General features: G+C 58.9%; 50 protein-coding genes (2 of these 50 only partly in view). 23 read left to right on the forward strand and 27 right to left on the reverse strand.

The window, feature by feature from the left end; genetic code table 11:
• The 4 genes from QRN38_RS10105 to QRN38_RS10120 form a co-directional block, all read right to left on the reverse strand.
• Positions 1-898: the 5' portion of an MFS transporter gene (locus QRN38_RS10105; RefSeq protein ID WP_057418527.1), read on the reverse strand. 290 nt of this gene lie to the left of the window's left edge; the window shows 898 of its 1,188 coding nt (coding positions 1-898); the start codon lies at positions 896-898; the stop codon falls past the left edge of the window.
• Between the two features lie 197 nt (positions 899-1,095).
• On the reverse strand, positions 1,096-1,815 hold the full coding sequence (locus QRN38_RS10110) for a carbonic anhydrase (protein WP_010204183.1): 720 nt from the start codon (positions 1,813-1,815) through the stop codon (positions 1,096-1,098).
• Positions 1,816-2,130: 315 nt separating this feature from the next.
• Positions 2,131-3,099: a DUF6508 domain-containing protein gene (locus tag QRN38_RS10115; RefSeq protein ID WP_057418528.1), complete on the reverse strand. Its 969-nt coding sequence runs from the start codon at positions 3,097-3,099 to the stop codon at positions 2,131-2,133.
• A gap of 67 nt (positions 3,100-3,166) precedes the next feature.
• Positions 3,167-4,147, reverse strand: coding sequence for a YiiG family protein (locus QRN38_RS10120; RefSeq protein WP_054090492.1), 981 nt, complete (start codon positions 4,145-4,147; stop codon positions 3,167-3,169).
• Positions 4,148-4,452: 305 nt separating this feature from the next.
• Between QRN38_RS10120 and QRN38_RS10125 the strand changes: the two genes are divergently transcribed.
• From QRN38_RS10125 to QRN38_RS10135, 3 genes are all read left to right on the forward strand, one after another.
• Positions 4,453-6,192: a dipeptidase gene (locus QRN38_RS10125; RefSeq protein WP_054090493.1), complete on the forward strand. Its 1,740-nt coding sequence runs from the start codon at positions 4,453-4,455 to the stop codon at positions 6,190-6,192.
• Positions 6,193-6,297: 105 nt separating this feature from the next.
• Complete coding sequence (locus tag QRN38_RS10130) at positions 6,298-6,870, forward strand: cupin domain-containing protein (protein ID WP_057418529.1); 573 nt, start codon at positions 6,298-6,300, stop codon at positions 6,868-6,870.
• 56 nt (positions 6,871-6,926) lie between these two features.
• Positions 6,927-7,904, forward strand: coding sequence for an SMP-30/gluconolactonase/LRE family protein (locus QRN38_RS10135; RefSeq protein WP_010204185.1), 978 nt, complete (start codon positions 6,927-6,929; stop codon positions 7,902-7,904).
• 21 nt (positions 7,905-7,925) lie between these two features.
• Here QRN38_RS10135 and QRN38_RS10140 read toward each other — a convergent pair whose 3' ends face one another.
• Positions 7,926-9,203 carry a sensor domain-containing diguanylate cyclase gene (locus QRN38_RS10140; RefSeq protein ID WP_057418530.1) on the reverse strand — a complete coding sequence of 426 codons (1,278 nt, stop codon included), beginning with the start codon at positions 9,201-9,203 and terminating at the stop codon, positions 7,926-7,928.
• 362 nt (positions 9,204-9,565) lie between these two features.
• Here QRN38_RS10140 and QRN38_RS10145 point away from each other — a divergent pair, with 362 nt between their 5' ends.
• Positions 9,566-10,936: a GntT/GntP/DsdX family permease gene (locus QRN38_RS10145; RefSeq protein ID WP_057418531.1), complete on the forward strand. Its 1,371-nt coding sequence runs from the start codon at positions 9,566-9,568 to the stop codon at positions 10,934-10,936.
• Between the two features lie 27 nt (positions 10,937-10,963).
• Here QRN38_RS10145 and QRN38_RS10150 read toward each other — a convergent pair whose 3' ends face one another.
• From QRN38_RS10150 to QRN38_RS10225, 16 genes are all read right to left on the reverse strand, one after another.
• Positions 10,964-13,156, reverse strand: a complete 2,193-nt coding sequence (locus QRN38_RS10150; protein ID WP_057415380.1) for a putative bifunctional diguanylate cyclase/phosphodiesterase — start codon at positions 13,154-13,156, stop codon at positions 10,964-10,966.
• A 369-nt stretch (positions 13,157-13,525) separates the two neighbouring features.
• The gene (locus tag QRN38_RS10155; protein WP_057418532.1) at positions 13,526-18,934 is read right to left on the reverse strand and encodes an AAA domain-containing protein; all 5,409 of its coding nucleotides are present in this window, start codon (positions 18,932-18,934) and stop codon (positions 13,526-13,528) included.
• Complete coding sequence (locus QRN38_RS10160; protein ID WP_005763971.1) at positions 18,931-20,133, reverse strand: M48 family metalloprotease; 1,203 nt, start codon at positions 20,131-20,133, stop codon at positions 18,931-18,933. The genes QRN38_RS10155 and QRN38_RS10160 overlap by 4 nt, the downstream gene beginning before the upstream one ends.
• Positions 20,134-20,158: 25 nt before the next feature.
• Positions 20,159-20,455 (reverse strand): hypothetical protein, encoded by a 297-nt coding sequence (locus QRN38_RS10165; RefSeq protein WP_057418533.1) that lies wholly within the window; start codon positions 20,453-20,455, stop codon positions 20,159-20,161.
• Positions 20,456-20,716: 261 nt separating this feature from the next.
• Positions 20,717-21,403, reverse strand: coding sequence for a GntR family transcriptional regulator (locus tag QRN38_RS10170; protein ID WP_005763967.1), 687 nt, complete (start codon positions 21,401-21,403; stop codon positions 20,717-20,719).
• On the reverse strand, positions 21,400-21,795 hold the full coding sequence (gene hpxZ, locus QRN38_RS10175) for an oxalurate catabolism protein HpxZ (protein ID WP_005615642.1): 396 nt from the start codon (positions 21,793-21,795) through the stop codon (positions 21,400-21,402). The genes QRN38_RS10170 and hpxZ overlap by 4 nt, the downstream gene beginning before the upstream one ends.
• Complete coding sequence (locus QRN38_RS10180; protein ID WP_057418534.1) at positions 21,795-22,472, reverse strand: cysteine hydrolase family protein; 678 nt, start codon at positions 22,470-22,472, stop codon at positions 21,795-21,797. Before QRN38_RS10180 ends, hpxZ begins: the two co-directional genes overlap by 1 nt.
• Positions 22,469-24,004, reverse strand: coding sequence for an ABC transporter ATP-binding protein (locus QRN38_RS10185; protein WP_057418535.1), 1,536 nt, complete (start codon positions 24,002-24,004; stop codon positions 22,469-22,471). Before QRN38_RS10185 ends, QRN38_RS10180 begins: the two co-directional genes overlap by 4 nt.
• Before the next feature lie 2 nt (positions 24,005-24,006).
• Entirely contained in the window at positions 24,007-24,693 is a 687-nt protein-coding gene (biuH, locus tag QRN38_RS10190; protein ID WP_007244852.1) for a biuret amidohydrolase, read from the reverse strand.
• A 5-nt stretch (positions 24,694-24,698) separates the two neighbouring features.
• Positions 24,699-25,715, reverse strand: a complete 1,017-nt coding sequence (locus tag QRN38_RS10195) for a formamidase (RefSeq protein WP_044391038.1) — start codon at positions 25,713-25,715, stop codon at positions 24,699-24,701.
• 24 nt (positions 25,716-25,739) lie between these two features.
• Positions 25,740-26,660: an ABC transporter permease gene (locus tag QRN38_RS10200; protein ID WP_024667704.1), complete on the reverse strand. Its 921-nt coding sequence runs from the start codon at positions 26,658-26,660 to the stop codon at positions 25,740-25,742.
• Positions 26,653-27,765, reverse strand: coding sequence for an ABC transporter permease (locus QRN38_RS10205; RefSeq protein ID WP_005763950.1), 1,113 nt, complete (start codon positions 27,763-27,765; stop codon positions 26,653-26,655). The genes QRN38_RS10200 and QRN38_RS10205 overlap by 8 nt, the downstream gene beginning before the upstream one ends.
• 9 nt (positions 27,766-27,774) lie before the next feature.
• Positions 27,775-28,884 (reverse strand): BMP family ABC transporter substrate-binding protein, encoded by a 1,110-nt coding sequence (locus QRN38_RS10210; RefSeq protein ID WP_005763948.1) that lies wholly within the window; start codon positions 28,882-28,884, stop codon positions 27,775-27,777.
• Positions 28,885-28,898: 14 nt separating this feature from the next.
• Complete coding sequence (gene atzF / locus QRN38_RS10215) at positions 28,899-30,704, reverse strand: allophanate hydrolase (RefSeq protein ID WP_054090499.1); 1,806 nt, start codon at positions 30,702-30,704, stop codon at positions 28,899-28,901.
• Between the two features lie 224 nt (positions 30,705-30,928).
• Complete coding sequence (locus QRN38_RS10220) at positions 30,929-31,324, reverse strand: glyoxalase superfamily protein (protein WP_007244848.1); 396 nt, start codon at positions 31,322-31,324, stop codon at positions 30,929-30,931.
• A gap of 41 nt (positions 31,325-31,365) precedes the next feature.
• On the reverse strand, positions 31,366-32,787 hold the full coding sequence (locus QRN38_RS10225; RefSeq protein ID WP_007244847.1) for a sugar porter family MFS transporter: 1,422 nt from the start codon (positions 32,785-32,787) through the stop codon (positions 31,366-31,368).
• 161 nt (positions 32,788-32,948) lie between these two features.
• Between QRN38_RS10225 and QRN38_RS10230 the strand changes: the two genes are divergently transcribed.
• Together QRN38_RS10230 and QRN38_RS10235 are read left to right on the forward strand one after the other, a co-directional pair.
• The gene (locus QRN38_RS10230; RefSeq protein ID WP_057415388.1) at positions 32,949-33,365 is read left to right on the forward strand and encodes an ester cyclase; all 417 of its coding nucleotides are present in this window, start codon (positions 32,949-32,951) and stop codon (positions 33,363-33,365) included.
• A 90-nt stretch (positions 33,366-33,455) separates the two neighbouring features.
• Positions 33,456-34,082, forward strand: coding sequence for a glutathione S-transferase family protein (locus QRN38_RS10235; protein WP_057418536.1), 627 nt, complete (start codon positions 33,456-33,458; stop codon positions 34,080-34,082).
• Between the two features lie 83 nt (positions 34,083-34,165).
• Here QRN38_RS10235 and QRN38_RS10240 read toward each other — a convergent pair whose 3' ends face one another.
• Positions 34,166-34,486: a DUF2986 domain-containing protein gene (locus QRN38_RS10240; RefSeq protein ID WP_057418537.1), complete on the reverse strand. Its 321-nt coding sequence runs from the start codon at positions 34,484-34,486 to the stop codon at positions 34,166-34,168.
• 3 nt (positions 34,487-34,489) lie between these two features.
• On the opposite strand from QRN38_RS10240, the gene QRN38_RS10245 reads away from it, so the two are divergent.
• Entirely contained in the window at positions 34,490-34,936 is a 447-nt protein-coding gene (locus tag QRN38_RS10245; protein ID WP_057418538.1) for a GNAT family N-acetyltransferase, read from the forward strand.
• A gap of 63 nt (positions 34,937-34,999) precedes the next feature.
• Here QRN38_RS10245 and QRN38_RS10250 read toward each other — a convergent pair whose 3' ends face one another.
• The 3 genes from QRN38_RS10250 to QRN38_RS10260 form a co-directional block, all read right to left on the reverse strand.
• Positions 35,000-35,287, reverse strand: a complete 288-nt coding sequence (locus tag QRN38_RS10250) for a YceK/YidQ family lipoprotein (protein ID WP_054090501.1) — start codon at positions 35,285-35,287, stop codon at positions 35,000-35,002.
• Between the two features lie 99 nt (positions 35,288-35,386).
• Positions 35,387-36,331 carry a bestrophin family protein gene (locus QRN38_RS10255; RefSeq protein ID WP_024677154.1) on the reverse strand — a complete coding sequence of 315 codons (945 nt, stop codon included), beginning with the start codon at positions 36,329-36,331 and terminating at the stop codon, positions 35,387-35,389.
• A 66-nt stretch (positions 36,332-36,397) separates the two neighbouring features.
• Complete coding sequence (locus tag QRN38_RS10260) at positions 36,398-36,628, reverse strand: hypothetical protein (RefSeq protein ID WP_233594472.1); 231 nt, start codon at positions 36,626-36,628, stop codon at positions 36,398-36,400.
• A gap of 164 nt (positions 36,629-36,792) precedes the next feature.
• Here QRN38_RS10260 and QRN38_RS10265 point away from each other — a divergent pair, with 164 nt between their 5' ends.
• Entirely contained in the window at positions 36,793-38,163 is a 1,371-nt protein-coding gene (locus QRN38_RS10265) for a hypothetical protein (protein ID WP_010204874.1), read from the forward strand.
• Positions 38,164-38,246: 83 nt separating this feature from the next.
• Here QRN38_RS10265 and QRN38_RS10270 read toward each other — a convergent pair whose 3' ends face one another.
• A complete protein-coding gene (locus QRN38_RS10270) occupies positions 38,247-39,524 on the reverse strand; it encodes a pectate lyase (protein WP_007244839.1) in 1,278 nt (425 codons plus the stop codon).
• 305 nt (positions 39,525-39,829) lie between these two features.
• Here QRN38_RS10270 and QRN38_RS10275 point away from each other — a divergent pair, with 305 nt between their 5' ends.
• From QRN38_RS10275 to QRN38_RS10285, 3 genes are all read left to right on the forward strand, one after another.
• Positions 39,830-40,324 carry a CesT family type III secretion system chaperone gene (locus QRN38_RS10275; RefSeq protein WP_007244838.1) on the forward strand — a complete coding sequence of 165 codons (495 nt, stop codon included), beginning with the start codon at positions 39,830-39,832 and terminating at the stop codon, positions 40,322-40,324.
• The gene (hopM1, locus tag QRN38_RS10280; RefSeq protein ID WP_057418539.1) at positions 40,321-42,459 is read left to right on the forward strand and encodes a type III secretion system effector HopM1; all 2,139 of its coding nucleotides are present in this window, start codon (positions 40,321-40,323) and stop codon (positions 42,457-42,459) included. Before QRN38_RS10275 ends, hopM1 begins: the two co-directional genes overlap by 4 nt.
• Positions 42,460-42,536: 77 nt before the next feature.
• Positions 42,537-42,926, forward strand: a complete 390-nt coding sequence (locus tag QRN38_RS10285) for a type III secretion system chaperone (protein ID WP_057418540.1) — start codon at positions 42,537-42,539, stop codon at positions 42,924-42,926.
• Positions 42,927-42,974: 48 nt separating this feature from the next.
• On the opposite strand, the gene avrE1 is transcribed toward QRN38_RS10285, so the two are convergent.
• Positions 42,975-48,278 (reverse strand): type III secretion system effector AvrE1, encoded by a 5,304-nt coding sequence (gene avrE1 / locus QRN38_RS10290; RefSeq protein ID WP_057418541.1) that lies wholly within the window; start codon positions 48,276-48,278, stop codon positions 42,975-42,977.
• A gap of 220 nt (positions 48,279-48,498) precedes the next feature.
• On the opposite strand from avrE1, the gene QRN38_RS10295 reads away from it, so the two are divergent.
• The 12 genes from QRN38_RS10295 to sctC all read left to right on the forward strand — a co-directional run.
• Positions 48,499-49,986 carry a lytic transglycosylase domain-containing protein gene (locus tag QRN38_RS10295; RefSeq protein ID WP_057418542.1) on the forward strand — a complete coding sequence of 496 codons (1,488 nt, stop codon included), beginning with the start codon at positions 48,499-48,501 and terminating at the stop codon, positions 49,984-49,986.
• 1,077 nt (positions 49,987-51,063) lie between these two features.
• Entirely contained in the window at positions 51,064-52,008 is a 945-nt protein-coding gene (gene hrpR, locus QRN38_RS10300; protein ID WP_007244834.1) for a transcriptional regulator HrpR, read from the forward strand.
• A gap of 45 nt (positions 52,009-52,053) precedes the next feature.
• A complete protein-coding gene (gene hrpS, locus QRN38_RS10305) occupies positions 52,054-52,962 on the forward strand; it encodes a transcriptional regulator HrpS (protein WP_007244833.1) in 909 nt (302 codons plus the stop codon).
• A 93-nt stretch (positions 52,963-53,055) separates the two neighbouring features.
• Positions 53,056-53,397 (forward strand): Hrp pili protein HrpA, encoded by a 342-nt coding sequence (hrpA, locus tag QRN38_RS10310; protein WP_007244832.1) that lies wholly within the window; start codon positions 53,056-53,058, stop codon positions 53,395-53,397.
• 55 nt (positions 53,398-53,452) lie between these two features.
• The gene (gene hrpZ, locus QRN38_RS10315) at positions 53,453-54,565 is read left to right on the forward strand and encodes a type III secretion system effector HrpZ (protein WP_122223222.1); all 1,113 of its coding nucleotides are present in this window, start codon (positions 53,453-53,455) and stop codon (positions 54,563-54,565) included.
• Between the two features lie 27 nt (positions 54,566-54,592).
• On the forward strand, positions 54,593-54,967 hold the full coding sequence (gene sctI / locus QRN38_RS10320; protein ID WP_005763898.1) for a type III secretion system inner rod subunit SctI: 375 nt from the start codon (positions 54,593-54,595) through the stop codon (positions 54,965-54,967).
• A gap of 8 nt (positions 54,968-54,975) precedes the next feature.
• The gene (sctJ, locus tag QRN38_RS10325; RefSeq protein ID WP_005763897.1) at positions 54,976-55,782 is read left to right on the forward strand and encodes a type III secretion system inner membrane ring lipoprotein SctJ; all 807 of its coding nucleotides are present in this window, start codon (positions 54,976-54,978) and stop codon (positions 55,780-55,782) included.
• Positions 55,782-56,309: a hypothetical protein gene (locus QRN38_RS10330; protein ID WP_010206126.1), complete on the forward strand. Its 528-nt coding sequence runs from the start codon at positions 55,782-55,784 to the stop codon at positions 56,307-56,309. The genes sctJ and QRN38_RS10330 overlap by 1 nt, the downstream gene beginning before the upstream one ends.
• Positions 56,310-56,344: 35 nt before the next feature.
• On the forward strand, positions 56,345-56,926 hold the full coding sequence (gene sctL / locus QRN38_RS10335; protein WP_007244829.1) for a type III secretion system stator protein SctL: 582 nt from the start codon (positions 56,345-56,347) through the stop codon (positions 56,924-56,926).
• A 94-nt stretch (positions 56,927-57,020) separates the two neighbouring features.
• Positions 57,021-57,245, forward strand: coding sequence for a type III secretion protein HrpF (locus QRN38_RS10340; RefSeq protein ID WP_003375722.1), 225 nt, complete (start codon positions 57,021-57,023; stop codon positions 57,243-57,245).
• Positions 57,232-57,663, forward strand: a complete 432-nt coding sequence (locus QRN38_RS10345) for a type III secretion protein (RefSeq protein WP_007244828.1) — start codon at positions 57,232-57,234, stop codon at positions 57,661-57,663. Before QRN38_RS10340 ends, QRN38_RS10345 begins: the two co-directional genes overlap by 14 nt.
• Before the next feature lies 1 nt (position 57,664).
• On the forward strand, positions 57,665-57,671 hold the start of the coding sequence (gene sctC / locus QRN38_RS10350) for a type III secretion system outer membrane ring subunit SctC (protein WP_057418545.1). 2,093 nt of this gene lie beyond the right edge of the window; only the first 7 of its 2,100 coding nucleotides appear in the window; its start codon is at positions 57,665-57,667; the stop codon falls past the right edge of the window.

Here is a 57,671-nt window from a genome sequence, read left to right on the forward strand (position 1 = left end):
CGGGGCTCAACGCGCTGACAAGTGCACCCGTTGCGATCATCACGTACGAAACACTGCCAAGCACCCGCATCGGCACGACCACACGGGCGAGAAACAGCAGAATCACGATGGTCGTCAACGCACCGGCCATCTGCAGGCTGGCGTAGTTGCCATTGCCCGCAGCATGCTCGCCAATAACCATCGCCGCCGACGTGGCCAGCGTCACGCCAACGATGAGGTTGACCCCGACTGCCAGGGTGATGACTTTTTTCAGCTCGGTTAACCGGACGATATGCCCCAGTGCAATTTTCAGCGGCTGCCACCCGATGCCTACTGACTGGTCACAGGCATCAAGCGTGACAGCGCTGCTGCGTTGCCATACCAGCATGGCCAGATCGGCCAGTAGAAACAGCCCGGCACTGCACAGCACAACCCACGGCCAGGTCCAGATATCCAGTAACAGCACTGCGGCGAGCGGTCCTAGAACCAGACCTGTCTGATCGGCAATCTGCGAGTAGGCAAGGGTCTTTGTATAGCTGTAGCGCTGAAAAATGTGCGGCATCAGCACTTCGCGGGCCATGATCCCCTGGGTGGTCAGGACACCGCACGCAGCCGAGAGCACCACCAGCCAGAAAATCCTGCCGAACGCCCCGTACAACAGCACCGCCACTACGCAGATCAGCGCTCGATAGACCTGGCTGATGTGCAGCATTCTGACGGGAGAAAACCTGTCGCACAGTGCTCCACATACAGGAAATGCCAGGTAGCGCGGCAGCGACTCGACGAAAAACGCCAGCCCCGCCCAGGACGCGCTGTTGGTGGCTTTAAAAACGACCAGTGGCACGATGAACAGCAGAACCTGATCGGCCAATCGTGACAGGAACAATGATGTGAAGAACGCCAGATAATCCTTTTTCACGCGTTTCCTTCATTCGACGTGTGGCGATGCCAAGTGCCGACTGCATCCTGAGTCGTATTGATCAGATGACCTTTGACAGGCGTTCAGGAAACTTTTACAGCATGGCGGGGAGGGCGGCAACGAGGCGGGAAACAGCGTTCATGGAAAGAATCAGCGCAGTCCGTGCGCTGGCTTTCATGCATCAAGACTTCAATACATCAGACGTCGAAGAAATCGACTTTGCCATTTTCGAGGCTGTAATAGGCACCAACAACCTTGACCTGACCGGTTTTGATCGGGTTCATCAGGGCAGGCTCCGAAGCCGTGCGCAAACGGGCTACGGTACGCTGAATGTTCGCCTTGACCGAGTCCTCGAGCAGGTTGCCACCTTTTTTTGATTTGGCGTTCAACACCGCCGGCAGGATAGGTTCGATCATCTGGCCAATGGCACCTGGATAAACCGTGTTGTCTTCCACCACCGACACTGCTGCAGCTACGGCACCGCATTTCTCATGGCCCATCACCACCACCAGTGGCACGCCCAGTTGGCTGACACCGTATTCGATCGAGCCCAGCGCTGCCGTGTCCACAGTGTTGCCTGCGTTACGCACGATGAACAGTTCACCCAGACCACGACCGAAGAGCAGCTCTGGCGGTACGCGCGAGTCGGAGCAGGAGATCAGAATGCAGAACGGGGTCTGGCCTTTGGCGATTTCCAGGCGGCGATCACGGTTACGCTCGACGTTGATGGTCTTGTCGGTCATGAATGCGTCGTTGCCGTCGCGCAGTGCTTTGAGTGCCTGATCAGCAGTCATTGTGGTCCGGGGAGAGGTCGGCGTCGCAGCATTGGCAATCGAGGGTAATTCCATCAGCGCTGCGGCAACGGGAAGGCAGCAGGCACCTTGAAGGATCTTGCGGCGGGACAGGGACGAATTCATAAAAAGCCTCAGGCTTGTTAACTGTCGAAGTGTGGTTTGGATCCCGCTCCCAGCCACGCTGGGCGAAGGATCTGTTCACTTAATACAGCCAGTGGAATTTCATTTCCAATTGTATTTATTTCGACACGTTTCCCTGACACTGCTTTTGCTGGCCGATTGATGTAGGCGGCATGGCAGATCAAGCGTGCCTGAGCGCCCCCTCGTGATGCATCGCCGAGTGTCCAGGACTGGGTGCCGACGTTGAGCGTTGCACGGTAGTTGAAATTATCGTTCCGCACGCTCCAGCGTTGGAATGCGTTGCGTGACGCTCCTGCGTCACAAATCTGCGCCGCTTAGCACGTTCAGCCTGCGCAGGATCTTCAGCATGTAGCCTTTCTCGATCATCCAGCCATTATGCCCGTCGCAAAAGCGTTCGCCCCTGTTGCAATAGGTGAGCATGGTTTGTATGTCTGCAAGGTTTGCCTGCGCGATGTAGGCATCGTTTTCGAGCATGTCCCCTGCGCCATGATTTATGTAATCAAAGTCAGTCCAGCAACCCTTGCCCGAGGCGCGATAGAAATCGTTCACGACCTGGAAGTATTCCGGCCAGTAGGTGTTCTCTTTGACGACGTACGTTTTGATAGCCACACCGTCCGGGTACAACCGTGGCAGGTATGACAGCAGCTCGTCGATATCCTCAGGCGTGGGTGAAGGTTCGCTGGGTGACCGTGTTTCGCTCGACGGGTGTGGCAGAAATGCCCTGACCGGCTTTGGCGTATGCCACTCCACGTAGATATCAAACGCCGACACCTGTCCCGCGGTCCGCCGCCCCTTTCGGTAGTGCTGCAGATGTTCTCTGTGACGCTCAAAGGCTTCCGATTGCACCCCATCGGCAAACATTGACGCAATGGCTGCGGATTGTATCAGCCAGTACATATCGGGCGAGCTATCGGCTTTCAGGCTGGCCATGGTGATTGCCGTGTCGAGCAATTCTTGAGCCAGCTGCCGCCCGGTTTGACAGCATGCCTCGTCCAGCGTGGATCGGTCAGCCTGTTCTACCTGCGCGATGTAAGCCCGGTAGCGGATAAGCAGTGATTCGTTTTCCCTGCCCAGGGGCGGGCAGGTGGGGGGCGGTGAATTCAGCGGTTCAGGTTCTTGATACACCGGCAGCCAGGCCAGGTTCTGCTGCACGCGAGACACGAGTTCACCTTCACTGGCCGGCTCGGCAATCGGGGCGCTGGCGGGCGGCGGCGCAGTGCGCTTCTGGCCGAAGCGGGCTTTTAGATGGCGTAGCAGCTTGATCATTTGCGCACCCTTATAAGATGTCTCGCGGGATGCGCTTCAAGCATCCTGCAAGTGGCGAAGATCATCGTCAGATGCATTCGTCCCGGTTCATGCTGTTGATCAAGCTGCCGAAAGCGCGCTGTACATCTTTAGCGCCTTTTTCGACAGGGTTGAATGATCGCCATCCCAGTTCGCTATTATTTTCACGTTTGTACTGGCCGCTTCGTGCATCGCTGATCGCCTGGCGTCCTTTGCCTACGAAACCGTTCAGGTCGCTCAGTACCACGGTGCAGCCCGGCGAGCGCGTTTGTTCGCGGGTTTTTTTGTCCCAGCCTTCGATCATCTGTGCCGTTTTGCTCAGACTGGCTTCGAACGGCTTGGCAGTTTCTTCGCTTCCGGCGTTCTGAAAGAACTCGCTGGCCAACCGCGCGGACTCTTTCGCGTACACGACAATGCCTGCTCGATAATAAGCTTGTGAGTCTTTTTCTGCGCTTTCAAACGCGTTTTTGGTGTTGATGTCGTCACGCTTGTTGATCCCGTCAAAAAACGCCGCTTGGTATATGGCGACGTCTTTCATCGCTGCTTGCAGAGCAGGCTCCGTTTCCCGGGCCTCCTTTCCATCATCGGCGAGGAAGCCTTTGGACTGTGCGTAGTTTTCAAGTTCGGCCTGGACAGGAGCCAGCTTGGCGAGGGTTTCAAGCATGCCTTTTGCCGGCTCATCCAGTTCGGGCATTGGAGACTCGATGGCCAGTGCCTCCTTCAGGTTCTTTTGCCATGTGCTGATGTCGTAGGTACTGAAAATGTAGTAATCCGTCAGCTTTTTACCCGCTGCGAGCTTCTTGGGATATTCATTCAGACGCTTCTCCAGCAACTCGCCAAAGTCAGCGCCGTAATTGGCCGCTTTTACATAGACATTGTACTTTTCGACCTCGGCCTGCTCGGCACTCATCTTTTGTTGCGGCGGGCTGCCAGGTTGCGTAACGCTTTGCGGCGCGTCGCTCTTGTCACATCCACCGATAAGCAGGCTTATCGAAATCAGTAGGGCTGCCAGCGTACTTCTTGAGTGCACTTTATTTTCCTTCCATGAGTGAGGGCAATGTCGTTCCGTGGTCTGCGCAGGTCCACAGGTCCACAGGTAGACAGGGATCATGTCACATTAACGAGCGCCTGCTGAACCACAAAAAAGCCCAAGGGCGTTTACGCGTGAGGGCGGATATCGATGTTCGCCATCGGGATAGTTTGCTGCACCACGCTCGCGACGGTTTTCAAAGCAGGGATTCCCGCCGTCTTGTCTCGTGGTGTAAGTTGGAAGGCTTACTGATCAAACGATCAGGTTTTTTTCAAACCCCTGCCTGCCAAGGAATGCCTTCAAAAATGAATTTCGCACTCAAAAAACTCGCCGCAGCCACGCTGCTACTGACCAGCCTTTCAGCCGTGACTACGTCTGCCTATGCCAACCTTGATGCGCAACAGAGCGCCGTCATCGTCAAGACGTTCAGCGGTACATCGTTAACAGACTTCAGGCAGTTTCTGGCGAGCGTGAACAATAACGATATCGCCAGGAGCGCAAATATCGGCCCTGCGATCGCGGCCTTTCTCGACAATAAAAAGCTTTCAGAAGCGCAGCAAAACGAAATTCATCGCCTGCTCGGCCTATACGCGCGGATCAAGTACGGCAGCGCGGCCACCGAGACGCTGCGTGAGCTGGTCGCCATTCCAACGGTGCGTGTGGACGGCGTTGCCCAGCATGAGAACCCTGAGTTCATCAAGATCGCCGAGAAGATCAAAAGCCTTGCCGAACGCTTCGACCTTAAGTTTCGCAACATCGATAACCGCGTCTATGAAGTCTCGCTCGACGGCAGCGGCGATGAAGTCGTAGGTATTCATGTGCATGCCGACGTTGTCCCCGTGACCCCAGAGAATTGGGTATTACCTGACGGCACTCGGCTGGACCCGTTCAAAGTCACTTTGATCGGTGACCGCATGTATGGCCGTGGCACCGAAGACGACAAGAACGGCATCGTGGTGTCGCTGTATGCCATGAAAGTCATCAAGGAAGAAAAGCTGCCGCTGGCGAGAAACTTCAAGCTGCTGATAGACACCACTGAAGAGACTGCCGGCGATGCCATTCCCTATTACTTCGAGCGCAATCCGACACCCAATTACAACCTGGCGCTGGATGGCGGGTATCCGGTTGTAATTGCGGAGAAAGGCTACGGCACCGTCATGGCCAGTTTTGCCAAGCGCGCTGCGCAGGGTGAGGGCGCCGAGATCGTTTCGATGACGGGTGGCATGGCCACCAATCAGATTCCGTCGAAATCAGTCGTTACGCTGGTGACCGACAAGCCTGCGCAACTGGCAGCCAGCCTGCAACAGGCCGGTGCAGATTATGTGAAACGCAATGGCGGCAACTTCGAGATTGCCGCCAACGTGGAAGGCAAGGACGTCAAGTTGACAGTGACCGGTGTTTCCGCGCACTCATCTGCGCCCGAGTCCGGCGTCAACCCGGTAGCGAGGATGCTGGATTTCATCAACAGCCTCGACGGCAACGTTGCGCTCAAGCACAACCACATCACGGATGCCGCTCGCTATGCGGCCGACAACTGGGGCCTGGACTATCTGGGCGGCAAGTTGGGTGTTGGCTTCTCCGATGAGTTCATGGGGCCGCTGACGACTTCCCTGACTTACGTTGCGCTGGATGACAAGGCGTTCCAACTGGCGGTCAATTTGCGCGTGCCGAAGGGCAAGTCTCCAGAACTGCTCAAATCTGAAGTCGCCGAAAAACTCACGGCATGGAGCACGAAGACCGCTATCAACCCGGTATTCGACTATTCCATTGCCGAGCCGATGTATCGCAACCCGGAAGGCGAGTGGGTCAAGGCATTGCTCGCTGTGGCCACTGAAAACCTCGACATGAAACACGCGTTCGGCACTTCGGCGGGCGCTACATCGGTTCATGAGTTGCCCAACGGCGTGCAGTTCGGTCTGGCAAGACCTGAAGTCAAATACACCGGCCACACTGATAACGAGTTCAAGACCACCGAGCAGTTTCTGCTCGACCTGCAGATCGTGACCGAGATGATGGGCCGTATCGGGCAGCTGCCGAAACTCTGATACAGCGCTCGGGCCTGCTGTCATGGCAGGTCCGTTTTATCCGGATGCGAAAAAGCCGGGTCACGCGGTTTTTTCCCCGCCATCATTGTGAATAAGGATGTACTCATGAAAACCCGCTTGGCACTCGCACTTGCCTGCGCCGCTGTATGGGCGACTGGCAGTAACGCGTTCGCTGCCGTTTTGTCCGTTCCCGGCAACTCTTCAGAAAGCACCACCAGTAACGGCAAGCTTCAACCCCCGGTCAACTATGCAACGGTCTGGGCCGATGAGCAGGGCGCCACTCATGTGGACCACTGTCGCATTGAGGGACTGGAGTTTAAAAGTTACGCACCACCCGCCGAGCCTCAGTGGATCGGTGTGTCGCCCGATGAAATCGAAAGTATCGCCTATGCGGTGTTGCCGCCGGGTTACGTCGGCAGTTGGCATCACGCCCCCGGCCCTCAGTGGGTCATCACGCTTCAGGGGCAATGGTCGGTGGAAACAACCGATGGCACGGTGCTTGTTCAAGGCCCCGGAGAGATGCAGTTCAATGCCGATGCCAGCGCCAAGGGACGGCCCGACGATAAGCGCATAGGGCATTTGAGCCGTACCGTGGGTGATCAGCCCAACGTTCAGCTGATTGTGAAACTCAAGCCTCAAGCGGCTGCCAAACGTACCTCTGGCCCTTGCGCCTATTGATCGACAGGACGAAGCGTATGAATCGGGTTTTACGTCATCCGGGCAGGAACATATCAATGCTTTTATTAGGCAGTGCGCTTCTTGCCAGCGGTGCAGTCATGGCTTCGGACACGGCATCGCCTGTAAAGGTAGTTGCCAACAACCCCCACTTCACCACACTGGTTCAGCCCGATGCGCAGGCACAGGTTGTCACTGCCGATGCGAAGTGGGCAGAAGGGCCGTTATGTCTGCCCGAGGGTGGTTTGATCTGGAGTGATGTAAAGGCCAATAAGGTCATGCGCTGGAAAGAGGGCGAAGGCGTCAGTACCTGGCTGGACCCTGCCCATTATCAAAACGGGCACGCTCGGGATGCCAAGGGGCGTGTGATTGCCGCTTCCCATGGCGAGCGCGCCATTGTGCGTCAAGAGCCGGACGGTCAATGGCGCACAGTGGTCGACAAGTACCAGGGTAAACGCTTGAACAGCCCGAACGACGTTACAGTCGATGATCAAGGGGGCATCTGGTTCAGTGATCCGACCTTTGGCGTGCTGAACAAGGCAGAGAGTTATGGCGGCAAGCCGGAGCAGGGCGGCGAGTACGTGTACCGCTATGATCCAGAGCACGATCAACTGGTGAGACAGAATACCCCGGGACTGCACTCGCCCAACGGCCTGGCGTTTTCCGCGGATCAACGTTTGTTGTACGTCGCAGATTCGCAACAGGCGCATGACTTCAAGAACCCGAAGCTGGCCCACAGGATTATGGTGTATCAGGTCAACGACGGGGCGTTGAGCAATGGACGGGTGTTCGCCGAGATAACCCCCGGTATTCCCGACGGGCTCAAGGTCGATGCTCAAGGTAATGTCTGGAGCAGCAGCAAAGAGGGCGTGCAGGTGTTTTCGGCCAGCGGCGAGTTACTCGGCAAGTTGCTGGTAACGGCCAAGGACACCGGCAATCTTGCGTTCTGTTCCGCAGGCTCGCAGCACTGGGTTTATATCACCGCTGCCAATAAGGTTCTGAGGATGCCTGTTCTTGTTGAGGGCACTGGCCCGTAATAGCGACAGCCGAAAGCTGCATCAATAAGCAGGGTCATCAGCATGAGCAATCTCGACGCGGTTGCGACCCAGGCGTTTGGCTTGATACAGCACCTTGTCCGCGCGCTGAATGAGGCTCGCAGCCGTTTCTCCGGGGCTGAGTTCTGCAACCCCCAGAGAAATGGTTACCGGGCCTGCTTCAGGTATTTCAAGGCTTTCCACGCCTTTGCGAACCCGTTCTGCGAGCTCAGCGGCCTGTTTCAGTGAGCTGTCGGGCACCAGTATCAGAAACTCTTCACCTCCCCAGCGGGCGGCAACGTCAAACGCACGAATCCGGTGTTTGAGAATGGCTGCAACGCTTTTCAATACGCTGTCGCCGGCAGGATGACCGTACCGATCATTCACTGACTTGAAATGGTCGATATCGCAGATGATGAAGCTGAACGGTTTGCCCGCTATCCGCGCCGTATTGATCAGGCGCTCAAGTGTGTGTTCCGCTGCTCTTCGGTTATCCAGCCCGGTCAGCGTGTCGCTGTGGGCAATCTCCAGCAACTTCTGCTCGCGCCCCAGGCGAGTTGTTACATCCTGACTGATGCTGACGTAATGCGTCATTGCACCCTCCACGTTACGCAGCGGGGAAATACTGTGTTCGGCGTAGAAAAGCGAGCCGTCCTTGCGCTTGTTGATAAAGGTGGTGCGAAAGGGCTCGCCGCTCGCGAGCGACTCATTGAACTGCGCATAAAACAGCGCGTCGTGTTTGCCGGAGCGTAGCATTCGCGGGTTTTGCCCAATGATCTCGGGCGCGCTGTAGCCGGTTATGAGCTGAAACGCCTCGTTGGCGAACACGATGGTGGAGTTGCGATCAGTAATGATGATCGGGTCGAACGCGGCGTTCAGCGCCTGCGCCAGCAAGTGTTGTTCACGCTCGGCGCGGATGCGCGGGCTGATGTTTTGCTGCACTGACACAAAGTTGCAGACCTGGCCCGCATTGTCGCGCACTGGTGAGATTTTCCACTCGACGACATACGGGCTGCCGTCGGCACGGTAATTGACCGTCGACCCTTCGAAAAAAAGACGTTCGCTCAGGCATTGCCGCAGACGCTCGATAACCTGCGGGTCGGTGTCCGCACCCTGCAAAATGCGCGGCGAAAGACCGATCAGTTCCTCGGCCGTATAGCCCGTCATGGTGCAGAACGCCGGGTTGACATAAACGATGAGCGGGCCGCCGTTTGCCAGATTGGCATCGGTGATCAACACGGCGTTGAATGACTGCTCGACAACTGCTTCAAGCAAGGCCAGGCGCTGGCTGGATGAGGTCATCTGATTTCCTGTCGAGTGATCCGGTAATTGATCGCGGCGCTTATCAGATACGGTGTGACGCAATGCCGAGCGGATAATTGATGCTGGTTTGACTGTGTGTCACGTACCTGTTGCACCGTTACTATACCCACATCATTGGAGGGGTGCATCGCGCTGGAGCCAGTGATATTCAGGGCTTGGTCGGTTTTTTTTGACTGGCTTATTGCCAGCTTGCAGACCGCGTGCACCCCCCAATATTTAGCTGCGGTGCAGTCACGTATTCCGGTATCTTCTGGAGAATTGAAACTAATTGTTTCTGTTCTCTCCGGGATCACGCTCGTAAAAAGCGCCCAAACCAAAGACTCAACGATAGGAGGCCCGCGTTGGATTTGTCGTCTGCTGCCTGGGTGTTTCACGATACCCGTCTGATCATCTGCTGCCTGATTGCCATCGCCACGATCATCGTATTGATCAGCGCAACCAGACTCCCGCCTTTTCTGTCGATTCTTGTAGGCACCTTCATTGCCGGTATCGGTGCGGGTTTGCCTGCCGAATCCGTTGCAAAAGCGTTCAGCAAAGGCGCTGGCGCCATTCTGGGCGAGGCAGGCATCATTATCGCGCTGGGGGCGATGCTCGGTGCCCTGATGGCCGAGTCGGGGGCCGCGGATCGCATTGCTTCAACCCTGCTCAAACTGGGCAAAGGCCGGATGCTGCCGTGGATAATGGCGCTGGTAGCCATGGTCATCGGCCTGCCGCTGTTCTTTGAAGTGGGTCTGGTGCTGATGGTGCCGATCATCTTCGTCATGGCTCGTCAGTCCGGCCAGCCACTGCTGAAAATCGCGATTCCGGCACTGGCGGGCATGACCACGCTGCATGCCTTGATGCCGCCACACCCCGGGCCGCTGATCGCCGTCAGTGCCTTGCACGCTGATCTGGGCCTGACCATGCTGTTGGGGCTGTGCATTGCCGTGCCAGCCGTGATTCTCGCCGGCCCTGTGTATGGCAACTCGTTGTCCGGGCGCATGCACATCGAAGAGCCTGCCGAGCTGGGCGAGTTGTTCAGTGCCAAGCCTGATACCCGTCGCCAGCCAGGCTTCGGTATCTCGCTGCTGATCATTCTGCTGCCCGTGATTCTCATGCTCGGCAGCACGCTGGCCAAAGTCACGATGGAGCCTGAAAGCACTGTCGCGCTGACCCTGAAATTTCTCGGCGAACCGCTGGTGGCTTTGGGTATCGCGGTGCTGGCTGCAACAGTCTGCCTGGGCTGGGCCAATGGGCTTTCCCGCGACCACGTCGGCGGTACGTTGCGCAAAAGCCTCGCACCGATTGCCGTGCTGTTGTTGACCATCGGTGCCGGTGGCGGCCTCAAGCAAACGTTGCTGGACGCCGGAGTCAGCCAGACCATCAGCAAGGTGGCAGAAGGCGCACAGATGCCGTACCTGCTGCTGGCCTGGCTGATCGCCGTGGCGCTGCGTCAGGCAACCGGTTCCGCCACCGTTGCGACCACCACCACCGCAGGCATCCTCGCACCCATGATGGCAGGGCTCGCACCGGTTCAGGCATCACTGATCGCGCTGGTCATCGGCGCAGGTTCGGTGTTCTTCTGCCATGTAAACGACGCAGGTTTCTGGATGGTCCGCGAATACTTCGGCCTGCAACTGAAACAGACCCTCTGGGTCTGGTCGGTGCTGCAGACGATTGTGTCGGTGGTCGGGCTTATAGGCACGTTGCTGTTGTGGCATTGGCTGGTTTGAGGCCGCGCCACGTGTCAGCAGCTTGCCTCACACAGCGCAGACTGCAACAGACCTCATAACGTCCTCCAGCGCTTCTGACCTCATGGGCCTGTTCAGAAAATACCCCTGGAAGTACGGGCAGCCCATTTTACGCAGGCGGTTGTATTGCTCTGCGGTCTCTACGCCTTCAGCGGTTATTTCCAGATCAAGTGCACGGCCTAGAGACAGGATGCTGCTGACAATCGCCTGGCTGCGGTCGTAGGTCATCATTCGGGACACAAAAGACCGGTCTATCTTTACGGCATCGATCGGGTAGCGGTCGATGTAGCCCAGCGAGCTGTAGCCTGTGCCGAAGTCGTCCAGTGCCACGCGCACTCCCAAGTGGCGGATCTGCCGTAGAACTTCCGCGATGGCGTCCGGCTGGTAGAGGAAAACCGACTCGGTGACCTCGATCTGCAGTTGTGCAGCAGGCAGACCGGTTGTTGCGATTATTCGAGTGACCTGATCAACGAAACCGGGGCGGCTCAGCTCTTTTCCGGACACGTTCACATTGAGTCTCAGGTCCAGATGAGGGAACGCTTTCCTCCATGCCTGAACATCGCCGCAGGCCTTGTGCATGACCCACGCGCCCAGCTCATGAATAAGCCCCAGGTCTTCGGCAATGGGGATGAACGCATCGGGTGAAATAATGCCCATGGACGGGTGATCCCATCTAACCAGGGCCTCGACGCCCACCAGGTGCTCACTGTCGCCGCTGTAAATGGGCTGGTAGAACACCAGAAAATCCTTGTTTTCCAGCGCTTGGCGCAATGCGTTCTGGATGACCAGCGTATCAATCGCCGCCTCGCGCATCGAAGCATTGAAAAGGCTCCAGCGTCCCCGGCCTTGTTTCTTGGCGGAGTACATGGCCACGTCTGCATCACGCAGCAAGTCCTCGGGCTTTGAATGACCTTCGCCTGCCGTGACAATGCCGATGCTGCACGATATGAAAATGTCCTGACCTTCAATCTCGATGGCCGCGTGCAATTGACTGACAATGCGCTCGGCCATCTTTACCGCGGTCTCGGGCTGATCCTTGCCTACCAGCAATATGGCAAACTCATCGCCACCAATTCGCGCCAGTACATCGTTTGCACGGACACAGTTCTGCAATCGGTTTGCGACACGCTTGAGCAGTTGATCGCCGGCCAGATGGCCCATGCTGTCGTTGACGACCTTGAACCCGTCCAGGTCCAGAAAGAGCACCGTTGCACGTTCGTAGTGGTGATCAGGGTTGCTGAAGGCGTCGGCCAGTTCATTCATGAGATAGGCGCGGTTGAACAGGGCCGTCAGTTCATCGTGGAAGGCGATATAAGCCAGCTCCTCGGAGATACGCTCGCGCTCTTGCAGCCTGCTCTGTAGCGCCAGCTTCTCTTCCCATTCCAGACGCGCCCGCTGAGTCAACTGCTGAGACTCTTTGCGTTCGGTTATATCGCGCTGCACCGAAACCCAATGGGTGAACCAGCCTTTCTCGTTGGCCACCGGAACAATGCTCAACTCGACCCAGAACTGACTGCCGTCCTTGCGGGTGTTGATGAGTTCAACTTCGACCGGTCTCCAGTGAGTCAGCGCTTCGCGAATAACATCCAGTGTTTCGCGACTGGTGTCCTCGCACTGGAGTATGCGTGGTGTGCGGCCGATGACTTCTTCTTCGGTAAAACCGGTTATCGCCAGAAAGGCCGGGTTGCAATACACGATACGCGGCCCGGGCAGGTCAATCGGCTCGGCTTCGGTAATAAGAATGGCGTCATTGGCATTGATGACCACCGATTCAAGCAGGCGCAGCCTTTCAATGGAACCCACGGCCGAGCCGACCGTTTCGGGCTCGTCGCCGGGCCGCAGAAAGGTGCGTAAGTGAGCGGCATGGGTTTGCAGCGCGTACCTTTGCGCAACGCTCAATCCGGCTTCAAGGTGGGTACTGCTGAGCACAAGTGCGCCCAGCAATTGGTGCATGGAGCCGCGTATGGCGACGTAGATCAAGGTGCCTGTGTCGGCACTGCCTTGTGGATGTTCATCAGGGCTGTCCAGACCCACGCATACAACATCGCCGTAAGACGAAATTGTCCTCAGCCACGCCTCGTCGGCACAATGGCTAAATGCACCGAAACTTGCACTTTGCTCCCAGCCAGATACACCGGGCACCATCAGCGTGCCTGATGAGCACGACGCGCATTGAACGGCGGCCTTCAATACCTCTGTCATGCCGTCATGATTTGATGACGCGTGATTTGAAAAAGCATGATTTGAAGATGCAAAAACTGAAGGTGTAATCTGACCACGCTCATCGCCCAGATGATTCATCACTGACTTTTCCCGTAATTCGCACTCACCGATGCCTTGAATGCACCTGGCAAACTGCTGGGTGATAACTAAATGCCATCAATTTCTCAATGTTCCGACCCGGCGGTAATTGAAAGGTTGCAAAAGACGAGATCTGTTCTGATAGAGATCACCAGCCTTATAAAAGGCTGGTGCTATCGAGTGCATCACGGGAATGGGCGGTGTGGCAGATACTGAATTTCAGGCGCCCTGTTCCTGATAACCCTTGCGCAGTTTTTCGGCAATCAGCTTCTAAACTTCCCGCGCGGCCTGCTCCGGACTGTCCATTGTTTTGGTCATGGTCTGGCCTTGTGTGCCGATACGGCCGAAGTTGACTGTCACGTCCGATTCGGCCGCGCCGATGCGCCAGAACTTGTTCGAGTTGCCTTCGCCGAACGTGAATTCACGCAGTTGAGTGCTGCCTGCAACCACTGAGTCCTCAATCAGCGGCGAAGAGTCCTGTTGCTCGACGTCGACGTTTTCGTCATTGGCCGGCGGCAGTTCAGGAGTGTCTTCACCTCGTTGCAGAAGGGCTTCAATGCGGTTCAGCACCTCTTCGCTGTCATTGAGCCAGTCGTGGCTGAGCACATCGATGATCTTCCAGCCAAAACTGCGCAGTACGGTAGGCCGGAAGATGTAGCGCTCACGAACGTTGGCAGTGGCTGACGCGTCGCCGTCCAGCAGGATGCCCAGGCTGAAATGCTCGCCGTCCGCCTCGGCAATGGCCAGGTCACAGCGAAATTGCGAGCGCCCGACATATTCCTGCACTTCGTGACCGCGTTTGCGCAAGGCTGCGGCCAGAGCGGTGCGCAGGCTGTCCTTGGGCAAGGTAATGGCGAAGGACTGTTTGGCACCGGGGTTGAGGTTGGCGAGTATCCCTTGCGAGCGTGGCGCGTCACCTGCGGCACTGGCGCGGGCGAACTGCAGGAACGCGCGCAGGGCTGCGGCGCCATCGTTGTGGGTGTTGGTGATGGCATCGGCCTCGATGCTGGAGATAATCGCCATGCGTTTACGCGCGCGGCTGAAGATCACGTTCAGACGCTTTTCCCCGCCGCGCTGGTTGATCGGGCCGAAATTCATCAGCATCTTGCCATTGGGCCCTGGCGCGTAGCAGATGCTCAGGATGATCACGTCGCGCTCGTCGCCCTGAACGTTCTCCAGGTTTTTAACGAACAGGCCATTGAATTGCCCGGCATCCTCACGCACGTATTCACGTTCCAGGCGGGTGGCGAAGTCTGCGTCGCTGGCGGCCAGGTTCTCCAGCGCCTGCTCGATTTCGCCTTGCTGGGCCTCGGAAAACGCCACGATACCCAGGCTCAAACCGGTTTCGCGGCGCAACAGTTCGCGTACCAGGCCGGCGATGTAGCGCGCCTCGGCAACGTTGCCCCGGCTGATGTACACGCCGTCCTCGATTTTCAGGAAGCTGATCGGGCTGTTGAGCAACGTGTCGGCGCCCTGAATGACGGCTTGATCCTCGCTGGAGTCTAGCGGCGTGCTGACTGGCACCGGGTGTTCGATACGACGGTCCGGAATGGTGATCAGCCGTCCCTCATAAAACGCCGCATTGGAAAAGCTGATCAGCGCCTCGTGGCGGCTGCGGTAGTGCCACGCCAGCAATGTGGCCGGAAGATTGCGTGCCGCCTGACTCAACAGGCTGTCGGCATCAAGATTGATGGCAATCTGCTCGCCGTCTTCCATGGCGATCAGTTCGTTGTCTTGTTGGTCGCCGGCGCTGGAGAAGAAATTGGTCGGCGGCAGCTGCATTTCGTCACCGACCACAATCACCTGCTGCGCACGGCTCAGCGCCGGCACCGCTTCTTCGCTGGGGATTTGACTGGCTTCGTCGAAAATCACCACATCGAACAGGTCCGGTGTCAGTGGCAGGGTGTCGGACACTGACAACGGGCTCATCAGCCAGACGGGTTTCAGGTCGTTGATCACCCGGCCGCTGTCACCGCTGGCCAGTTCGCGAATGGAGCGGTAACGCATGGTCTTACCCAATTCGTGCTCCAGTTCCCGACGTCCTTTGGCGTAGGTCTTCTTGAACTCTCTTGCCTGCGGGTCCAGTTGGGCGACCGACAGTGCCGATTGCCTGACATGTTCCAGAAAGCGTTGGTGCAAGGTTGCGCTGAGCACATGGGCGTTGTGCTTGAGCAGGCTGCTTTCGGCCTGGCTGACCTTGTGTGTGGCCATGCTCAGCGTCTTGCCGTCAAAGCGCGCCACTTGCGGGTTGGCGCGATAAAACCGGGTCAGATTTTCCTGGGCTATCAATGCGTCCAGCGGGCGCTGCGCCAGTGCATGTGTCTGGAGGGCACGCAGGCAGGCCGGGTCAGCCTGATGCAGTTCGTTCAGAAGCGGCAGGGTATCGGGCAGCTCGCTGAGTTCCTCGTGCAGGTCGCGCAGGTATTCGGCCACTTCAGCCAGCGTCAGTGACGGCTCGAACACGAACGACCCGGCCACTATTTCGGCCAGCCGCGCCAACGGCTGACGCAGGCTGGCCTCCTGAGCAAGCCCGGACACAGCCTCGGGATCACTGCGCAAACGCTCGACCCACTGACGCATCAGTGGCGAGGTGGCCAGTTGCTGCAGCAGGGCCTGTTGACCCTGCACAAAAGCGTCGATGTTCTGGATGCTGTAACGCTCTTGCAGCCGCTGCTGTTCAGCCTGCAACTGTGCGTTGGCCTGATGTTCACGAGCCAGGTTGTCGAGAATGCTGCGATAGCTGGGCGCCACTGCATGCTGACTGAAATCGTAGCGTCGCTTCAATTCGCCGCGCAGCCGCCACCAGGACGGTTGCAGCCAGCGCATGAACGAGCCTTCCAGCCCCTGCACCAATGCCTGCGCGGCTAGGGTGTCCTGAACGCCAGGTTTGTCGCGCCAGTGGCGAGTGGCCTCGCTGGCGCTGTGTTGCTGCACTGTCAGCGCCTGTAAGGTGGCTTGCTCGGTCTGCAGCGTCCGGGAAGCGGGTGAGCCCGGCTCCAGCAGGTCGAGGTGCGAGGTCAGGTTGGCATTGGTCAGTTGCTCGGCGGCCTCACTGAAAACCTGCGCATCGGTCAGCCGGGTGTCGTTGGCCAACAGACTGGCAGACGACTCCAGCACCGGCTCGATACGCTGCATGAGCCCGCTGGCTTCGTCCACAGCGCTCTTGAGCTGGCCGTAGGCGTGTTCGTGGGTCACCAGGCGTGAGGCCAGATGACTGAAAGGATGGCGGGCGAAGCTGTCCAGGCCGAAGCGTTCGCGCATCGTCAGGTACACACGCTGGGTCAGCTCGCGTTGCTGCTGCCAGTGGTGCCATTCAGGCAGGCGCTCCAGCGCTTCGGGCGGCAGCGCGGCGGCAGCGGCAGGCAGCTCGATCAGATGACGCACCAGTTCGCGAACCGAGCAGGCGAGCGTCTGAGGCACGCTGGCCATGCTGTGTTCGAATCGTTCGATCAGTCCCAGTTGCTCGCTCATGGCCGCCAGCGTGGCAGTGCGTTGCGCCTGCAGGGTCTGCGACTGGGCGTCGGCAGCAATCCAGCGCTCATAGCATTCCCGCAGGTTGCCGACAAAGGCTTTTTTGTCCGTTTGTGAGTCATGAATCAGGCAGCACAGCTCGCCCAGCCCGCTCTGTTGCAGGCGATGAAACACCACGTCCAGCGCCGCGCGTTTTTCACAGACGAACAGCACGCGCAAACCGCGACCGGCGTAGTCGGCAATCAGGTTGGTGATGGTCTGCGACTTGCCGGTGCCGGGCGGGCCTTGAATGATGAAGTTGCGTCCGGTGCGGGCCAGGCTGACGGCGGCATTCTGTGTGGCATCACCGGCCACGACATTCCACTGCTCCGGCAGGGCAATCGGGTCCGGCGCCTGCACTTCGATGTCTCGCGGCTCGATCGAGAACATCCGGTCGAAGGCCTCATTCTGGGCAGGTTCCTCGATCAGTTGCGCGTAGTCGCGCACCAGCGACATTTTCCGGTAGTTGAAATTGGCCAGCGTCACTTGCGTCAGGTCGATGTCCCAGGCGTAGCGGTGCCCTTCATCCGCCGGCATGGAGAACGTGCTGTTCTCGGTGCTGCCGGCAACCATCTGCGGATGCTGCGTGCGCAAGGCGGGTGGCGTGTCCACCGCATTGCGCAAGGGCAATTCGCTGGGCAGGACTTTTTGCCGGAACAATTGCAGGCCCAGCGGGCGATAGTCATCGCGGTCGTAGCTGAAGTCCGGTTTTACCGAGGCCATTGCCGAGCGTTGACCGGCGCGGCGGCGCTGGAAATGGTGCAGGTGCTGGACGGCTTTCTGATGGATCAGCTCGATTTTCGGTTTGCTTTGCAGGCGCAGTTCGACGCCCGGTTCGGTGAGCTTTATCTGCCGGGCAATGTCGGCATGAATCTGTTCCAGCGACGTGCTTTGCAGGTCTACGGTTTCCGGCAGCTGGATGTCGTACAGCTGGCGAAGGAGGTGGCGCAGGACCGGATTGAATTCGGCCTCGGTTTCATCGCACTGCAAGACAAACTGGTCGCGCACGCCTTTTTTGCGGCTCAACGCTACCGGCAGCCACAGCAGCGGCGTCACGATACGCTCGTCCGGCGTGTCCTTGAGGTTGTGCCAGCGCATGAACGCCACGACCAGGCGCAGGTTGCTGAAACCAAACTCGGCGCGATCGCGGCGGGTTTCCTGAATGATCCGCTCCAGAGAGGTCTGCAGCCAGGCCTGATCTTCAAAGCGCAGCCATTGTTGCAGGCCCACCGGCTTCCCGCTCAGTACCTGCTCGGAGAACCCCCCGAACGTGGCTTGCCAGGTGCACAGCGATTCCGGGCGAATGCTTTCAATACGCATGACCAGCGGCACGCTGGCCACGGTCAGGTTGATGTTGGCCTGGGTCGGACGAAAGTGCAGCAGGCGGTTGCGCCTCGACAGGTCGAACAGGCGGTTGCGCAAGTGCTCCAGCACCACGGTACGCCGCGAAGCCGGGCCTTGGGCCTCTGCCAGAACCCGCTCGACGTCCAGGCTGGCAGGCTGCTCACGCCAGGTTTCCAGGCGGCGCGCCAGCGAGCTGACATCGGTGGCACGCTCGTGCCTGTTGAGTTCGGTCATCTCGACGATGAGATTGGCCAGCACCGGGTTGAGCCGGCTGTTGAGCTGGAACAGGTTTCGCCGGTGCCGGGCGAAGGTCTTGAGGTCATCGAGGTCGGCAAAGTCCAGTCCGCAGGCCAGGCACGCCAGCAATTGCCCGAGCTGGAAGATGTCGGTGATTTCATCGTGATGGCCCAGACGATGTTCCCAGCTCTGCAGGCCGAGGAGGAACACCGGATGGTCGATGGGCTGGTGCAGGTCTTCCTGCACTTGCAGATCGGTCACGGCTACACCGTCTTCCGAATCGCGGGTCAGGCGCACTTTGCCGATGATATTCAGCGCCGACTCGGGGTTGGGCTGAACCTGCCTGATCGCTTCCAGCGCCAGACGTGGCAGTGCGCCTTGCGGATCACGCAGTTGCAGGCTGCGCTCCGGCCCCTGGATGACGTCCGCGTAACTCAGTTGAGCTACGCGGCCCGACTCGTGCAACCGCGCGACTTCCCGCAGCAGTGGCAGCATCAAAAACAGCACGTCGTCTATCGGCACGGCCGCGCCGTCGTGGGTGTGCAGCAAGTGTTCGAACGTGACTATTTGATGGGTTGACTGATTCATTGGGTCCATGTCTCAACCTGCGCCTTGAGCGTACGTGTCATGAGGTCGAGCTCTCGCTTGGGAAGTTTGATGTCACGCTTGAGAACCGCCAGAAAATCCCTCTCGCTGCCGGTTTTTTGCGCTGTGCGCGCTGCATGCAGCAACGCATCGTCGCGCAGGTCCGGGTCGATCAGGCACAGATCAAGCATGATGAAGTGCAGGTATTCGTGGACGCTCGCGTCAATGCGTTCAGCTGTCAGCGTGCTCAGGTCCAGAACAGGTTCGTGGTCGCTCCAGTCTGGAAAGAAGCTGCGCACCTGATTGAGAACGGCTTCGGAGTGCAGCGCAGGGGCGCTGATGAACGTGGCGATAAAACGGCGGGTGAGGGCGGTGAGTTCGACCTGACCGGTGATGTCCAGACGGTTGAGCGACAACGGACCACGCAGGCGGCGCTGCAGCCACGCATCGGTTTCTGCAAGCTGTTGCCACCAGCTGTCCAGCGCCTGAGAGCGCAAAAAGGTCTCCGGGTGCGAAACCCCTTGAGACAGTGGCGCATCGTCGCCATCCAGTTCTCGCGCCTGTTGCAGGTAGCTGGCGGCGTTGACGGTGACAATTCCGGTGTGCACCTTGACCAGCGAGGTGATGGCCGGCTCCGGCCCGCTGACCACCAGCGCTGCGCCGCGGTCTGCGTAGATTTCAGTGTGCAGGCTGTATAACCGCGCGGTCTGCACAAGGCTCGCCGGCGCATGAAGGTCGGCCAGCGAGTGATTGAGTATGCGTTCGGCGGTCAGGTAGTCGCCGTCGTGCTCCGACCAGAGCCGGTAGTGGGCCAGTTCATGACCCAGCAACGCGAGCAGTTCCTGCGCGTCAAGGCGTTCGAGAATCGGCCCGTAGAACACCACATGCACTTCACCCGCCAGATAATGCAGACTCGCGTTCATAGTGCCATCGCCAGCCTGATACAGCGTGGCCGGTGCCTGAATGTGCAAACGCCGCAGCGCGGTTTCGCAGGCCTGATAAGCATCGGGGTGAGTCTCCGGGCTCAGCCGGTAGGTGTCGCGCAGCAGTTGCGCGCGCACATCCTGAGCATGCTCCTGCCTGACCCCGAGCGACGAGGCCCAGCTCCACACCGCAGGCTCGCTGGTTTTCAGGTAGTCGACGACCTGCTGATGGTAAGGCAGTGGCGTCAGGCAGGTAATATCCAGCGCAATGCTGTTCATGTTTCGTATCCTTCAGAAGGCTGCCTCACCCGTTGCGCCCGGACAGTTCGAGGTGGCCGTCACAACTCAAAAGCGCCTGTAGTTTGTCCTGACCAACGTCGACCGGAACTATCCACCAGTGGGTACGCGTGTCGTAGCGGGCGCCGCCAGGAATGGTCAAGGCTTTACCGGCTTTGGGTGGGTGCTTGTCAAAATAAGCGTTGATGGAATCAGCAAAAAAATTCGCATCTTTATCAGGGCAGTGAATGTCGTCGCCATCACCACTTTGTGCCAGCCATGCCACCGCGAGGATCAACAGTACCAACAGTACGGCTCTCGTCATTGAAGACTTCCATGCCCAGAGGGTATTTGTAACGGATTGTCGCGTCAGGCAGGCGTAGCCGTAAAGGCGTGAAAATACTCAACTGCCCACCGTTATGCCATGTGCCAGGTGAGAAGACACTCGCATCGTGCGCTACGTTCAGGCGTATGTGGACAGAGCATAGCGGCTCGCGCGCCATAATGGTCATGGCACGGCAATAATCAGAGGCGGCGTGAATAAGGCGTTTGCTGGTGCGGCGACGTTCTTTTCATGCGTAACGCCTCACGCCTCATACCGCCGCCGTGCATCAGTGAGCATGGATATCGTCAGTTTGCGCACTTCCAGTTTGCTGATCTCCACATGCGAGCGCAGCAGCACTAGCGCGTCGTCCCGTTTACGCGCCTCAAGTGCGTTGAGAATAGCGGCGTGCTCAAGGTAGGTGTGTTCAATGCGGGCGCTTTTGAAGAAGTCCAGCCTGCGCACAATGCGAATACGTTCAGTGACTTCCTGATGAACACGGGCCATTTCCAGATTGCCCGAGGCCGCGACCAGTTGCGTGTGGAACTGTTCGTCGAGGTCTGCGACGACCTGCATGTCGGTTTGCCTGCGATCTGGCGCAACCAGCCAGTGGTCTCGGAGAACATCGAGTTCCGGGTGTGCGTCGGTGGATGCGCAGATGCGTTCGATCGCCGCGCATTCGAGCACGATGCGCAGGTCGTACAGTTGGTCGATCTGCTCGAAATCCAGCGGCCTGACTGACCAGCCACGACGGAACTCGACGTCCAGATAACCTTCGCGTTGCAGGCGATACAGCGCATCGCGCACCGGGGTCCGCGAAACTTGATAGCGATCTGCCAACTGAGTTTCAGTAAACCGGTCGTAGGGCAGCAGGTAAAAGTCGAAAATCTCTTGCTTGAGCCGACGATAGACGTCTTCTGCCAGCGCATTGGTGGTGTACGGGGAATTCAAGGGCGTGGCTCCAGACTGCTGAGGTCAATGCTGACATGTGCAGCAACGACTTTCCAGCCGCCCTCCAGGCGAGCCCAGGTTTGCATTTGCCGTCCCAAGCGTTGAGTTACGCCATCGTGAAACTCGGTGCTCACCGTGGCGAAGTCCTCACCGAAGGTGCTGATCACCGTGCGCAACAGCGTACGGCCGGGGCCGACCGGTTGGCATTGGCGTCGATAGCGCGCAATGGTATCGGCACCGTGCAGGTTTTCCGCGACGCCGTAGCGAACGGTGTGTTCGGCGTTCCAGAAATACGCATCCAGTGTGGTCAGTTCATTGGCCAGCAGGGCGCGTTCGTAGTCGGTGAAGGCGTGGCTCACTTCGGCGACCACGTGGGGAAGGTTGATGTCCATTACTGCGTACTCCTTGTGTGCAGGGCGTGCTGCAGATTGGCGAGCGAGGCAACTCGCCCGGCAATCGCACCTTGCGCGGTGATCATGTCCAGAGTGGCCTGTTTGAAGGCCGCAAAGTAGCTTTCGGTCGCGTCTTCGATCAGCAGGCAGCGATAACCCCGGTCGCAGGCTTCGCGCAGGCTGGTCTGCACGCACACTTCGGTGGTGACGCCGGCGAAGATCAGATGAGTGATGCCCGCAACAGTGAGCCGCTGGTGCAGATCGGTGGCGAAAAACATGCCTTTGCCCGGTTTGTCGATGACCCACTCGCTGGCAAGCGGCGTCAGGGCGTCGATGATCTGGTTGCCGGGTTCACCGCGAACCAGAATGCGCCCCATCGGGCCGGGGTCGCCGATGCGCAGGCCCGGTAAACCGTGGTCGAGTTTGGCTTGCGGGCAGTCGGACAGGTCCGGGAGGTGAGACTCTCGGGTATGAATGACTACAAGACCCTGTTCGCGAGCCAGCGCCAGCAGTTGCTGCACGGTGGGCACGATGGCTTGCAGCGGGGCGACGTCGTTGCCCAGCGCGGCACCAAAGCCGCCTGGTTCGAGAAAGTCGCGCTGCATGTCGATGATCACCACAGCGGTACGCGATGGCTCGAAGGTAAAAGGGTCGGGGCGCGCACTGATGCTGATCATGCCAACGCCTGCGAACGTTGTTCTGCACCGGCCATGTGCCTGCCCAGTTCGGTACGGTCGGCGGCCGCTGCGCGGGTTTCAAAAACCAGCTCGCCGTCATGAATGACCACGATGCGGTCGGCCAGGCTCAGCAATTCGTCGAGGTCTTCGCTGAGCAGCAGCACCGCCGTACCATTGTTGCGGGCATCGATCAGGCGCTGGTGGATGAGCGCCACGCTGGCGAAGTCCAGTCCGAAAACCGGGTTGGCAACGATCAGCACGGCGACGTCACGGGTCAGTTCACGGGCCAGTACGGCACGCTGCACGTTGCCCCCGGACAAGGTGCCGATCGGCCGGTCCGGGTCCTTGGGTGAAACCTGAAACTGCTCGATCAGTGTTTTTGCCTGCGCGCCAATGGCACGACGATCAAGACGCCAGCCCTGACGGCACAAAGGCGGCTGGTCGAAGTTGCGCAGGGCCAGATTGTCAGCGACGCTGAAACTGCCAATACAGGCATTGCGCAGGGGTTCTTCGGGCAAGCTGAACACGCGCAGGCGCTGCATCTGTTCGCGCCGGGCGTGGTAAGGCTGGCCGTCGACCGCGATTTTTCCTGCGCTGAACGGTCGCTGGCCGAGCAGGGCTTCGGTGAGTTCGCGTTGACCATTGCCGGAGATACCCGCAACCCCGACAATCTCCCCCGGATGCACCGCCAGCGACAGGTTCTTCACCGCCAGGGTGCCTTTGTCGCCCGGCACGTCCAGGTTTTCTACCTGCAAGTGCGGCGCGCTGGGGGCCGACACGGGGCGATCAGTGCTGACGCTGCGCACCTGTGCTTGGCCCATCATCCAGGCGGCCATCTGCCGAGTGCTGGTGTCGGCCACGGCTGCCGTGCCCACCCAGCGGCCTTTGCGCAACACGGTAACATCGTCGGCGTAAGTGCTGACCTCGCGAAACTTGTGGGTGATCATCAGCACAGTGAGGTCGCCACGGTGCGCCATTGCCTGCATCAGGCCGAGCACTTCATCGGCTTCCTGGGGCGTGAGCACCGAGGTGGGCTCGTCGAGAATGACCAGCCGGCGCTGCAGATACAGCTGTTTGAGGATTTCCAGTTTCTGTTTTTCGCCAGCGGCCAGGCTGCTGACCGGTCGATGAATGTCCAGTCGCAAGGGCATGTTCGCCATGAACGCTTCAAGGCGCTCGTGCTCGGCGGCCCAATTGATGCGCCACGGCAGATCACCCCGCGACAGCACCAGGTTTTCCGCAACACTCAGGCCCGGCGCGACGGTGAAGTGCTGATAGACCATGCCGATCTGCAACTGATGCGAATCGCGCGGTGTGCCAATTGCATGCTCGCGGTTGTCGACTAGAATGCTGCCCGATTGCAGCGGGCTGTAGCCGATGATGCCTTTGACCAGCGTGCTTTTACCCGCACCGTTTTCGCCGAGCAGGGCGTGCACGGTGCCGGCGCGGACCTTGAACGACACCTCGTCCAGCGCCCGAAACGTTCCGAAATGTTTGCTGGCACCGATCGTTTCCAGGCTCGCGGCGCGCATGTTCAAGCCTCCAGCACAGTGCGAAGCAGCGAAGAGTGGCCGACTGCGCCGAACACGCCGCCCTGCATCTTGACCATGCTCAGTGCAGCGGCATGGTTGGCTGGATCGGTCGCGCCGCAGCAGTCTTCAAGCAGCAGGCATTCAAAGCCACGGTCATTGGCTTCGCGCATCGTGGTGTGCACGCAGACATCGGTGGTAATGCCGGTCAGGATCAGGTTGTCGATGCCGCGCGTGCGCAGGATCAGCTCCAGATCAGTGGCGCAGAACGAGCCTTTGCCGGGTTTGTCGATGATGATTTCGCCGGGCAGCGGGGCCAGTTCGTCGATGATTTCCCAGCCCGGTTCGCCGCGCACCAGAATCTTGCCGCACGGGCCGGGATCGCCGATCCCCGCGCCGATGCGCTGCGAGCGCCAGCGTTTGTTGGCCGGCAGGTCGCTGAGGTCCGGGCGGTGGCCTTCGCGGGTATGAATGATGGTGAAGCCGAGCGGGCGCATCATGGCCAGTAGCGCCCTGATCGGTTCGATGGGCGCGCGGGTCAGCGCCAGGTCGTAGCCCATGCTGTCCACATAGCCGCCGACGCCGCAAAAGTCGGTCTGCATGTCGATCACGATCAATGCCGTGTTGTGCGCATGCAGCTGGCCGTTCCAGGGCCACGGATAGGGCGCCGAATCAACGTGACGTTCGCTCATGGCTTTTACTCCTTCCAACTGCTGGGCGTGGGCTTGAATTCGCGCTCGGGTGTGGCAAAACCGCATGAACGGCCGTCGGTGTGCACCACGTCGTTCTCCCAGGGCAGGCGGTATTGGCCAGCGGTCAGGTCGCGCATGTAGGTGTAAGGGCAATCGCGGGCACCGCCCTTGACCGCCACATAACCGCGATGGCCGAACTGATAGATGTTGTTCTCGACACCCCAATGCACACGCGCCTCGCGGACCAGATCAGGTCGCAGTTCGCAGCAGACGATTTCGTCGGCCCGGCCGCCACCTTCGGCCATGATCGTGCCGTCGAAATCGACGAACATGGCTTCGCCCATGGAATCGAACGTGCCATCGGAGCCGCACATGCACACGCTCGCGGTTTGCATGAGGTTGGTAAAGGCATTGCTCTGATTGGTTATCTTCCACGAATGGCGGATCGGCGCGGTGTAACCGGCGGTGCGCAGCATGATGTCGGCACCTTTGTAGGCGCACTCACGGGCCATTTCCGGGAACATGCCGTCGTGGCAGATGATCAGCGCCAGCGTGCTGCCGCGCGGGCCATCGCAGACCGGAATGCCGAGATCGCCCGGCTCCCAAGGCTCGACAGGCACCCACGGGTGCAGCTTGCGGTAGTACAGGCGAATCTCGCCAAGGTCATCGACGATCAGGCCGCTGTTGAACGGGTTGCCCTGCGGGTTGGCTTCCATGATCGAGAAGCAGCCCCAGATACGGTGCTCCTTGCACGCCTCGCGCAGCGCCACGACTTCCGGTCCGTCCAGACTGCACATGATCTCCGGTGCGGTGCTCATCGACAGGCCATGCAGGGAGTATTCGGGAAACACGATCAGGTCCATGCCCGGATTGCTGCGCCGCGCCTTGGCCACCATGCCGACCACTTTCTGCGTTTGTGCCCACAACGCCTCGCGGGTGTGGGGATCGGGCAGCGCCAGTTGCGCCAGGCCGATCACCACGCCGTTGGGCGACTTGTTCAAACCACCAAGACCACTGGCCATGTCATGCCTCCTCGAAAGATCAGTTCATCGCGTCAGGCTGAGTTCGCCCGGCGCGCCGTTCAGCGTGCGCCCACGGCGACAGGTGGCGTACATCACCACCAGCGTCAATGCATAAGGTGCCGCCGCGAAAAGGTAGTAACCGGTGCTGATGCCCACCGCCTGAAGCGCCGGGCCGATGGCACCAGCGGCACCGAACAGCAGCGAGGCCCAAAGACACGCCAGCGGCCGCCAGCGGGCGAAAATCACCAGTGCAACGGCCATCAGGCCCTGACCGCTGGACAGCCCTTCGTTCCAGCTGCCGGGGTAGTAGAGTGACAGATAGGCCCCGCCAATCCCGGCCAGCCCGCCGCCGATGGCAGTGGCCAGAATGCGCACCTTGAGCGGGCGATAGCCCAGCGCCTGGGCGGTTTCGGCATGGTCACCGACCAGCCGCAGCATCAGCCCCCAACGCGTAGTGCGCAGCCCCCAGTGCAGGACAAACGCCAGCGCTGCGCCGACGAAGAACAGCACATTGATGTTCAGTGCCGAACGCACACGTTCCTCATCGCTCCAGGCACCCAGAGCCAGCGACGGCAGCATGGGCGCTTGTGGCTGGATAAACGCTTTACCGAGAAAGAACGCCATCCCGGTGCCGAGCAGGATCAGCGCGATGCCGAAGGCGATGTCGTTGACTCGCGGCAGCGAACAAGCCAGGCCGTGCAACAGGCCGAGCACAATGCCGACCCCGGCAGCCGCGCTGACGCCCAGCCAGGCCGAGCCGCTCAGGCACGCCACGGCATAGCCGGACATGGCCCCGGCCACCAGAATGCCTTCCAGCCCCAGGTTGATGCGCCCGCTTTTCTCGGTCAGGCACTCGCCCAGGCTGACGAACAGAAACGGCGTGCCAACGCGGATTGCGCCGGCCAGCAAGGCGAACAGAAAGGTACTCAGGTCAATATCAGCCATGGTGCAAAGCTCCTTTCTCATCGACCTGCGTGTGCGTCGTCGCCAGCCTGATTTTCCAGGCCGCGATACGCCCGCCCAGGGCTTCCCAGAGCAGCAGGTTGGTGAACAGCAAGCCTTCCAGAATCAGTGTGGTCGCATCCGGCAGGCCAAGCCGCCGTTGCAGCAGTCCGCCGCTGGCTTCCAGCCCGCCCAGCAAGATGGCGCAGACGATAATCGCCAGCGGATGATGGCGGGCGGCGAAGGCGACCAGAATGCCGCTGGTGCCGTAGCCTGCGATCAGCGCAGCATTCGCGCTGCCTTGTACCGCCGTGACTTCGAACATGCCGGCCAGACCCGCCGCTGCGCCACCCAACAGGCAACTGAGCAGAATCAGGCGGTCCACCGGCAAGCCGATCATCAACGCGGTGCGCACGTTGCCGCCGACCACCGCTAGGGCAAAGCCCTTGACGCTGTGGCGTACCAGCACATACGCCAGCAAACAGGCGACTACGCCCGCCACCAGCCCCCAATGCACTTCAAAACCGTCACTGATGGTGCCGATCAGGTAGGCATCGTCCAGCGGCGGGGTAGAAGGTTTATTCAGGCTTGCCGGATCGCGCAATGGCCCTTCCACCAGTTGCCTGAACAGCGCCAGAGCAATGTAGGAAAGCAGCAGGCTGCTGATCGTCTCGTTGACCCCACGGCGCTGGCGCATCAAGCCACTCAAGCCGATCCACAGCGCGCCCACGGTCATTGCCGCCAGCGCCATGCAGACCAGCATCAAAGCGGGCGGCAAGTGTCCCAGCCACAAGGGTGTGACCGCCGCTGCCAGTGCGCCGAGCACCAGCGCGCCTTCGCCGCCGATAATAATCAGCCCGGCCCGTGCAGGCAGGGCGACGCAGAGCGCGGTCAGCATCAACGGCGCTGCGCGCTGCAAGGTGTTCTCCAGCGCGAACCAGGAGCCAAACGCGCCTTCGCCGACCAGTTGCAGCGCCTGCCAGGCCGGCTTGCCCTGAACCGCCAGAAACAGCCCGAACAGTGCGCACGAGGAAAACACCGCCAGCAGCGTAGGCAACCCCGGCAACAGCGCGCTGGCAAGACGGCGCAGACGTGTGGATGAACTCATGAACGCTCCTCAGATCTGCCCAAGCACGCCTTCGACCAGGTAATTCATGCTCTCCAGCGCAATGTCGGTCTGGGTTTGAGCCACGCCATCGGCAATCACTACCGCGCCTTTGTTGTCCTTGAGCGGGCCTTTGAAAATCACGAACTGACCTGCGAGCATCTGCGCCTTGATGGCGTCGGCTTGCTGTTTTGCGGCAGCGGTGACGGCAGGGCCGTAGGCGGAAGTCTTGACGAAGCCTTCCTTGAGGCCGCCACGCAGGAAGTTGATCATCGGCGCGCCACTCTGGGCCGCAGCCACATGAGCGCGATACGGTGTTTCCCAGTTCCATTCGGCCCCGGTCAGGTAGCCTTTGGGCGCCAGCGCAGCCTGGCTGGCGTGGTAGCCACAAGTCATGACACCGCGCTTTTCGGCAGTCTCGACAATCACTTTGGGGCCATCGACATGGCAGGTCAGCACATCACAGCCCTGATCGATCAGACCGTTGGCGGCTTCCGCTTCCTTGACCGGCAACGACCAGTCGCCGGTGAAAATCACCGTGGTGACGATGCTCGGGTCTACCGAGCGCGCGCCCATGGCGAAGGCGTTGAGGTTGCGCAGCACTTGCGGCACCGGCTTGGCGGCGACAAAGCCAAGTTTTTTGCTCTTGCTCATGTGCCCGGCGATCACGCCGTTCAGGTATTGCGCTTCGTCGATGTAACCGAAAAAGCTGCCCGCGTTCATCGGGTCCTTACCTTTCTGCCAGAGGCCGCCGCAATGCGCGAAACGCACGTCCGGGTACTTCTTGGCGACCTTCACCACGTGCGGCTCGAAATAGCCGAACGAGGTCGGGAAAATCAGCGTTGCGCCGTCCTGACGGATCATGGCTTCCATGGTTTTCTGCACGGCCACGGTTTCCGGGACGTTCTCCTCTTCGATTACCTTGACGTTGGGCAGCGTCTTGATGATGGCGGCTGCCTGGGCGTGGGCCTGGTTGTAACCAAAGTCGTCGCGAGCGCCGACGTAGATGAAACCCACCACCAGCGGCGCATCGGCTGAGTAGGCGCGGCCAAAAGGCAGCGCCGCGCTCAGACCGATAATGCCCGCCAACTTGATGAAACTGCGACGATCAACGTTCGACATGGTGCTACCCCTGATCAATGAGCGATGGAAGATGTTTGCGCGGCGCGGTAGGCGCGCCAGCCTTTGAAATCAGTGATGTCCAGCGCGCCTTCAAGGCCTGCGGGTTCACAGATGAAGCCCTTGACCCACTGACCGTCGGCCAATTGCAGCGAGCCGATGCCCAGCGGTGCAGGAATCGCGGCGACAAAGCCGCCGAACAGGCTCAACGGCATCTCCCAGACCTCGACCTCGATGCTTGCGCCTTGTGCCGTCACACGCACCAGACCCGGTTTTGGCGGAGACGTATTGGCCAGCGCATAGAGTCGATAATCTGCGCTGGTGGTGGTGCGCTGCAGCAGGCGCGCGCTGCTTTCCAGCAACTGCCAGTTGAGCGGCTGGCCGTACAAGTGCGCGCCCACCACCGCCACTTGCACGGTCGGGGCATTAAAGGGCAGGGGCGCCATCGCGACGGCCTCGCGCTGGTCGGCCTTGCCGAGCAGCGGTTGCCAGGCAGCGGCGAACTCTGCGAGCCGCTGATCGGCACCCGCCGGTCCTATCAGCGTGATGCCCGCCGGCAAGCCGTCAGCACGAGCGATTGCCGGGATGGCGATGGCGCACATGTTCATCAGGTTGACGAAGTTGGTGTAGTAGCCGAGCCGTGAATTGAGCTCGATGGGGTTTTCCAGCACCGCATCGATGGTCGGCATGCACGGCGCGGTCGGCACCACCAGCACATCCACATCAGCCAACAGGTGTTCGGCTGCCCGGGTCAGGTCGGCCAGGCGATAACGGGCGTTGAACGCATCGACGGCATCGAAGGACGCAGCGCTCTGCAGGATGCCGCGCACCACCGGGTGAACATCGGCAGCGTTTTCAGTAAAAAAACTGCCGACGGCTGCCCGCCGTTCGGCCACCCACGGGCCTTGATAGAGAAGCGCCGCCGCTTCGGCGAACACGTCAAATTCGATCTCTTTGAGGGTCACCAGTGGATCGTCATGCAGGGCCGCCAGCGCCTTTGAATACGCCGCCTGCGCCTGAGTGTCTCCGAAGAACTCGCACTGGCGGGCAACCGCCACGCGCCTGGCCCGGCGCTGCACCGGCAAGGCCTGCACGGCCACACTGCCCGGATCCAGAGGATCGTAGGCGGCGATGACCTGCGCCACCTGCCAGGCCTGCATCACGTCGCAGGCAAAGATCGACGGGCAGTCCAGCGTGCGGCAAGCGGGCACAACGCCGCGACTGCTGAACAGGCCAAGGCTGGGCTTGAGCCCGACGATGCCATTGAAGCCTGCGGGCACTCGACCCGAGCCTGCCGTGTCGGTGCCCAGTGCAAAACTCACGTAGCCACGCGCTACCGCCACAGCGGACCCTGAACTGGAACCGCCGCTCACATAGGCCGGATCGTGAGCGTTGCGCACCGCGCCGTAAGGCGAGCGGACGCCCACCAGGCCGGTGGCGAACTGATCGAGATTGGTTTTGCCGATCAACAACGCGCCACTGTCGAGCAGCCGTTGCACCACATGAGCGTTTTCTCTGGCGGTATAAGCGAAAGCCGGGCATGCAGCCGTGGTGAGCATTCCCGCTACGTCGAAATTGTCCTTGACCGCAAACGGCACACCGAACAGCGGCAGTTGCTCATACACCGAATCGCCCAGCGCTGCGGCGATACCTTCCAGTGCGGCTGCTCTTTCAAGCAGGTCCGCAGCGGGCACCCGATAAATCCAGACTTCGGGTCGATCATCTGCATCAATGTGCATCGTCAGGGAGTGCACAAGCGTCGCCAGGGTGGTTGTACCCGAGCGTAACGCCGACTGAAGTTCATTAATGTCGAGTGCGATCATGGTGGTGTTCATTCATGTATACAAGATGAACAAGCACCTCTGCACTTAATGGGCCAAGGTTGGAAAAGCGTTGAATCGAGAGGGGTGTGAGGCGTTCGGGCAAGCATGAGCGGTACTTTCATGCATCAGGGTTGTGCCCGAAAACATACCGCTGCCCAACGATGGGTCACACGTTTGGCGGGTGTTGTGGCGCGATCAGGATGTTGATCGCGCCAGATGTTATCTCAGCTCTCGCAAAACCTGATCCGGTTGCCGAACGGGTCGCAGACTTCCAATACTTTCCCCCAACCCTGCTGCACGATGTCCGGGCGCGCATAGCCATACTGCTTGCCAATCAGCTCATCGCGTAGTTGCTCGATGTTGCGGGTCGGTATGAAAACGGCCGCCCCGGGGCATGCATCGCCGTGGTGTTCGGAAAGGTGCAGGTGCAGTCCGTTGCGGCTGATGCCCAGATACAGCGGCAGATCGGCTTCGAACCGATGTTCGAACTCGACACGGAAACCGAGAAAGTCGAGGTAGAACTCGCGCGCCTTGCGCTCGTCGAACATCCGCAGTATCGGAATGGCACTGTCGAAGGAGGCACTTTCGACGGTCGCCGTGGCTTGCTCGGTGGTGGACATCGCTATTCCTTTAGTTCAAATACGGGTAGTCAAAGCGCTGGTTACAGCTCTTTCTTCAGGTGCTTTTCGATTTGTTCAAGCGACTTGCCCTTGGTCTCGGGAAGGCACAGGAACACGAAGATCAGCGAGCCGACGTTGATGGCCGCAAAGATGAAGAACGTCGGGTTGCCGATGGTATCCACTGCAATCGGGAAGGTAAACGCCACCGAGGCGTTGAACAGCCACTGCATCGACACCGCCGTGCCGGTCAGCAAACCCCGCACCTGCATGGGGAACAGTTCCGACATCAACAGCCAGTACACCGGCGAAATGCACATCTGCATGAACAGCAGGAACACCAGAATGCAGGCGAGGGCCGTGTAGCTCTGGGTCAGGTTCTGCGGCATGAATTGCAGTACGCAGCCAAGCGCGGCCTGCATCAGGATGACCATCACCAGACCGGTCATCAGCAAGTGGCGACGACCATAACGACCTATTGCCCAGATGCCCAGCAGGGTCGCGATGACCGACACCACGCCGTTGCCGATGGTGGCCGTCAGCGCAGCGTTGGTGCCCATCCCGGTATTCTTGAGGATGATCGGTGTGTAATACATGAAGGCGTTCACGCCGGTGAGCTGTGCGGTAAAGCCCAGACCGATGCCGATCAGCAGCAGCTTGATGACCCAGCGCTGACGCAGCAATTCCTTTGCCTTGGGACGATTGCGCGCCTGCTCGTCCTGAGCTTTCATTTCGTCCACTTCACGCTGCGCATCGTCCTTGTTGCTGCGCAGTTGCTCCAGCACATCCTGAGCTTCGTCAAAACGGCCTTTGGACGCCAGCCAGCGCGGCGAAGGCGGTACGAAGAAGGTGCCGATCAGCAGCAACACCCCCGGCACCATCGCGATCGCCAGCATATAGCGCCAGATGCCCGGCGTGTGCAGCAGCGCGGCCATGACCGCGCTGAGCACATAGGCGAGCAACTGGCCGCTGACGATCATCAGTTCGTTGCGGCTGACCAGCCGCGCACGACGCGAGGGGCCGGCGATTTCGGCAATGAACACCGGCACCGTCGCCGAGCCGCCACCCACCGCGATACCCAGCAGGAAGCGCGCGGCGACCATGAACGGAATGGACGGCGCGATGGCCGTACCCAGCGCACCCGCGATGAACAGCACCGACAGGAGGCGCAGGGTCAGGCGTCGTCCGAAACGGTCGGAAATATAGCCACTGGCCAGTGAGCCGAAGGCTGCACCGACGATCAGCGAAGCAGTGATCATCCCTTCGCTGTAGGCATTCAGGCCCAGCCCGCCCTGATCGGCCGGCAGCGTCATGAAGGGCAATGCGCCGGCGATAATACCGGTGTCATAACCAAACGCGAGCGCGCCCATGGTTGCCACAAGTACGGAGATGAAAATCAGTCGGTTAGGCGAGGCGTTTTGCCGACCTTGCGTGTCAGCCGCTGCTGTAGTGCTACTTGAAGACATGAATCTGAAGTCCTTCGCTTGAAACCAGCGTCGCGCCAGTACATAGATGTGAGGCTTAGGGCGATGTCGGCCGCACGAGTTCCCTATGACTCTGTTAAAACTGTACGGGTCATCTGGATGATTGACAGTGACTGCTTTGAGTACCCGAAGGAGGGCGCGCCATGAACCTGACCGATCACTATCGGGCTTACATCGCCTGTCTGAATGACCGTAGTTGGCACCAGTTGGGCAACTTCGTCGATGACAATGTGCATTACAACGGTGAGCTGATCAGCCTGTCCGGCTACAAAACAATGCTGGAAAACGACGTCAGGATTATCCCCGACTTGCGTTTCAATATCGATTTGCTGGTCGTTGAAGCACCACAGGTCGCTGCCCGGCTGGTCTTCAACTGCTCGCCACAGGGTCGATTTCTGGGGCAGGACACACAGGGACGGCGCATCACCTTTTCCGAAAATGTGTTCTACACATTCAGCGATGGCAAGATAATCGGCGTTTGGTCGGTAATCGATAAAGCGGCAGTGGAGCGTCAGCTTCGCGGTGAGTCGGCAGCGGTCTGCGCCGACAGACGCGTCTGAGGTCGCCAGAGGACATTCGATTCACGGCACTCTACGGCGGCCCAGCAGTCTTTTTTCTAGACATCCCACTCTCACCCAGCGGAGACCCACATGATTATTGTCCACCACCTGAACAACTCACGTTCGCAGCGCATTCTGTGGTTACTCGAAGAACTTGGCCTGCCGTACGAGATAAAACGCTACCAGCGTGACCCGAAAACCAACCTCGCGCCGCCTGAGCTGAAGGCCATTCATCCGCTGGGCAAATCCCCGGTGATCGAAGACGGTCCCCATGTGGTTATCGAGTCTGGCGCCATCGTCGATTACCTGATCCGCCGTCATGGCGACGGCCGCCTGCAACCGGATCCTGCCAGCGCCACCTACGATGAGTACGTACAATGGCTGCACTTCGCCGAAGGTTCGGCCATTCTGCCGCTGATGCTCAACCTGTACGTCGGTCGCCTGGGTGAGGCGGGCGCGCCTTTGCATCCGCGCATTCACTCTGAACTGGCCAACTACCTGGGCTATCTGAATGAAGCTCTGGGGCTGACGTCTTATCTGCTGGGCGACGAATTGAGTGGCGCGGATATTCAGATGAGCTTCATTGGCGAATTCGCCAAAATGCAGGGAATGCTGCAGCCGTATCCTAACCTTGCGGCCTGGGTACAACGATGCCAGGAAAGACCTGCGTATCGCCAGGCGCTGGAGCAGGGCGGTGAGTACTCGTTTGCGAAGTAAGTGAGCTGTTGAACAGGCTCCTTGCAATACGCTCCATCGGAATGAACAGCCTGACCATACCGGTGGCGCGTAAACGTCGCTGTTCAGTCCTCGACGGAACTGATCGGGTCGTTACCGGACTCTGCCGCCAGCTTCAACCGATCAGCCTTGCTCACGTAGCTGGATTTGTTTGCCGGTGCCAGTTTAGCGCTGGCTTTCTTGGCATGAGCCTTTAACAGTTGCTGTATTTTCTTGCGACGGTTCATGTGCTTCGACTCGGCTTGCAGGTGCTTGAATGATATCAGCTTAACTGTCGAACCCGGTTCTGGTGGTGTGCACTGGTTGCAGCCTTTGCTGTTGCATATGCATTCTGTCCAGACCTGCTCGTGTTTTCGCCAGCGCAGGACCACTGTGGATGAGGTCATTAGATGAAACAGGTAGAAGTCCAGATCATTACTGAATTGCCTTGTCAGGTTCTGATTCTGGAGCAAGAGGCAGTAGCAGAGGGCTTCAGGTTTCTTACCCGCTTGATCGAGGAGTGGAGGTCCGGAAAGAATCGATTCGAGGCCAAGGGTGAATGCCTCATGGTCGTACTTCTGGACGGCGCTCTGGCAGGCATCGGAGGTCTTTCACGTGATTCGCATGCTCAGAGGGGTATTGGCAGGCTACGCAGGGTATACGTCGCGACCGCCTCAAGAGGCCAAGGCCTTGGAAAGATTCTGGTGAATCGACTTGTGGAACATGCGGCTGAGCAATTTCGCGCCGTGCGCCTGTTCACTGATACTCCGAGCGGAGCAGAGTTTTACTTGCGTTGCGGCTTTCAGCCAGTGGACGAGGAACATGCCACGCACATAAAGTTTTTAAGACGGGTTTGAATTCCAGGTGTGTTCCCCAAGAGCGTCGGGGCCGCACTCCCCGGTCGCAATGAAAAATAGGGATCAACCGAGCACGTTCAACCCGCCACTGAACTGACATTTATGTTCATCACCGCCAAGATTTTCAGGCAGAAAAGCGGTGAGGTCGTAGGGCAGCAGCAGAGTGTCCAGCGCGAGGGAAAACGGCACGTCTAAAAGTATGGGCCAGCTCTGCCCTCCGTTATGGGTTCCCCACGCCCAACCTTGGCGAGTGCCGGGATAGATGCAACGCTCGCCGTCCAGATGAATCATCAGGCTCCAGCAGCCGCCAAGTGACATTGACATAACCAGTAACAGGCATCTTTTGAGCATACGTTCCTTCGTTCCTGCGTCGATGCAAAAGTGTCCGTCATTTTACTCACCCTTCCCGTTTCTGCCTGGCCGATCGGCCAGGATCACTTGTCCGCCCGCTCAGACCGCCAACTGATGCGTTGGCCACGCGCCGCGGTACGGGGCTTTCAGGTCAGCCAGCAGCGGCTGCCTCTCTGGCGAAGCGAACATCGATTGCAGGTTCTTTTCGATGGTGTTGCACAGGTCTTCCATGCGGATCCGGTGCTGACTGTTGCCAAATGGGGCTTGCAGGTCTGTACCGATGCGGTCCATTGCCAGCAGCATGCAGCCCACTACCGTGGATATCGCCGGGGTGAACCAGCCCAGGGTGGTGACCATGCTCAGCGGCATCAGGATGCAGAACAGCGTGCTGAACAGCCGTGGGAAATAAACGTAGGGGTAGGGCAGTGGCGTGTTGGCGATGCGCTCCATGCCTCCCTGACAGTTGGACAGATCGACCATGGTCGATTCCAGGCGGGTCAGACGGATGCTGTCGAACTGGCCGGCGGCAAAGGCTTGCGAGATAACCGCAGCAGAGCCATTGAGGATGTCATTGGGGAAGTTGTTGCTCTGGCTGGCGCGCTGAATCTCGTCGGGCGACAGTAACCCGTCGAGTTTTGCTGTTTTGACGTCGCCTTTGAGGTGCGCGCGCAGGGCACGCAAGTAAGCCACATGACGTTGAAAGAGTATGGCTTTGACAGGGTTGTTGAGGTCATCCCGTTCGCCATCGATCAGCGTCAGTACCTGCCGGCCAAAACTGCGTGAGGTGTTGACCATTGCGCCCCACAAGGTGCGCGCTTCCCACCAACGGTTATAGGCACTCGAGTTGCGAAAGCTGATCAGCACGATCAGTGCCGAGCAAAGCAACGTGAGGGGCATCAGGGGGAAGTCGATGCCTTTGCCTTCTATCAGCATGACATCCACGGTGACGGCCACGTCCCAGAGCAGAAGCCAGAACAGCGACCAGCCAACGTAGGTCACGGTTCGGGTGAAACACCGCCATTTTTTCTCGAAAGGACCAGACATTGCGGCACTCCTTTGCTGGTTTGGAAGAAGGCGCTTACTCGCTAAGCGCCAAGCCATGTTGTGAACTTACGCTGCCATCCTTAAAGCTCGCTTAATTTCAATTTGCGTAATCTGCAACACAAACGACGGTGATTTTTCGGCGCAGTCCTTGGTAGTGGGCGTACGCAGATTATTCAGTGGAACCGTCAACCGATCCGGGACCACACAGCCTTCGTCGATCCTTTTAAACCGGCGGGCGACCGGACGTTTCGCTGTTTCTGGCGCTGTTTGATCGACAGCCCACTGTCTTGCTTTCATGCAAGTAGTCGCTCCGGACACGCCCGCCTCAGCACTGTGCTGTTCAAACTTCCGTAGAAAGAGAGGGAATTCCCATGCACATCAACCGACCCGTCCAACAACCGTCTATTGCTTCGACGGATAGCTTTCGGACAGCGTCCGACGCGTCTCTTGCCTCCAGCTCTGTGCGATCTGTCAGCTCCGATCAGCAACGCGAGATAAATGCGATTGCCGATTACCTGACAGATCATGTGTTCGCTGCGCATAAACTGCCGCCGGCCGATTCGGCTGATGGCCAAGCTGCAGTTGACGTACACAATGCGCAGATCACTGCGCTGATCGAGACGCGCGCCAGCCGCCTGCACTTCGAAGGGGAAACCCCGGCAACCATCGCCGACACCTTCGCCAAGGCGGAAAAGCTCGACCGATTGGCGACGACTGCATCAGGCGCGTTGCGGGCGGCGCCCTTTGCCATGGCCTCGTTGCTTCAGTACATGCAGCCTGCGATCAACAAGGGCGATTGGCTGCCGGCTCCGCTCAAACCGCTGACCCCGCTCATTTCCGGAGCGCTGTCGGGCGCCATGGACCAGGTGGGCACTAAGATGATGGACCGCGCGACGGGTGATCTGCATTACCTGAGCGCCTCGCCGGACAGGCTCCACGATGCGATGGCCGCTTCGGTGAAGCGCCACTCGCCAAGCCTTGCTCGACAGGTTCTGGACACGGGGGTTGCGGTTCAGACGTACTCGGCGCGCAACGCCGTACGTACCGTATTGGCTCCGGCACTGGCGTCCAGACCCGCCGTGCAGGGTGCTGTGGACCTTGGTGTATCGATGGCGGGTGGTCTGGCTGCCAACGCAGGCTTTGGCAACCGCCTGCTCAGTGTGCAGTCGCGTGATCACCAGCGTGGCGGTGCATTAGTGCTCGGCTTGAAGGATAAAGAGCCCAAGGCTCAACTGAGCGAAGAAAACGACTGGCTTGAGGCTTATAAAGCAATAAAATCGGCCAGCTACTCGGGTGCGGCGCTCAACGCTGGCAAGCGGATGGCCGGTCTGCCACTGGATATGGCGACCGACGCAATGGGTGCGGTAAGAAGCCTGGTGTCAGCGTCCAGTCTGACCCAAAACGGTCTGGCGCTGGCGGGTGGCTTTGCCGGGGTAGGCAAGTTGCAGGAGATGGCGACGAAAAATATCACCGACCCGGCGACCAAGGCCGCGGTCAGTCAGTTGACCAACCTGGCAGGTTCGGCAGCCGTTTTCGCAGGCTGGACCACGGCCGCGCTGACAACCGATCCCGCGGTGAAAAAAGCCGAGTCGTTCATACAGGACACGGTGAAATCGACTGCATCCAGTACCACAGGCTACGTAGCCGACCAGACCGTCAAACTGGCGAAGACCGTCAAAGACATGGGCGGGGAGGCGATCACCCATACCGGCGCCAGCTTGCGCAATACGGTCAATAACCTGCGTCAACGCCCGGCTCGTGAAGCTGATATAGAAGAGGGGGGCACGGCGGCTTCTCCAAGTGAAATACCGTTTCGGCCTATGCGGTCGTAAGCAATCTGTGAGCTGTAGCTAAACAGTAAAAAGGGGGCGGACTCGACGAGTCCACCCCCTTTTTTCAAGCTACTTGTCTGGATTCAAAGCTCGGTGTGTTGGGTCGATGCCTGGGTTTTATCGTAGGCGTGTTTGACGTCGGTCATGGCGATGTTGCCCGTTGCCAGCTTCAGATCGTCACTGTCGCTTTTCACCAGGGCGAACTTTCCGTGGTTAGCGTCGATGCCGTTCAGCTCGATGCTCATGTCATCAAACTGCTTGCCACCGTTGGTGCGAACCATCGTGCCGAAATCGTCGGCCTTGAAGTTGTCGATTTTCAAGTGAGTGTTGGCGTTGAGCTGGACAACCTTGTCGTCTGCACCTTTGGCACTGCTGTTCTTGATGTTCAGATTAGTGACCGCTGCGCCTCCCTCGCCTTTGACCGTAATCAGGTCTTCACCGACGTTCTGGGCATGCACGTTGTCAATGGTGACTTCCTGAGCGTTTTTGGCTTTCACGTGGATGCCATCGACCTCGTTCTCACCCAGGTTCACATTCTTCAACGTAGCGCCTTCAGCCAGCTCGAACATGGGCTTCTGATTTTCGCCCTGGTCTCCGTTACCCATAGATTTGTCGGCAGTGAAGGTTGCGCCGTGGCCGTCGAAGACTTCGCCAGCGCCGACCTTGATGGTGTCTTTCACCACATTGATCTTGCCGGCTTGCTCGGTAGAACCTGCGGTGTCCGACACCGAGCCAGTACCTGAGGTACGGTTAGGGTTGGCCAACTGCGGAGTGATTTGCGGTGTTACGCCACCCTCGCCACCGCCTGTTGCAGTGGGTGTGCCACCGCCGCCGCCACCTGTTGCAGTAGGTGTGCCGCCGCCACCGCTGCCGCCACCGCCTGTTGCGGTCGGAGTATCACCGCCGCCACCGCCTGTTGCGCTTGGCGTATCACCGCCGCCGCCACCACCTGTTGCATCCGGTGTACCGCCGCCCCCGCTATCGGCCGACGGTGTACCGAGCCCGCCGTTGTTCTGGAAAGGAGCCTGGCTATCAGGCTGCTCCTGATTGGCATCCTGCTTTTTATTGGAGTTGGTGAGCATCTGCAGCAACGACATGATCAATGCACTGATCAATTTAGCGATGTTGGACTGGCTGTCGTTGGGCTTGCTGGCGTCCTGCGGATTCTGGACGGTGCTGTCGGGCGTGCCGAAGTTGACGTCTTTCTGTGTGTCGCTGCCGAACAACAGTGCACTCGGGTCGATCGCTTGCTGAGTGTTCTGCTCGCCGAACGTGTTTGGTTGAGGACTCTTGCCGCTTAGCGCCGAAAAATCGAGTGGCGTGGTGGTCTGTTGCGGCCGGGGTGTGATGCCGATGCTCATGCTGCGTTACCTCGCTAAGTGGGCAATTGGACCGACGCCAGCTCCAGGGTTCACCAGAGCAAGTGGCCGTATCGCTGTCCGTTCGATAGGGATGTGGATGTTTGGGGTTGAGCTTGCTCGAAGTGAGTGGCAAAGCGCAGCGACCGGTTCCCGTTTTGCCGGCATCTCATTGCACTGTTTTTAAAAGTTCCTTTTTTTATATGCCCAACCAACGCAAGGAACTGAAATGCCTATGCCTGCGACTCAGTGTGCACACGCCAGCAGGAAGACTGGTATTGCTCCGCACCGCACTCAGAGGCCTTGAAATGACCAACAATGACCAGTACCACACCCTTATCAACGAAATCTGCGCACTCAGCCTGATTTCCACACCTGAACGTTTCTATGAATCTGCCAATTTCAAAATCAGCGAAGTGGACTTCACCCTGCAGTTTCAGGACCGCGACGAAGGCCGTGCCGTTCTGATCTACGGTGACATGGGCGCGTTGCCCGCGCGCGGCCGTGAGAGCGCGTTGCTGGCGTTGATGGACATCAACTTTCACATGTTCGCGGGCGCCCACAGCCCGGCATTTTCCTTTAATGCGCAGACCGGTCGTGTGCTGCTGATGGGCTCTGTGGCCCTTGAACGAGCCTCTGCCGAAGGCGTGCTGTTGTTGATGAAGTCGTTTTCCGACCTGGCCAAAGAGTGGCGCGAGCATGGATTCATGGGGCAGGCCACAACTGTAGGCGCCTCGACGGACCAACCTGTTGCCCCAGCAGCCAAACGCGAGAGCCTTTCGGCTCCTGGGAGATTCCAATGATCAGTTCGCGGATCGGCGGGGCCGGTGGCGTCGAACTCAGCCGGGTAAACCAGCAGCACGATACTGTTCCCGCCCAGACAGCTCACCCAAATGCAGTCACTGCAGGCATGAATCCGCCGCTGACTCCCGATCAGTCAGGGTCACACGCGACAGAAAGCTCGTCTGCCGGCGCGGCGCGGCTGAATGTCGCGGCTCGACACACACAGCTTTTGCAGGCCTTCAAGGCTGAGCATGGGACGGCTCCGGTCAGCGGCGCGCCGATGATCAGTTCGCGTGCTGCGTTGTTGATCGGTAGTCTGCTGCAGGCCGAGCCTTTGCCTTTTGAAGTCATGGCCGAGAAATTGTCTCCTGAGCGCTATCAACTGAAGCAGTTTCAGGGCTCGGACTTGCAGCAGCGGCTGGAAAAATTCGCCCAGCCGGGTCAGATACCGGATAAAGCCGAGGTCGGGCAACTGATCAAGGGTTTTGCTCAGTCGGTCGCTGATCAACTGGAGCACTTTCAACTGATGCATGACGCTTCGCCCGCAACGGTAGGCCAGCATGCAAAAGCGGACAAGGCGACGCTTGCCGTCAGTCAGACTGCCCTTGGCGAATACGCCGGTCGTGCAAGCAAGGCAATCGGCGAAGGCCTGAGCAGCAGCATCGCGTCGCTGGATGAGCACATCAGTGCGCTGGATCTCACTCTGCAAGATGCCGAAGAGGGCAACAAGGAGTCTCTGCACGCTGACAGGCAGGCGCTGGTCGACGCCAAAACCACCCTGGTAGGTTTGCACGCCGATTTCGTCAAGTCGCCGGAGGCCAAGCGCCTTGCTTCGGTCGCCGCACATACGCAACTGGACAACGTCGTCAGTGATCTCGTCACTGCCCGTAACACGGTGGGTGGCTGGAAAGGTGCAGGGCCGATTGTCGCGGCTGCGGTTCCGCAGTTCTTGTCTTCAATGACACACTTGGGTTATGTGCGTTTGTCCACCAGCGACAAGCTGCGAGACACGATTCCCGAGACCAGCAGCGACGCCAACATGCTCAAGGCCTCGATAATCGGGATGGTGGCGGGCATTGCTCACGAGACGGTCAACAGCGTGGTCAAGCCGATGTTTCAGGCCGCCTTGCAGAAGACTGGCCTCAACGAACGCCTGAACATGGTGCCAATGAAGGCTGTGGATACCAATACGGTTATTCCTGACCCCTTCGAGCTGAAAAGCGAGCACGGTGAGCTGGTCAAAAAAACGCCCGAGGAAGTCGCTCAGGACAAGGCGTTCGTGAAAAGTGAACGCGCGCTGCTGAACCAGAAGAAGGTTCAGGGTTCGTCCACCCATCCGGTAGGTGAGCTGATGGCTTACAGTGCCTTCGGTGGTTCTCAGGCTGTGCGCCAGATGCTCAACGATGTTCACCAGATCAATGGGCAGACGCTGAGTGCAAGAGCCCTGGCATCCGGTTTTGGCGGGGCGGTTTCTGCCAGTTCGCAAACGCTGCTGCAATTGAAGTCGAATTATGTCGACCCGCAAGGGCGCAAAATTCCGGTATTTACCCCGGACCGCGCCGAGACCGATCTGAAAAAGGACCTGGCCAAAGGTATGGACCTGCGCGAGCCGTCGGTACGCACCACGTTCTACAGCAAGGCTCTTTCGGGTATTCAGAGTTCTGCACTGACCTCGGCACTGCCGCCTGTGACCGCTCAGGCTGAAGGCGCAAGTGGCACGCTCAGTGCGGGGGCTATTTTGCGCAACATGGCCCTGGCAGCGACGGGTTCGGTGTCCTATCTGTCCACGTTGTACACCAACCAGTCGGTTACCGCAGAAGCCAAGGCGTTGAAAGCGGCAGGCATGGGCGGTGCAACACCTATGCTGGACCGTACCGAGACGGCTTTGAATAACATCCGTCATCCGAACAGGGAGTCGCTGCCACATACGTTCCAGAAGAGCACGTTGAGCGGTATCCCACGAGTCGCGGAAAACGCCTATCACATGGGACGAGGCGCATTGCAGTTGCCTACCCAGATGGCCGTGGATACGGTTCGGGTCGTGGATGAAGGTGTGTTGAACGCAGTCGCGTCAGCACGCGAGGCGCTTAAGCAGCCGACAAAAGACGATGACGCATTGAGGGCACTTGAAGAGGGCTTGCTTGACCCGCGTTAATCCCGGCGCCGGACACAGGCTGCAGGCGCCTGCTGTCCGGCTGCTTCATGCTGTTTTAACCTTAAAGGACTATGACGATGAAAACTTCGCAACCCGATTTCGCCCGCTTCATCAATTCTCTGGGCGCCCAGCTCGCCACGTCACTGACCTTGCAGAACGGCGTATGCGCTCTTTATGACGGTCAGAACAACGAAGCGGCGATCATTGAATTGCCCGAGCACAGTGAGATGGTCATCTTTCATTGCCGCATTGGCCGCTGCCCAGAGCGTGCCCCCGATTTGCAGCGTCTGCTGAGCCTGAACTTCGACGTAGCGCGCTTGCATGGCTGCTGGTTTACGGTCGATCAGGGCGATGTGCGGTTGTGTGCCCAGCGTGAATTGGCATCGCTCGATGAGCCAGCGTTCTGCGACGTGACTCGCGGGTTCATTTCCCAGGCACGTGAAGCGCGCGCTTTTTTACAGGCTTGAATAAAAAAGCGCCGCTTCAATGCGGCGCTTTTTTTACTGTTTTCGTTATCAGCTCTTCAGTTCAAACCCCTCTTTCTTCAAGTCGCGAGCCGCTTCCTTGAGCGATGCCGATGGTCGTGACAATTCGCCGTCGAAAGTGTAACCAATCGGCTTGTCCTGGTCTGCGCCATAAACGAAGTTGATGCGCCCCAGTGTTTTAGTGACGCTCACATTCGCTCCACTGTTATAGCTGACCAACGGTGTTGGTGAGGTGAAGTTTTCAGCCTGGGTCGCGGTGTGGAATACCACCAGACGCTTGATGCGCATCTCGTTGCGATCCTCCAGCAGGCTGGAGAGGTCGCTTTGAGTCATGGTGCCGTTGAGGCTGCCTTCATCGATCTTGTCGACCAGTGAGTCCTTCGGTTCCAGCCGTACGCGTGCCAGCGTCCCGATACTGCCCTCCATCTCCTTGAGCATGGCGCGAAGTTTCGGGTCCTGGCGCATGAATTCGGCAACTCTTGTCGCATTGCCCGGGGCGCTCGCGTCGCGCACGGAACTCATTATTTTGGTAAGTATGCTTTCACTGGACAGGCCGGAGAGGTTGGTTTTGCTGGTTTCAAAGCGTGCGTTGTCCATCACGCTGTGCTTGTTGGCTGATGCCCGATGCTCGACCGCCGCGCGTTTCAAGTCGCGCAATGCCTTGTACTGCTTGTCGTTGTCTTTGGGCGGTGGTATGTCGGCAAACAGTTCTTCAAGCCCGTCGAGTTGCGCCTGAATAACCTCATCCGGTTTCTTGCCTGTGTAGCGTGCATTCAGAGGGTCGGCCAGCTCCGCCAGTTTTGCTTTGGTCGTGTTGTCCAGGAACGCTTCCCCAAGGCCCTTCGACAATTTGCTCAGACCTTCAGTCGTTATCGGCTTGGCGACGTTGTAACGAAACTTGATCCGTTTGACCGTCCTGTTCTCCACGCTGAAATTGAGCGCTCCGCCCAGGTTGTTGGCGGCTGTTTGTGATGCGGGGGTAGGGCCTGGGGCGGAGGCGGGTGTGCCCGTGGGGGCCGTGTGGCTGCCGCCGATCTGAGCGCGAAGCTGCCCGCCGGCCGTCACGTTATTCAAAAAGCGCGGGCGGTTTTTACCGCCTTCCTTCAGTTCGGTCTTGTCGTTTTTCTGGGTCAACGAATAATCGGTGTAGGTCATCAGGTTAACGGTGATGTTCGCAGCGAATCCGCCGCGCACTACCGCAGAAAACGAATCGCTGTTGGGGTCGGCATTCGGGTCTCGGTCTTCGGTCAGGTTTATTCCGGCGCGTATATCGGCAGTTCCACCTGCCGTGAGGTCGAAGTTGAATCGCCGAGCCTCGTAGCTCTCATGGTCCACTGCTTTTTTCAGCACCTGCAATGGATTCAACTGACCTTCAAACAGGTCGTCGACGAATGCGTCGATGTCTTCATCCGGAACATTGAAGACCACCCCGGCGCGCTGGCTGGCGGCGACGGTGGCGGTCACGTCCACGCCCAGGCGAAAGTTGGGGGTCAGTGTGCGGTTGTTGCCGACATCAACACTGCGTGCAGGATTATTTGCGTCAAAAAAGCCCGGCCAGTAGTCTTTGCCGGCACCGAAACCGCCGCTCACGTTTCCCGCACCTTCGCTAATGAGGTACAGCGTAACGCCGCCCTCGCAACGCTCGGCATTGAGTATGTAGTTACGGTTACCGGTGGCACCTGCCGTTGGCCAGAGCCCTGTAGCCTTGTCGGCAAGAATGATGAACGGGGTGGTGAGGTTCACTCCGTAGCTGCGCTGCAGCCCGACTTCGTCGTCGCCATGCTCCAGTTGCTTGAGCATGCTTTTGAATTTTCCGGCCAGCTCGGCCTGGTCCTTGCTGCCTGTGGCTGCGCGCATATTGACGCTGACGGCATGGTCCGCTTTTTTGAACGACTTGAGGAATGTCTTGACCGATTCGTAACCGCTTTCCAGCGCTTTGTTATCGGTAAAGCCCATGTCTGTGACCACCTTGACCGGGTTTTCGCCGTAAGTCACATCACGCAGCGTCGCCAGCTTTTTTTGTAACGGCTCTATGTCGCTTTGCGGCGGTAGCTGTTCGACCTGGTCGAGCAGCGCGCCAAGGCTTTTCAGTGTGACCAGATCCAGCGCCAGGCGCGCTTTGCTCAGGCCATGATCCTCGCTGGCATCGCGGCGCTGTCCCAAAGGTATGTCGGCTTTCTGGTGGCTGAGTTTCAGCCCTTGATGCTTCAGCGTGCCGAGCAACTTTTTGGTGGGGTTTTCAGCAGACGGAGCCACTTGAGTCAAGGCATCCTGCAGCTCCTTGACCAAGTCATGTCCAGAGCTTTTGAAGTTGAGCTTTGTGCCCAGATCAGCAAGCTTCTTGCCAAACTGCATGCGCACCGACGGCTTGGCCAGCTCGCCATGCTGGTTGAGAATGCCGTCCTGCTGTTTAAGGTTTTTCGCCTTGCCATAGCTCTGACCGATCGACATCAGCGCGGTGTAGCTGTGATTTTCCAGCTCGTCGCGCAGGGTTTCCAGTTCCTTGACCAGCGTAGCGCCTTGAGGCCCCAGTTTTGCTTCCAGTGCGGTGATGCGCGCTTTCAGGTCTTGACCCCGTGCCGGAGGCCTTCCCCCGGACTCATGGATCAGCTCCAGTTGCTTGAACAGCATCGACTCGGTTTCATAAACCTCTTTCAGACCCAGGCGACCCTGGTAGCGATGCTGAATATGGTCACCTACGTTCTTCATCCAGCGGGGCGTTTCTGCGGTGTTTTTGTAGATGTTGGCGCGGATGAACTCGCTGGTGCTGGCTTTTTTGGATTTCTCCACACCGCTGCGCCCGAATGTATTGACGTCCATTCTGAGCGTCAGCCCGGTTTTTGGAATTCGCCAGGTCTTGTTTGAACCTGTGATGCGCGAGTGCACATCATTCAAACCGTTTTCTTCTACCGGGCGCTGTTCGAACCTTTGCCATTGGCCTGCCTTGAGCTGCATAAGACCCTTGCCCTCGGCGTCTTCGATCTGGGCGCTGAGCACGTTGTCGTCGTTGGTGAAAAGTGCCTTGACCGGCTGCCCTCCGGGCAGCGCAACCGGCGTCCAGCGGGCTCGCAACTGGTCCCCCAGCTTTGTCGATTGCCAGGCTTCCTTGGGCAGGCAGTAAAGCCCGCCGGTACTGGTGAGGGCGTGCAGGTTGTGTTTTTCGTCCAGCGACAGGCTCTTGATATCGCCTTCCAGCCCGGGAATGTCGAGTTTGACGGGTTTGTGGTCCTTGCTGTGAGCAGTCAGCGTGTTCTTGTCATCAAGGGCAACGAAGCGTTTGCTGCTGACCATTGCGAAGGCGGTGATGACCCGGTCATCGAGGCCCTCGATTTCCTTGCCCATTTCGACTTTTGTCGAGCGTGCGGTCTGCGCCAGTGCTGTGTTGCGGTCAAAAGCCATGTTGGGGTGTTCGGCCGCAATCTTGAGTGCGTGCAGCTTGCCTCCCTTGAGTACATAAGCATTGCTGTCGGCGCCGCGTTGCAGGCGATCGATATCTTTTATGCCTGCGTCTTTCCAGCATTCTGGCGTTGCGTCCCAGCGCTGAATGCGTCCTTCACTCAGGCCAACCAGGCCCGCACGATCGAGGTTGAGCCGGTCAGCGGCGGTGGGTGGCGGGGGCATGGTCAGGCCGCGATTGTTGTTCAGTACCAGCGCATTGGTCAGGTTCCAGCCGCTTTGCAGTTTTGAGCTTTGCTCGTCTAGAGCGTGGGAGTGAGTCTCGCCCTGACGGTTTTTGATCAGCGCGTGAACACCGCCGTCGTCCCCGTTGATGAATCCGGTGACGCGGTTGTGGCCTCCGAGGGGCACGCCTTCCAGCTGAAAGTTTGCCTGCTCGGGCATCAGCTTCAATTTCGGGTCATCGCCCTCGAATGCGCTACGGTCCGCACTGTAAAGTCTGCCCTGAGTGTCAGCGATAAACAGCTTGTCGCCACTCAAACCGACCGCCGCCGCCTGCGCCTTGCCGCCGTCGAGCTCAAGGCCTTTGGTTTTTTTCGGCGTCAGCCCGCCAATCACCGGGCTCATGTCAGTCAGTAGTATCGCCTGGGTCGTTTTGCCGCTGAGCAACGCTGCTCTGTTGTCCGGCGCGACTGAAAATGACTGCAGGTCTTCGACTTCCACGTGCGGCATGACCGGGCTCGACAAGTCGACCACGGCATCGTCACTTTTTGCATAAACCGAGCCGTTGCCGCCAGTGGACAGGCTGTTGAAAGCGGTATCCTCCAGGCCTTCCGGTATTTTCCAGCGAGTGCTTATCGGGTCGAACTGATAGAGCCGGTCCTCATGCACACGCATACGCTCGCCGTCGTGACTGAGAAGCACATTGGTAATGTGAGCGATGTGTGCCTTGCCTGGGAGCTCCTGGGTTTTGCGGCCGCTGGCGGTGTCGATGTGAATGTTGCCGTCTTCACGCTCCATTTTCACGGCCGGTGGTTTCTTTCCTTCTATAAGGAGTGCTTCGTTGCTGCTACGGATCACGGCCAGCGAGCTGTCGTCTTGCGCCAGGTGCAGAAGGTGCCCGTTGGCCTGTAGCAACTGGTGCCCGTGCACGCCGTCTTTGCTTTGGTGGGCCAGGTAGGTTTGCTTGGGGGTGGCGAGAATCGAATCCAGTAACGGCGCCAGACCGGGCGTATTGAACGTTGAGAAATCAGGCTTTCCCTTGGCGTCCAATTGAATGGTGCCTTGCGGCTCCGGGTTACGAACCAGTTTTTCGTCTTTCAGCTCGAAACGGCCTCCGTTGCTGCGCGTCATCCCCTCAGCGCCTTGCAGGCGACTGCCAGATAACCGGGATTGGCGAGTGGCATTTGCCACCGCTTCTTCATCGGTCATCGGGTAGTCTGAATCGAGGTAGGAGGCACTGCGCTCAAGGCGGTCTTGCGGCAGATCAAATCTTACGCGCAGGTTTTTACGGGAGGCTGCCTCTGGATGGGACGACACTTCTTCTATTTCATGTGTCTGCGCTCCGGAGCTGCTCGCCTGGTTCGTGCGGGTACGCAGAATCGACTTGGGTACGCTGTTGGCGTTCTGCGGGCTGCTGCTGGAAGCACTGGATTCGCGAGCTTTGTTTCTGGCCGTATCCGTATTTGAAAGGGGCTGGGAGGTTTTGACGTTTTTCGCGGTGGGCGGCGTGGCAGCTTTCTGCTGCGGCGCTTTGGATTTCTGGAACAATTTACCGACGCTTTTCAGCGCCCGCTTGCCGACACTGCTCAACGAGTGCGAAGAGCGTTGCCTGGGTTGTTCGGCTCTTTGCTGCAGATCAGTTGCAGCACGTGCGTCAGGGGTGACGGTTGGCTGAATGATGCTTCCGGTGTTCCGGTGGATCGATGGTGACTGCACGGTGAATCTCCCTGTCCATGTTATCGCTTATAGCCGCCTGATACGAAACGTGAAAACTCCTTCACAGGATGAGTGGCATGCAATGCCAGCGGGTTCCATCGGAAAAACTTATGGCTGAAAGGATTCAGCGATGCGTTGTGTGCGGCGATCTCGGTTTCAAAAGGGAACCGTAACGGCGAGCGCGCCACGTAGGGTGGACACGCTCAGGACATTCCCGCCCATGCCCGCCGTCGCCTTCCCCGTATCGAGCCCACGCTTGCTGGCTCGCGCTGTTCAAATCGCAGTCCTCGCTATGGGCGCCTTGTGTGTGGGCTGCCAGTCTGTGGACTATTCGCCGCCGCGTCAGGACCGTCCGCCGCGGCTGGTGTCGGGGCTGGTCTATTGGGGGGGAGATGATAAGGAAGGTTCGCGGGCTGCAGACAAAATCTCCGATCTGCCTGTTTATAACGGCGAGGACGTGTGGCAGCGGGTTGCCCAGCGCTGCAGGCTGGTCGATGGCCAAGGCATGAATGAGCGTATCGCTCGCCAGCGCGACTGGTTGCTGAGCAATCGCGGATTTATCACGGGGGCCAGTGTCCGGGCCAGCCCTTATCTGCATTTTATTGTCGAGCGCCTGGACGAGCGCAACATGCCGCTGGAGCTGGCACTGCTGCCGATGATCGAAAGCTCTTATAACCCCATGGCCAACTCTCCGGCCGCTGCGGCAGGTTTGTGGCAATTCATTCCATCCACGGGGCGCAGCTTCAATCTGCATCAAAGCGCGACCTACGACGCTCGCCGTGACGTGGTGGCCTCCAGCAAGGCGGCGATGGATTACCTGACCCGCTTGCATGATCAGTTCAATAATGACTGGCTGCTGGCGCTGGCCGCCTATAACGCGGGGGAGGGCACCGTCGGTCGGGCGATCGAGGCCAACCGACGGCGTGGTCTGCCTGTGGACTACTGGAATCTGAATTTACCCAAGGAAACCCAGGATTACGTGCCCAGACTGTTGGCGCTCTCAATGGTTGTGCGCAACCCCAATGCCTACGGTGTGAAACTGACCCCGGTCGCCAACACGCCGTATTTTGACGTAGTCGAGCTTAACCATGCCGTAGACCTGACCCAGCTCGCGGCCACGGCGGGTGTGGATGAGGGCCAGTTGTTGCGGCTGAACTCGGCATTCCTGCGCAAAAAGACCTTCGATGGACCGGGACGTCTGCTGATACCTAAAACCCAGAATCGCGTGCTCACGACCAGCATCGCGCGCATTACCGGTGAGTCCCCGGTGACTGCCAGCATCCCGCTGGTCACCCCTTCAGCCATTGTGAAACGGGCGGCTGAGCGTCTGCCCGCGCCCTCGCCTGTGGCTGAGCGTCCAGTGCGTGTTGCAGAGCGTCCGCCGCTGCCCAAGCCCGTGCAGTCGGCTCAGTTAGCCGAAAACCTGCCTTCGCCCAAAACAGCTCAGCCGTTGCCGGTGGCTCAGCAGCCCACCGCGCCTGAGGCGTTACAGCCAGCTCCTGCAACTGAATCAGCGCCGGCGGTAGAGATCGCCCAATCCGCACCTGTTGTGGAACCTGATCCGCTTACAAACCGGATACAGTTGCCCCGCATCAGGGATGACCGTTCGTCGCCTCGCAAGCGTGATGACGACGAGTATCGCAGCGGTCCGCGCGAGCTGCCTACGGGGCCGCGCGTCGTGGTTTTTGCCAGTGATCCACGCCAATAACCCCGGTTTTACTCGATTGTTCTATTGAAAACCCCTGAAAAGCGCACTTTTTTGGTGCTTTTTCTCGTTGTCGGACAATATTGATCTGCCTCAATACAACTTCTTTTATTGAGCGTTACCCGTTTTTTGGATCCTAAAGATGGCGCTTAGCCATATGATGTAGAGCGCTACATATGATTATTTTGATGAACTTTTTTAGCCGAATGTAAGTGAAAGATTACACACATTTAGAAACATTCTAGGTGATGGCACGCGATCATCGATCGTATTAACCGCCTGGTTCACAGAACCTAAACCTGCGGTTCCGGTATTAAGCTACGCTGAATCCTTTCCGCGAATCCTTAGATGGCTGTGCCTGGAAATAGTCTAAGCAGGTGGGCTTTTGTTCGGATTGCCGAATGCGATGATGACTAAATGCCAGTACTAGTGGTGCCGAAAAACCGGGGCTATGACCGCTTTGCCAGTATCCAAGCCTCTGTGTTGTTCGGAAATCCGACTGCTCGTGGGGCGGAACTAAGCTGGTCGTATCGACTGTTATAAAGTGCAAATAGTTAGTGTCAGGCTGTTGTTTGGTTTCTCGTGTTATTGTTGTTCGCTTCTTTAAGCTCGCCGCTAAAAACCGTTTGGTTTTCTTGTTTTGTGTGTTCGGTTTTCTTCTGCTTCCTTACTTGTGATCCCTTTAGTTGTTTTTGAAAAGTCTTATATGTTTCTCTCGAGTAGTGACGAGAAGTTAGTTGCGTTTCATTGCGCGATTTTGGGGCGCTTGCTGCTCAAAGGTGCCTGCTCTTGTCCCGGATCACAGCTGCTTTGAGGTGTGGAGAGGCCCTATGGCTGCGGGGCGAGCCAGCGCATGGACGCTGTAAGCGCTTGTTCGCATTGGAGTAACGATAGATTAAAGCAATCATCTCAAGAGCCTGAGTCTATCGGTAGGGTCGTCTTGGTATGGTGATATTAATATGATAGTAATTCTCAACTTTGTGATCTTTTTCTCATTTCCCGGGGAACTAAATTAATATATTTCTGCCTTGTAAGACGTGGTATTAATACTCCGCTTGCCACCCACCATGAGAGTGAACGATGAGTACAGGCATCGATAAGGACGTCCGAGAGTGTTGGGGCGTAACTGCATTATCAGCGGGTCATCAAATTGTAATGAATAGCGCGTTTCTGGATATGGACTTGCTGTTGTGCGGGGAAACCGGCACCGGCAAGGACACACTGGCCAACCGCATTCACGAGTTGTCCAGCAGGTCGGGACCCTTTGTGGGCATGAACTGCGCCGCCATTCCCGAGTCGCTGGCAGAGAGCCAGTTATTCGGTGTGGTCAACGGTGCATTCACCGGCGTATGCCGGGCTCGCGAGGGCTACATAGAGGCCTCCAGTGGTGGCACCTTGTACCTGGATGAAATCGACAGCATGCCGTTGAGCCTGCAGGCCAAACTGCTGCGTGTGTTGGAGAGTCGAGGTATCGAGCGTCTGGGCTCGACCGAATTCATCCCGGTGGATCTGCGGATCATTGCCTCGGCCCAGCGGCCACTGGATGAACTGGTGGAACAAGGACTTTTCCGTCGCGACCTGTTTTTTCGGCTCAACGTGCTGACGCTTCACTTGCCAGCCTTGCGCAAACGTCGTGAACAGATCCTGCCATTGTTCGACCAGTTCACCCAGGGTATCGCTGCCGAGTTCGGACGTCCCGCTCCTGCGCTGGACAGCGGGCGTGTGCAGCTGCTGCTCAGCCACGACTGGCCGGGCAACATCCGCGAATTGAAGTCTGCAGCCAAGCGCTTCGTACTCGGCTTCCCCTTGCTGGGCGCCGACCCTGTGGAAGCGCTTGACCCTGCCACGGGGCTGCGCACGCAAATGCGCATCATCGAGAAAATGCTCATCCAGGATGCCTTGAAGCGGCACAGGCACAATTTCGACGCGGTGCTTCAGGAGTTGGAGTTGCCAAGACGCACCCTGTATCACCGCATGAAGGAACTGGGAGTTGCAGCGCCGATCGCTGCGACGGCCGGGGTCTGAAACGCAGGTGTGGTTATGCAACGTTGATGTCCTGGGGGTCATGGGATGAGTCTTGATGAAAGGTTTGAGGATGATCTGGACGAGGAGCGGGTTCCGAATCTGGGGATAGTTGCCGAAAGTATTTCGCAACTGGGTATCGACGTGCTGCTATCGGGTGAGACCGGCACGGGCAAAGACACGATTGCCCGACGGATTCATGAGATGTCAGGCCGCAAAGGGCGCCTGGTGGCGATGAATTGCGCGGCCATTCCGGAGTCCCTCGCTGAGAGCGAGTTATTCGGCGTGGTCAGCGGTGCCTACACCGGCGCTGATCGCTCCAGAGTCGGTTATGTCGAAGCGGCGCAGGGCGGCACGCTGTACCTGGATGAGATCGATAGCATGCCGCTGAGCCTGCAAGCCAAACTGCTGAGGGTGCTGGAAACCCGAGCGCTTGAACGGCTGGGTTCGACGTCGACGATCAAGCTGGATATCTGCGTGATCGCCTCCGCCCAATGCTCGCTGGACGACGCCGTCGAGCGGGGGCAGTTTCGTCGCGATCTGTATTTTCGCCTGAACGTCCTGACACTCAAGCTTCCTCCGCTACGTACCCAGTCCGATCGCATCGTTCCCCTGTTCACACGTTTTACGGCCGCCGCCGCGAGGGAGCTCGGTGTTCCCGTTCCCGATGTTTGCCCACTGCTGCACAAAGTGCTGCTGGGCCACGACTGGCCCGGCAATATCCGTGAGCTCAAGGCTGCAGCCAAACGCCATGTGCTGGGTTTCCCCTTGCTGGGCGCCGAGCCGCAGGGCGAAGAGCACTTGGCCTGTGGGCTCAAATCGCAATTGCGAGTGATCGAAAAAGCCCTGATTCAGGAGTCGCTCAAGCGCCACGACAATTGTGTGGATTCGGTAAGCCTGGAACTGGACGTGCCACGCCGTACGCTCTATCGACGCATCAAAGAATTGCAGATCTGATTTTTTGCAAAGACGCTGGAACCGATTCGCAGGCTGCTGCCACCTAGTGAGTACCAAGCAATCACGCTGGTAAATCTTAAGGGGCATCAAATCATGGTCGCATTTGCAGGATTAACCTCCAAACTCACCAACCTTGGTAACAGCGCCGTTGGCGGTGTCGGCGGCGCATTGCAGGGTGTCAACACGGTTGCTTCCAACGCCACTCTTCAGAAAAACATTCTTTCGGGCACCGGCGACAGCCTGTCGGTTGATGCACAAGCCAAGGCCAGTAAAGAGTCCGACGCCAACGGCGCGAAGCTGATCGCGATGCAGGCCCAGGAAACCATGAAGAAGCAGACCATGGACGTGCTCAACGCCATCCAGGCCGGCAAAGAAGACTCTACCAACAAGAAGATCAGTGCCACAGCGACGAACGCTAAAGGTATCAGTTACTAATTATTTCTGATTGCCCCCTCATCAGAGGGGGCCGCTACCTTGGGATGGGCGTTTTATGCAAGCACTTAACAGCATCAGTTCGTTGCAAACCTCTGCATCATTGTTCCCCGTGTCGCTCAACAGCGATGTGAGCGCCAACACCAGCACTTCCAGCAAAGAGCTCAAGGCTGTGATCGATCAGCTGGTTCAGGCGCTGACCCAAAGTGGGCAGCTCGATGAAACCTCACCGCTCGGCAAAATGCTCGCCAAGGCCATGGCTGCGGATGGCAAGTCGGCTAACAGCATCGATGACATCACTGCATCGCTCGACAAGCTGATCCACGAAAAGCTCGGCGACAATTTCGGTGCCTCTGCCGGCATCGGCGCGGGTGGCGGTGGCGGTGGCATTGGCGGGGCGGGTTCTGGTTCGGGTGTCGGTGGCGGTCTGAGCAGCGACGCGGGTGCCGGGCAATCCGATCTGATGAGCCAGGTCCTGAACGGCCTCGGCAAAGCCGTGCTGGACGATCTGCTGACACCGAGTGGTGAAGGCGGAACAACCTTTTCCAGTGATGACATGCCGACCCTGGAAAAAGTCGCCCAGTTCATGGACGACAACAAGGCCCAGTTCCCTACTCGGGACGGCGGCTCGTGGATGAACGAGCTGAAGGAAGACAACGGCCTGGATGCACAGGAAACCGCTCAGTTTCGTTCGGCTCTCGACGTCATTGGTCAACAGCTCGGCCAGCAACAAGGTGATGCCAGTGGCGTTACCAGTGGCGGCGGTCTGGGTTCGCCCGTGAGTGACACCTCCCTGGGTAATCCTGCAATCGATGCCAACACAGGTCCCGCGGCCAATGGCAATGCCAGCGTCGACGTAGGTCAACTGATCGGTCAACTCATCGACCGTGGTTTGCAGTCGGTTTCGTCGGGTGGCGGTCTGGGTACACCGGTCGACAATTCCACGCAGCCGGCAGGTGGCACGCCAGCGGCTAACCCGACGGGCAACGTGTCCAATCAGGACCTGGGTCAACTGCTGAGCGGCTTGCTGCAACGCGGGCTGGAAGCGACGCTTCAGGATGCTGGCAACACCGGCGCCGACCTGCAATCCAGCGCTGCGCAAGTGGCAGCTCAGCTGATCAATGCGCTGTTGCAAGGCACCAATAACCAGACTAACCAGGCTGTGGCCTGACTGACAGCCGCCTGACGGAGAACCAGTGTGACCATTTCCCAACTCAGCAATTTGAAAAGTGTATCGCCGGAGCTTGGGCAGAATGCTCATCAGGGGCTCGGCTCCGAACCCGTTCAGGCGGATGTCGACCTATTCAATGCGGCGATGCGCCCTGACAGCGGGCCCGCAGCGTCGCACCTGTCCGACCGGATAGCCAGTGCGCTGTCCGAGCGGCTGGGCAGTACCGAGAAGCTTTCACAGCAAGCATTACGCCAGATGAAGAAAGTGTCGAACACCGAAGATCCTGGAGACATCGTGCAGATGAGTCGGGCGTTGTCGCAGTGCTCGTTGCAAATGGCGTTGACGACCAAGGTCGTGAGCAAGAGCGCTCAGGCGCTCGACAAGTTGACCAACCTGCAGTAGAGGTTTCCGTGAATTTTCTGAGCGCAGGGCTGCTGCTGTTGTGCATGCTGCTGCTCGGCGGCTGCAGTGATGAGACTGATTTGTTCACTGGCTTGTCCGAGCAGGATTCCAATGAGGTCGTAGCGCGCCTCGCCGATCAGCATATCGATGCGCGTAAACGTCTGGAGAAAACCGGCGTTGTCGTGACTGTCGCCACCAGCGAAATGAACCGCGCCGTGCGCGTGCTCGACGCTGCGGGTCTGCCTCGGCGCTCGCGCACCACGCTGGGGGAGATTTTCAAGAAGGAAGGGGTGATTTCGACGCCGCTTGAAGAGCGTGCCCGTTACATCTACGCCTTGTCCCAGGAACTTGAAGCCACGCTGTCGCAGATCGACGGAGTCATTGTGGCCAGAGTGCATGTGGTGCTGCCCGAGCGCATCGCGCCGGGCGAACCTGTTCAACCGGCTTCTGCTGCGGTGTTCATCAAGCACTCTGCTGCGCTTGATCCCGACAGTGTGCGCGGACGTATTCAACAGATGGTCGCCAGCAGTATTCCCGGCATGTCCACGCAATCTGTCGATTCGAAAAAGTTTTCCATCGTGTTTGTGCCTGCTGCAGAGTTTCAAGAGACCACACAATGGGTGAGCTTCGGGCCCTTCAAGCTGGACAGCACGAACCTGCCGTTCTGGAACCTGATGCTCTGGGTGGCACCTGTCGGTCTTGCGTTGGTGTTGCTGATCGGTGCACTGCTGGTGCGCAGTGACTGGCGCGCCAGTCTGTTGCGACGGATCGGGTTTGGCAGTCGCGGTCGTTCAACGCTGCCGGCACGTGCATGATGAGCCTTTCTGCCGAGGATCACTGGATTCACTGGTGGTGCAACCCCTGGCAGTGGGCTCATTCGCAGTGGCATGACCGATTCGCCAACGCTCGTGGGTTATCGGTCAGTGACTGCGATGCGCTCATGGCCAGCCGTCATGGCGTGTTTCTGCAGAGTCTGGGCATTGACCCGGCTCAGCCGCCAGCGCCCGCGGAACCGGTGCTGCGCTGGTTGGCGCTGACGCCCTCGCAGCGTGAGCAGGCGCTAAGCCTGGCGCAGTGCATCTGCTTCTCCCGTAACGAAAGCGACGGCCCTGACGGTCAATGGTGCTGGGGGTTGACCAAAGCGCTGCGCCCCGGTGTCTGGCTGGAGTTTGAACATGAGGACGCGCGTCTTCTGCTGGGCGCCTGGCTTGGGCCGCAATACTGGTCGCGACTGCGTCTGGAGTGGCCGCCCAATGAAGTGCCCGACACCCCCGGCAAGGCACCCGAAAACAAACTTCAGGCGTTATGGCAGGCCATCATGTGGCGCGTCACGGCTGCCTGAATCCGAACCAGCTTCTCTGCATCAGGAATACGCCCATGCTCGCCAAACGCAGTATTGCTCTGACGGCCGCTACGCTGCTGCGCGAACCGATCTTGCGCCGCGAAGACATCGCCGACAGCCTGCTGGCGCGCGACATCCTGGCAGACGCGCGGCAGCAGGCCACGCAGATACTGGCCCTTGAGCAAGAGAAAGCCGAGCACCTTCAGCAGCAGGCGCTGGCGCAGTTCTGGGAAAACGCCAACGCGTTTCTCGGCGAGCTTCAGGTGCAGCGCGAGGCGTTGCAGGAGCAGGCAATGACCGCCGTAGAAGAACTGTTGAGTGAATCCCTGCGGCACTTGTTAGACGACACCACGCTGGCCGAACGTGCGCGGGCGCTGGCCAGAAACCTGGCCGCCAGCCAGCTCAATGAAGCGGTCGCGACGCTCAGTGTTCACCCCCAAATAGCCGACGCCGTGGCTGAGTGGCTGGCAGACAGCCGTTTTTCCGAGCACTGGCAACTCAAGCGCGATGCAACGATCGCCTCGGACAGCTTGCGTCTGAGCGATGCCAATGGCGCGTTCGATATCGCTTGGGCAGACCTGCGCAAGGGGCTGCTGGGTGTCGAGCCTGCTGCCTGATACACACTCTCTGCACTCACTTGATCGCATGATGGAACCGCTCGGCGGGTTTGCTCCACTCAAGGTTTGAACCCTTCTGCTGGAGCACCAGGACATGATCAGTTTCAACAGCTTGCAACGCCATCTCGACAACTCGGTGAGCCGTGCTCACACCAACATGGACCAGGCAGCGATGGAAGCCTCCGAGAGTGGCACCGTCGAAGACCTGCAGGCATTCAACGATGCCCAGCAGCAGGTCGATGTCGCCGGTATTGCCGTCAATGAATGCCTGCGTGCCAAGCACGGTATCAATAAAGCAGTCATCGATGGAATTCAGTGAATTCACCGAGATCGTTGGCCAGTGGTCTACCCAGCGTCCAGCGATGCCGCTGGACTGCTGGATCGATGACGCCAATGCTCGGCTGGCGGTCGTCGGCGACGGGGTGCGTTGCAGTATCGAACTGCTCGACCCGTACGACGCCGGTGACCCGCAACGGCTCGAAGCCTTGCTTGGCGAGGGCGGCGCAAGCCTGGCGTGTGCCTGCGACGGCGCGCTGGCCATCGATCCGCAGACCCGCTGCGTAGTGCTGGTCAGCTGGATGGCAAACCCCTGCAGCCTCGGTGACCTGCTCGATCGCCTGGAAAGCCTGGCCAATCAGCGCGCGGCCATGCTCAGCCTGATGCAAACCACTATTCGTAACACGACGCCCACTTTGTCCGGGCGTTCGATCCTCAATCACCGGCAACCGGGAGTGTGAAATGCGCA

The sequence above is a fragment of the Pseudomonas sp. CFBP2511 genome (assembly GCF_030209255.1).
GTDB lineage: Bacteria > Pseudomonadota > Gammaproteobacteria > Pseudomonadales > Pseudomonadaceae > Aquipseudomonas > Aquipseudomonas avellanae.

Excerpts from the sequence above, each read along its gene's own strand:
- QRN38_RS10110 (WP_010204183.1), bottom strand. The coding sequence starts at position 1,815 with ATGAATTCGTCCCTGTCCCGCCGCAAGATCCTTCAAGGTGCCTGCTGC.
- QRN38_RS10115 (WP_057418528.1), bottom strand. The coding sequence starts at position 3,099 with ATGATCAAGCTGCTACGCCATCTAAAAGCCCGCTTCGGCCAGAAGCGC.
- QRN38_RS10125 (WP_054090493.1), top strand. The coding sequence starts at position 4,453 with ATGAATTTCGCACTCAAAAAACTCGCCGCAGCCACGCTGCTACTGACC.
- QRN38_RS10130 (WP_057418529.1), top strand. The coding sequence starts at position 6,298 with ATGAAAACCCGCTTGGCACTCGCACTTGCCTGCGCCGCTGTATGGGCG.
- QRN38_RS10135 (WP_010204185.1), top strand. The coding sequence starts at position 6,927 with ATGCTTTTATTAGGCAGTGCGCTTCTTGCCAGCGGTGCAGTCATGGCT.
- QRN38_RS10140 (WP_057418530.1), bottom strand. The coding sequence starts at position 9,203 with ATGACCTCATCCAGCCAGCGCCTGGCCTTGCTTGAAGCAGTTGTCGAG.
- QRN38_RS10150 (WP_057415380.1), bottom strand. The coding sequence starts at position 13,156 with ATGACAGAGGTATTGAAGGCCGCCGTTCAATGCGCGTCGTGCTCATCA.
- QRN38_RS10155 (WP_057418532.1), bottom strand. The coding sequence starts at position 18,934 with ATGAATCAGTCAACCCATCAAATAGTCACGTTCGAACACTTGCTGCAC.
- QRN38_RS10160 (WP_005763971.1), bottom strand. The coding sequence starts at position 20,133 with ATGAACAGCATTGCGCTGGATATTACCTGCCTGACGCCACTGCCTTAC.
- QRN38_RS10165 (WP_057418533.1), bottom strand. The coding sequence starts at position 20,455 with ATGACGAGAGCCGTACTGTTGGTACTGTTGATCCTCGCGGTGGCATGG.
- hpxZ (WP_005615642.1), bottom strand. The coding sequence starts at position 21,795 with ATGGACATCAACCTTCCCCACGTGGTCGCCGAAGTGAGCCACGCCTTC.
- QRN38_RS10180 (WP_057418534.1), bottom strand. The coding sequence starts at position 22,472 with ATGATCAGCATCAGTGCGCGCCCCGACCCTTTTACCTTCGAGCCATCG.
- QRN38_RS10185 (WP_057418535.1), bottom strand. The coding sequence starts at position 24,004 with ATGCGCGCCGCGAGCCTGGAAACGATCGGTGCCAGCAAACATTTCGGA.
- biuH (WP_007244852.1), bottom strand. The coding sequence starts at position 24,693 with ATGAGCGAACGTCACGTTGATTCGGCGCCCTATCCGTGGCCCTGGAAC.
- QRN38_RS10195 (WP_044391038.1), bottom strand. The coding sequence starts at position 25,715 with ATGGCCAGTGGTCTTGGTGGTTTGAACAAGTCGCCCAACGGCGTGGTG.
- QRN38_RS10200 (WP_024667704.1), bottom strand. The coding sequence starts at position 26,660 with ATGGCTGATATTGACCTGAGTACCTTTCTGTTCGCCTTGCTGGCCGGC.
- QRN38_RS10205 (WP_005763950.1), bottom strand. The coding sequence starts at position 27,765 with ATGAGTTCATCCACACGTCTGCGCCGTCTTGCCAGCGCGCTGTTGCCG.
- QRN38_RS10210 (WP_005763948.1), bottom strand. The coding sequence starts at position 28,884 with ATGTCGAACGTTGATCGTCGCAGTTTCATCAAGTTGGCGGGCATTATC.
- atzF (WP_054090499.1), bottom strand. The coding sequence starts at position 30,704 with ATGATCGCACTCGACATTAATGAACTTCAGTCGGCGTTACGCTCGGGT.
- QRN38_RS10220 (WP_007244848.1), bottom strand. The coding sequence starts at position 31,324 with ATGTCCACCACCGAGCAAGCCACGGCGACCGTCGAAAGTGCCTCCTTC.
- QRN38_RS10225 (WP_007244847.1), bottom strand. The coding sequence starts at position 32,787 with ATGTCTTCAAGTAGCACTACAGCAGCGGCTGACACGCAAGGTCGGCAA.
- QRN38_RS10230 (WP_057415388.1), top strand. The coding sequence starts at position 32,949 with ATGAACCTGACCGATCACTATCGGGCTTACATCGCCTGTCTGAATGAC.
- QRN38_RS10235 (WP_057418536.1), top strand. The coding sequence starts at position 33,456 with ATGATTATTGTCCACCACCTGAACAACTCACGTTCGCAGCGCATTCTG.
- QRN38_RS10240 (WP_057418537.1), bottom strand. The coding sequence starts at position 34,486 with ATGACCTCATCCACAGTGGTCCTGCGCTGGCGAAAACACGAGCAGGTC.
- QRN38_RS10245 (WP_057418538.1), top strand. The coding sequence starts at position 34,490 with ATGAAACAGGTAGAAGTCCAGATCATTACTGAATTGCCTTGTCAGGTT.
- QRN38_RS10250 (WP_054090501.1), bottom strand. The coding sequence starts at position 35,287 with ATGCTCAAAAGATGCCTGTTACTGGTTATGTCAATGTCACTTGGCGGC.
- QRN38_RS10255 (WP_024677154.1), bottom strand. The coding sequence starts at position 36,331 with ATGTCTGGTCCTTTCGAGAAAAAATGGCGGTGTTTCACCCGAACCGTG.
- QRN38_RS10260 (WP_233594472.1), bottom strand. The coding sequence starts at position 36,628 with ATGAAAGCAAGACAGTGGGCTGTCGATCAAACAGCGCCAGAAACAGCG.
- QRN38_RS10270 (WP_007244839.1), bottom strand. The coding sequence starts at position 39,524 with ATGAGCATCGGCATCACACCCCGGCCGCAACAGACCACCACGCCACTC.
- QRN38_RS10275 (WP_007244838.1), top strand. The coding sequence starts at position 39,830 with ATGACCAACAATGACCAGTACCACACCCTTATCAACGAAATCTGCGCA.
- hopM1 (WP_057418539.1), top strand. The coding sequence starts at position 40,321 with ATGATCAGTTCGCGGATCGGCGGGGCCGGTGGCGTCGAACTCAGCCGG.
- QRN38_RS10285 (WP_057418540.1), top strand. The coding sequence starts at position 42,537 with ATGAAAACTTCGCAACCCGATTTCGCCCGCTTCATCAATTCTCTGGGC.
- QRN38_RS10295 (WP_057418542.1), top strand. The coding sequence starts at position 48,499 with ATGCCCGCCGTCGCCTTCCCCGTATCGAGCCCACGCTTGCTGGCTCGC.
- hrpR (WP_007244834.1), top strand. The coding sequence starts at position 51,064 with ATGAGTACAGGCATCGATAAGGACGTCCGAGAGTGTTGGGGCGTAACT.
- hrpS (WP_007244833.1), top strand. The coding sequence starts at position 52,054 with ATGAGTCTTGATGAAAGGTTTGAGGATGATCTGGACGAGGAGCGGGTT.
- hrpA (WP_007244832.1), top strand. The coding sequence starts at position 53,056 with ATGGTCGCATTTGCAGGATTAACCTCCAAACTCACCAACCTTGGTAAC.
- hrpZ (WP_122223222.1), top strand. The coding sequence starts at position 53,453 with ATGCAAGCACTTAACAGCATCAGTTCGTTGCAAACCTCTGCATCATTG.
- QRN38_RS10330 (WP_010206126.1), top strand. The coding sequence starts at position 55,782 with ATGAGCCTTTCTGCCGAGGATCACTGGATTCACTGGTGGTGCAACCCC.
- sctL (WP_007244829.1), top strand. The coding sequence starts at position 56,345 with ATGCTCGCCAAACGCAGTATTGCTCTGACGGCCGCTACGCTGCTGCGC.
- QRN38_RS10340 (WP_003375722.1), top strand. The coding sequence starts at position 57,021 with ATGATCAGTTTCAACAGCTTGCAACGCCATCTCGACAACTCGGTGAGC.
- QRN38_RS10345 (WP_007244828.1), top strand. The coding sequence starts at position 57,232 with ATGGAATTCAGTGAATTCACCGAGATCGTTGGCCAGTGGTCTACCCAG.